This is a genomic window from Polaromonas sp. 39-63-25 (assembly GCF_002278925.1).
Classification (GTDB): domain Bacteria; phylum Pseudomonadota; class Gammaproteobacteria; order Burkholderiales; family Burkholderiaceae_C; genus Polaromonas.
On sequence record NZ_NCJH01000015.1, the window covers coordinates 57,672 to 112,584 of the forward strand.

General features: G+C 62.3%; 57 protein-coding genes, 2 pseudogenes and 2 riboswitches (1 of these 61 running past the window's edge). Of the genes and pseudogenes, 29 read left to right on the forward strand and 30 right to left on the reverse strand.

Annotated elements, in window-relative coordinates; all coding sequences use genetic code 11:
- Positions 1-95 precede the first annotated feature (95 nt).
- The 8 genes from denD (at position 96) to gcvP (ending at position 9,560) form a co-directional block, all read left to right on the forward strand.
- Positions 96-1,094 carry a D-erythronate dehydrogenase gene (gene denD, locus B7X65_RS17145; RefSeq protein WP_293595512.1) on the forward strand — a complete coding sequence of 333 codons (999 nt, stop codon included), beginning with the start codon at positions 96-98 and terminating at the stop codon, positions 1,092-1,094.
- Positions 1,095-1,180: 86 nt separating this feature from the next.
- On the forward strand, positions 1,181-2,167 hold the full coding sequence (locus tag B7X65_RS17150; protein ID WP_293595513.1) for a TRAP transporter substrate-binding protein: 987 nt from the start codon (positions 1,181-1,183) through the stop codon (positions 2,165-2,167).
- Between the two features lie 87 nt (positions 2,168-2,254).
- The gene (locus B7X65_RS17155; protein ID WP_293595514.1) at positions 2,255-2,749 is read left to right on the forward strand and encodes a TRAP transporter small permease; all 495 of its coding nucleotides are present in this window, start codon (positions 2,255-2,257) and stop codon (positions 2,747-2,749) included.
- 52 nt (positions 2,750-2,801) lie between these two features.
- On the forward strand, positions 2,802-4,079 hold the full coding sequence (locus B7X65_RS17160) for a TRAP transporter large permease (protein WP_293595515.1): 1,278 nt from the start codon (positions 2,802-2,804) through the stop codon (positions 4,077-4,079).
- Positions 4,080-4,214: 135 nt separating this feature from the next.
- Entirely contained in the window at positions 4,215-4,793 is a 579-nt protein-coding gene (locus B7X65_RS17165; protein ID WP_293595516.1) for a hypothetical protein, read from the forward strand.
- A 17-nt stretch (positions 4,794-4,810) separates the two neighbouring features.
- Positions 4,811-4,913: riboswitch (glycine riboswitch) on the forward strand.
- Positions 4,914-4,936: 23 nt separating this feature from the next.
- Positions 4,937-5,038, forward strand: a riboswitch (glycine riboswitch).
- Between the two features lie 42 nt (positions 5,039-5,080).
- Positions 5,081-6,223, forward strand: a complete 1,143-nt coding sequence (gene gcvT, locus B7X65_RS17170; protein WP_293595517.1) for a glycine cleavage system aminomethyltransferase GcvT — start codon at positions 5,081-5,083, stop codon at positions 6,221-6,223.
- Between the two features lie 25 nt (positions 6,224-6,248).
- Positions 6,249-6,617, forward strand: a complete 369-nt coding sequence (gene gcvH / locus B7X65_RS17175) for a glycine cleavage system protein GcvH (RefSeq protein ID WP_293595518.1) — start codon at positions 6,249-6,251, stop codon at positions 6,615-6,617.
- 48 nt (positions 6,618-6,665) lie between these two features.
- Complete coding sequence (gene gcvP / locus B7X65_RS17180; RefSeq protein WP_293595519.1) at positions 6,666-9,560, forward strand: aminomethyl-transferring glycine dehydrogenase; 2,895 nt, start codon at positions 6,666-6,668, stop codon at positions 9,558-9,560.
- Positions 9,561-9,777: 217 nt separating this feature from the next.
- On the opposite strand, the gene B7X65_RS17185 is transcribed toward gcvP, so the two are convergent.
- The 3 genes from B7X65_RS17185 to B7X65_RS17195 all read right to left on the reverse strand — a co-directional run bounded on the left by B7X65_RS17185 (position 9,778) and on the right by B7X65_RS17195 (position 12,193).
- A complete protein-coding gene (locus B7X65_RS17185; RefSeq protein ID WP_293595520.1) occupies positions 9,778-10,284 on the reverse strand; it encodes an AAA family ATPase in 507 nt (168 codons plus the stop codon).
- Positions 10,285-11,039: 755 nt separating this feature from the next.
- Positions 11,040-11,594: a hypothetical protein gene (locus tag B7X65_RS17190; protein ID WP_293595521.1), complete on the reverse strand. Its 555-nt coding sequence runs from the start codon at positions 11,592-11,594 to the stop codon at positions 11,040-11,042.
- Between the two features lie 218 nt (positions 11,595-11,812).
- A complete protein-coding gene (locus B7X65_RS17195; RefSeq protein WP_293595522.1) occupies positions 11,813-12,193 on the reverse strand; it encodes a hypothetical protein in 381 nt (126 codons plus the stop codon).
- 414 nt (positions 12,194-12,607) lie between these two features.
- Here B7X65_RS17195 and B7X65_RS17200 point away from each other — a divergent pair, with 414 nt between their 5' ends.
- Positions 12,608-13,015 (forward strand): phage holin family protein, encoded by a 408-nt coding sequence (locus B7X65_RS17200; RefSeq protein ID WP_293595523.1) that lies wholly within the window; start codon positions 12,608-12,610, stop codon positions 13,013-13,015.
- Positions 13,016-13,135: 120 nt separating this feature from the next.
- Here B7X65_RS17200 and B7X65_RS17205 read toward each other — a convergent pair whose 3' ends face one another.
- The gene (locus B7X65_RS17205; protein ID WP_293595524.1) at positions 13,136-13,801 is read right to left on the reverse strand and encodes an alpha/beta fold hydrolase; all 666 of its coding nucleotides are present in this window, start codon (positions 13,799-13,801) and stop codon (positions 13,136-13,138) included.
- Between the two features lie 38 nt (positions 13,802-13,839).
- Entirely contained in the window at positions 13,840-14,685 is an 846-nt protein-coding gene (locus tag B7X65_RS17210) for a class III extradiol ring-cleavage dioxygenase (RefSeq protein WP_293595525.1), read from the reverse strand.
- 147 nt (positions 14,686-14,832) lie between these two features.
- Here B7X65_RS17210 and B7X65_RS17215 point away from each other — a divergent pair, with 147 nt between their 5' ends.
- A complete protein-coding gene (locus B7X65_RS17215; protein ID WP_293595526.1) occupies positions 14,833-15,756 on the forward strand; it encodes a LysR family transcriptional regulator in 924 nt (307 codons plus the stop codon).
- A gap of 188 nt (positions 15,757-15,944) precedes the next feature.
- Entirely contained in the window at positions 15,945-16,526 is a 582-nt protein-coding gene (locus B7X65_RS17220; protein WP_293595527.1) for a hypothetical protein, read from the forward strand.
- Between the two features lie 107 nt (positions 16,527-16,633).
- Here B7X65_RS17220 and arfB read toward each other — a convergent pair whose 3' ends face one another.
- Positions 16,634-17,050, reverse strand: a complete 417-nt coding sequence (arfB, locus tag B7X65_RS17225; protein WP_293595528.1) for an alternative ribosome rescue aminoacyl-tRNA hydrolase ArfB — start codon at positions 17,048-17,050, stop codon at positions 16,634-16,636.
- 309 nt (positions 17,051-17,359) lie between these two features.
- On the opposite strand from arfB, the gene B7X65_RS17230 reads away from it, so the two are divergent.
- The gene (locus B7X65_RS17230) at positions 17,360-18,241 is read left to right on the forward strand and encodes a DMT family transporter (RefSeq protein WP_293595529.1); all 882 of its coding nucleotides are present in this window, start codon (positions 17,360-17,362) and stop codon (positions 18,239-18,241) included.
- 92 nt (positions 18,242-18,333) lie between these two features.
- Here the strand turns inward: B7X65_RS17230 and B7X65_RS17235 are convergent, their stop codons facing one another.
- From B7X65_RS17235 to B7X65_RS17260, 6 genes are all read right to left on the reverse strand, one after another.
- Complete coding sequence (locus B7X65_RS17235; protein WP_293595530.1) at positions 18,334-19,539, reverse strand: MFS transporter; 1,206 nt, start codon at positions 19,537-19,539, stop codon at positions 18,334-18,336.
- A gap of 13 nt (positions 19,540-19,552) precedes the next feature.
- A complete protein-coding gene (aroC, locus tag B7X65_RS17240; protein WP_293595531.1) occupies positions 19,553-20,647 on the reverse strand; it encodes a chorismate synthase in 1,095 nt (364 codons plus the stop codon).
- 342 nt (positions 20,648-20,989) lie between these two features.
- Complete coding sequence (locus B7X65_RS17245; protein ID WP_293595532.1) at positions 20,990-21,511, reverse strand: hypothetical protein; 522 nt, start codon at positions 21,509-21,511, stop codon at positions 20,990-20,992.
- Positions 21,512-21,709: 198 nt separating this feature from the next.
- A complete protein-coding gene (locus B7X65_RS17250) occupies positions 21,710-23,116 on the reverse strand; it encodes an outer membrane beta-barrel protein (RefSeq protein WP_293595533.1) in 1,407 nt (468 codons plus the stop codon).
- Positions 23,117-23,148: 32 nt separating this feature from the next.
- Positions 23,149-24,060, reverse strand: a complete 912-nt coding sequence (locus B7X65_RS17255) for a hypothetical protein (protein WP_293595534.1) — start codon at positions 24,058-24,060, stop codon at positions 23,149-23,151.
- A gap of 77 nt (positions 24,061-24,137) precedes the next feature.
- Complete coding sequence (locus tag B7X65_RS17260) at positions 24,138-24,989, reverse strand: hypothetical protein (protein WP_293595535.1); 852 nt, start codon at positions 24,987-24,989, stop codon at positions 24,138-24,140.
- A 292-nt stretch (positions 24,990-25,281) separates the two neighbouring features.
- On the opposite strand from B7X65_RS17260, the pseudogene B7X65_RS17265 reads away from it, so the two are divergent.
- Positions 25,282-25,492: pseudogene (locus tag B7X65_RS17265) on the forward strand (IS21 family transposase); the annotation flags it as partial.
- 199 nt (positions 25,493-25,691) lie between these two features.
- Here B7X65_RS17265 and B7X65_RS17270 read toward each other — a convergent pair.
- On the reverse strand, positions 25,692-26,300 hold the full coding sequence (locus tag B7X65_RS17270; protein ID WP_293595536.1) for a LuxR C-terminal-related transcriptional regulator: 609 nt from the start codon (positions 26,298-26,300) through the stop codon (positions 25,692-25,694).
- Between the two features lie 488 nt (positions 26,301-26,788).
- Between B7X65_RS17270 and B7X65_RS17275 the strand changes: the two are divergent.
- A pseudogene (locus B7X65_RS17275) lies at positions 26,789-27,069 on the forward strand (transposase); the annotation flags it as partial.
- 238 nt (positions 27,070-27,307) lie between these two features.
- On the opposite strand, the gene B7X65_RS17280 reads toward B7X65_RS17275, so the two are convergent.
- From B7X65_RS17280 to B7X65_RS17290, 3 genes are all read right to left on the reverse strand, one after another.
- On the reverse strand, positions 27,308-27,769 hold the full coding sequence (locus B7X65_RS17280) for an SRPBCC family protein (protein ID WP_293595537.1): 462 nt from the start codon (positions 27,767-27,769) through the stop codon (positions 27,308-27,310).
- A 161-nt stretch (positions 27,770-27,930) separates the two neighbouring features.
- Positions 27,931-28,332 carry a hypothetical protein gene (locus B7X65_RS17285; RefSeq protein WP_293595538.1) on the reverse strand — a complete coding sequence of 134 codons (402 nt, stop codon included), beginning with the start codon at positions 28,330-28,332 and terminating at the stop codon, positions 27,931-27,933.
- 285 nt (positions 28,333-28,617) lie between these two features.
- Positions 28,618-30,324, reverse strand: a complete 1,707-nt coding sequence (locus B7X65_RS17290) for an ATP-binding protein (RefSeq protein WP_293595539.1) — start codon at positions 30,322-30,324, stop codon at positions 28,618-28,620.
- Positions 30,325-30,555: 231 nt separating this feature from the next.
- Here B7X65_RS17290 and B7X65_RS17295 point away from each other — a divergent pair, with 231 nt between their 5' ends.
- Complete coding sequence (locus tag B7X65_RS17295; protein ID WP_293595540.1) at positions 30,556-30,975, forward strand: cupin domain-containing protein; 420 nt, start codon at positions 30,556-30,558, stop codon at positions 30,973-30,975.
- Positions 30,976-31,218: 243 nt separating this feature from the next.
- On the opposite strand, the gene B7X65_RS17300 is transcribed toward B7X65_RS17295, so the two are convergent.
- Positions 31,219-31,875, reverse strand: a complete 657-nt coding sequence (locus tag B7X65_RS17300; RefSeq protein WP_293595541.1) for a glutathione S-transferase family protein — start codon at positions 31,873-31,875, stop codon at positions 31,219-31,221.
- A 152-nt stretch (positions 31,876-32,027) separates the two neighbouring features.
- On the opposite strand from B7X65_RS17300, the gene phaZ reads away from it, so the two are divergent.
- Positions 32,028-33,248 (forward strand): polyhydroxyalkanoate depolymerase, encoded by a 1,221-nt coding sequence (gene phaZ, locus B7X65_RS17305; protein ID WP_293595542.1) that lies wholly within the window; start codon positions 32,028-32,030, stop codon positions 33,246-33,248.
- A 249-nt stretch (positions 33,249-33,497) separates the two neighbouring features.
- Here the strand turns inward: phaZ and B7X65_RS17310 are convergent, their stop codons facing one another.
- Positions 33,498-33,962, reverse strand: coding sequence for a CBS domain-containing protein (locus B7X65_RS17310; protein WP_293595543.1), 465 nt, complete (start codon positions 33,960-33,962; stop codon positions 33,498-33,500).
- Positions 33,963-34,131: 169 nt separating this feature from the next.
- Here B7X65_RS17310 and B7X65_RS17315 point away from each other — a divergent pair, with 169 nt between their 5' ends.
- From B7X65_RS17315 to B7X65_RS17330, 4 genes are all read left to right on the forward strand, one after another.
- The gene (locus B7X65_RS17315) at positions 34,132-35,430 is read left to right on the forward strand and encodes an O-acetylhomoserine aminocarboxypropyltransferase (protein ID WP_293595544.1); all 1,299 of its coding nucleotides are present in this window, start codon (positions 34,132-34,134) and stop codon (positions 35,428-35,430) included.
- Positions 35,427-36,248, forward strand: a complete 822-nt coding sequence (locus tag B7X65_RS17320; protein WP_293595545.1) for an alpha/beta hydrolase — start codon at positions 35,427-35,429, stop codon at positions 36,246-36,248. Before B7X65_RS17315 ends, B7X65_RS17320 begins: the two co-directional genes overlap by 4 nt.
- 430 nt (positions 36,249-36,678) lie before the next feature.
- On the forward strand, positions 36,679-37,005 hold the full coding sequence (locus tag B7X65_RS17325) for a high-potential iron-sulfur protein (protein ID WP_293595546.1): 327 nt from the start codon (positions 36,679-36,681) through the stop codon (positions 37,003-37,005).
- A gap of 144 nt (positions 37,006-37,149) precedes the next feature.
- On the forward strand, positions 37,150-38,451 hold the full coding sequence (locus B7X65_RS17330) for a cytochrome P450 (protein ID WP_293595547.1): 1,302 nt from the start codon (positions 37,150-37,152) through the stop codon (positions 38,449-38,451).
- Here B7X65_RS17330 and B7X65_RS17335 read toward each other — a convergent pair.
- Positions 38,443-38,811: a thioredoxin family protein gene (locus tag B7X65_RS17335; protein ID WP_293595548.1), complete on the reverse strand. Its 369-nt coding sequence runs from the start codon at positions 38,809-38,811 to the stop codon at positions 38,443-38,445. The two genes, B7X65_RS17330 and B7X65_RS17335, sit on opposite strands and share 9 nt — an antisense overlap.
- A gap of 62 nt (positions 38,812-38,873) precedes the next feature.
- Between B7X65_RS17335 and B7X65_RS17340 the strand changes: the two genes are divergently transcribed.
- Positions 38,874-39,218, forward strand: a complete 345-nt coding sequence (locus B7X65_RS17340) for a DUF962 domain-containing protein (RefSeq protein ID WP_293595549.1) — start codon at positions 38,874-38,876, stop codon at positions 39,216-39,218.
- Positions 39,219-39,272: 54 nt separating this feature from the next.
- Here the strand turns inward: B7X65_RS17340 and B7X65_RS17345 are convergent, their stop codons facing one another.
- Positions 39,273-40,487 (reverse strand): YihY family inner membrane protein, encoded by a 1,215-nt coding sequence (locus B7X65_RS17345; protein ID WP_293595550.1) that lies wholly within the window; start codon positions 40,485-40,487, stop codon positions 39,273-39,275.
- A gap of 33 nt (positions 40,488-40,520) precedes the next feature.
- Here B7X65_RS17345 and B7X65_RS17350 point away from each other — a divergent pair, with 33 nt between their 5' ends.
- The 8 genes from B7X65_RS17350 to xth all read left to right on the forward strand — a co-directional run bounded on the left by B7X65_RS17350 (position 40,521) and on the right by xth (position 45,428).
- The gene (locus tag B7X65_RS17350; RefSeq protein ID WP_293595551.1) at positions 40,521-40,907 is read left to right on the forward strand and encodes a DUF2069 domain-containing protein; all 387 of its coding nucleotides are present in this window, start codon (positions 40,521-40,523) and stop codon (positions 40,905-40,907) included.
- 7 nt (positions 40,908-40,914) lie between these two features.
- Positions 40,915-42,327 carry an FAD-binding oxidoreductase gene (locus B7X65_RS17355; protein WP_293595552.1) on the forward strand — a complete coding sequence of 471 codons (1,413 nt, stop codon included), beginning with the start codon at positions 40,915-40,917 and terminating at the stop codon, positions 42,325-42,327.
- Between the two features lie 27 nt (positions 42,328-42,354).
- Positions 42,355-42,594 (forward strand): type II toxin-antitoxin system CcdA family antitoxin, encoded by a 240-nt coding sequence (locus B7X65_RS17360; RefSeq protein ID WP_293595553.1) that lies wholly within the window; start codon positions 42,355-42,357, stop codon positions 42,592-42,594.
- 2 nt (positions 42,595-42,596) lie between these two features.
- Entirely contained in the window at positions 42,597-42,911 is a 315-nt protein-coding gene (locus B7X65_RS17365; RefSeq protein WP_293595554.1) for a CcdB family protein, read from the forward strand.
- Between the two features lies 1 nt (position 42,912).
- Complete coding sequence (locus tag B7X65_RS17370; protein ID WP_293595555.1) at positions 42,913-43,746, forward strand: thymidylate synthase; 834 nt, start codon at positions 42,913-42,915, stop codon at positions 43,744-43,746.
- Positions 43,747-43,808: 62 nt separating this feature from the next.
- A complete protein-coding gene (locus B7X65_RS23920) occupies positions 43,809-44,324 on the forward strand; it encodes a hypothetical protein (RefSeq protein ID WP_366928952.1) in 516 nt (171 codons plus the stop codon).
- Positions 44,224-44,649, forward strand: coding sequence for a dihydrofolate reductase (locus tag B7X65_RS17375; RefSeq protein ID WP_363104433.1), 426 nt, complete (start codon positions 44,224-44,226; stop codon positions 44,647-44,649). Before B7X65_RS23920 ends, B7X65_RS17375 begins: the two co-directional genes overlap by 101 nt.
- Complete coding sequence (xth, locus tag B7X65_RS17380; protein WP_293595557.1) at positions 44,646-45,428, forward strand: exodeoxyribonuclease III; 783 nt, start codon at positions 44,646-44,648, stop codon at positions 45,426-45,428. Before B7X65_RS17375 ends, xth begins: the two co-directional genes overlap by 4 nt.
- A gap of 53 nt (positions 45,429-45,481) precedes the next feature.
- On the opposite strand, the gene B7X65_RS17385 is transcribed toward xth, so the two are convergent.
- The 10 genes from B7X65_RS17385 to B7X65_RS17430 all read right to left on the reverse strand — a co-directional run.
- Positions 45,482-45,742, reverse strand: a complete 261-nt coding sequence (locus B7X65_RS17385; protein ID WP_293595558.1) for an HNH endonuclease signature motif containing protein — start codon at positions 45,740-45,742, stop codon at positions 45,482-45,484.
- A gap of 101 nt (positions 45,743-45,843) precedes the next feature.
- Positions 45,844-47,388, reverse strand: a complete 1,545-nt coding sequence (gene ntrC, locus B7X65_RS17390) for a nitrogen regulation protein NR(I) (RefSeq protein WP_293595559.1) — start codon at positions 47,386-47,388, stop codon at positions 45,844-45,846.
- Between the two features lie 48 nt (positions 47,389-47,436).
- Positions 47,437-48,528 (reverse strand): nitrogen regulation protein NR(II), encoded by a 1,092-nt coding sequence (gene glnL / locus B7X65_RS17395; protein WP_293595560.1) that lies wholly within the window; start codon positions 48,526-48,528, stop codon positions 47,437-47,439.
- A gap of 25 nt (positions 48,529-48,553) precedes the next feature.
- Positions 48,554-49,072, reverse strand: coding sequence for a hypothetical protein (locus tag B7X65_RS17400; protein WP_293595561.1), 519 nt, complete (start codon positions 49,070-49,072; stop codon positions 48,554-48,556).
- 148 nt (positions 49,073-49,220) lie between these two features.
- Positions 49,221-50,636 (reverse strand): type I glutamate--ammonia ligase, encoded by a 1,416-nt coding sequence (gene glnA, locus B7X65_RS17405; RefSeq protein ID WP_293595562.1) that lies wholly within the window; start codon positions 50,634-50,636, stop codon positions 49,221-49,223.
- A 235-nt stretch (positions 50,637-50,871) separates the two neighbouring features.
- Positions 50,872-51,696 (reverse strand): molybdopterin-binding protein, encoded by an 825-nt coding sequence (locus B7X65_RS17410; protein WP_293595563.1) that lies wholly within the window; start codon positions 51,694-51,696, stop codon positions 50,872-50,874.
- Positions 51,697-51,712: 16 nt separating this feature from the next.
- Positions 51,713-52,639, reverse strand: a complete 927-nt coding sequence (locus B7X65_RS17415) for an EI24 domain-containing protein (RefSeq protein ID WP_293595564.1) — start codon at positions 52,637-52,639, stop codon at positions 51,713-51,715.
- A gap of 35 nt (positions 52,640-52,674) precedes the next feature.
- Positions 52,675-53,643: a sterol desaturase family protein gene (locus B7X65_RS17420; protein ID WP_293595565.1), complete on the reverse strand. Its 969-nt coding sequence runs from the start codon at positions 53,641-53,643 to the stop codon at positions 52,675-52,677.
- A gap of 4 nt (positions 53,644-53,647) precedes the next feature.
- Positions 53,648-54,415 carry a polysaccharide deacetylase family protein gene (locus B7X65_RS17425; protein WP_293595566.1) on the reverse strand — a complete coding sequence of 256 codons (768 nt, stop codon included), beginning with the start codon at positions 54,413-54,415 and terminating at the stop codon, positions 53,648-53,650.
- A gap of 199 nt (positions 54,416-54,614) precedes the next feature.
- Positions 54,615-54,913: the final stretch of a YncE family protein gene (locus B7X65_RS17430; protein ID WP_324488454.1), read on the reverse strand. It continues 685 nt past the right edge of the window; 299 of the gene's 984 nt are visible here — the last part of the coding sequence; its start codon lies beyond the right edge, outside the window; it ends in the stop codon at positions 54,615-54,617.

Consider the following 54,913-nt stretch of genomic DNA (forward strand, 5'->3'; position numbering starts at 1 on the left):
TGCGGGGCGGGTCCGAACCTTCACCCGCCGCGTCGCCCGGGTGATGTCAGCCCCCCACCATTTCCGATCAACGTCCAGAGAAGACCCCAACTCCCATGAACATTGTCATTACCGGCGGCGCCGGTTTCCTGGGCGTTCGCCTGGCCCGCGAACTGCTCAAACAAGGCACGCTCTCGCTGGCCGGCAGCCCCGCGCAGGCCATCACCCGCGTGACCCTGGTGGACCGGGCGGCACCACCGGCCGATCTGATGGCCGACAGCCGGGTGCGCGCGGTCGAGGGGGACCTGAACGTGCTGCTCAACGCAGACCCGGCCGCCAGCCCCGTGATCGCCAGGGACACAGCGGTGGTTTTTCACCTCGCCGCTGCGGTCAGCGGTGAATGCGAAGCCGATTTCGACCTCGGGATGCGCAGCAACCTCGACGCCACGCGTGCCCTGCTGGAGACCTGCCGCCGCCTGAAGACCGCGCCGACGGTGGTGTTTGCCAGCTCACTGGCCGTGTTCGGCAATTCACCCGAACAGCCCCTGCCCGCGGTGATCGAAGACAGCACCCTGCCGACGCCCCAGAACAGCTACGGCATCCAGAAATTCATCGGCGAGCAACTGGTGGCCGACTATGCCCGCAAGGGTTTTGTGCGCGGCCGCAACGTGCGCCTGATGACCGTGAGCGTGCGCCCCGGCAAACCCAACGGCGCGGCCTCCAGTTTCCTGAGCGGCATGATCCGCGAACCGCTGGCCGGCGTGCGGGCCGTCTGCCCGGTGGCCCCCGACACACCGGTGGCCCTGTCCTCGCCCAGCCGCACCATCCACGGCCTGATCCGGGCCGCCGAGGCCAGCGACGCCGACTGGGGCGCGCGCACTGCCATCAACCTGCCGGCCCTCAAGACAACCCCCGGCGAGATGGCGGCGGCGCTGGAGCGCCTTGCAGGCAAGGAGGTTGCCGCGCTGATCGACTGGACACCGGACGCCGCGATTGCCAGCATCGTGACCAGCTGGCCGGCCCACATCGACGCGGCGCGAGCACGCCGGCTGGGCTTGCTGCCCGACGGCAGTTTCGACGCCATCATCGGAGAGTACTTAAGCGAAAACCCCTAGGCGGCGCAACGCACCAGCAGGTGAAAATTGCAAGTTGTATGACAACTTTTCCCTCCACCCCTTTTTTCACCCCGAGGAGACATTCAATGACTTTTTTCAAACCCACGCTGACCCGACTCGCCTTGGGCATGACGCTCGCACTCGGCCTGGTGGCCGGTGCTGCGGCGCAGACGACCATGAAGATCAGCATCTCGACGTCACAGAACTCCCACCAGGGCGTGGCCATCGACACCTTCGCCAAGGAAGTGGAAAAGCGCACCGGTGGCCGTTACAAGGTCCAGACCTTCTACAACGGCGCCCTCGGCGGTGAACGTGAATCCATCGAGGCCGTGCAGCTGGGCACCCAGGAACTGGCTTTCTCCTCCACCGGCCCGGTCCCCAACTTCGTGCCGGAAACCAAGATTCTCGACGTGCCTTTCCTGTTCCGTGACAAGGCCCACGCACGTGCCGTACTGGACGGCCCGATCGGCCAGGAGCTGCTCGTCAAGTTCGAAGCCAAGGGTTTCAAGGCGCTGGGCTGGGCAGAAAATGGTTTCCGCCACATGACCAACAGCAAGCGCGACGTGAAGGTGCCCGGGGACCTGAAGGGCCTGAAAATGCGCACCATGGAAAATCCGGTGCACATCGCAGCCTACAAGGGCTTCGGCATCATCACCACCCCCATGGCCTTCCCCGAGGTGTTCACCGCCCTGCAGCAGGGTACGGTTGACGGCCAGGAAAACCCGCTGTCGGTCATCATTTCCGCCAAATTCGACCAGGTCCAGAAACACCTGTCACTGACCGGCCACGTCTATTCGCCCTGCATCTGGGTGATGAACAAAGGCGTGTTCGACAAACTCAGCGCTGCCGACAAGAAGGCCTTCCTCGAAGCGGCCGCCGAAGGCACCAAGGCCAACCGCGCCCGCGTGGACGAAGACGATGCCAAAGGCGTGGCCGACCTGCGCGCCAAGGGCATGACCGTGATCGACAACGTCGACAAGGCCAAGTTCGTCGCCGCCCTGGCCCCCGTGAACGCCGAATTTGAAAAGCAGTTCGGCAAGGCCAACATCGAAAAAATCCGCAGCGTCAAGTAAGCTGCCCCGTTCGCTACACTTTTTGTAGCCGAACACGCCCGCAGCCATTAGGCTGGCGGGCGTTTTCCTTGCAGAACCGGGATTTTCATGAAAAACACCTTTCTCAGACTCGAACGCTGGACCACGGGGTTTGCCACGCTGGTGGCCTGCCTCATGCTGGTGATCGCGTCCTCGCTGGGCATGTTCCAGATCGTGACGCGCTTCGTGCTCGAGCAACCTGCAGAGTGGAGCGAGATCCTGATCCGCCTGTCGCTGATCTGGATGGTCTTCATGGGCATACCGGCGGCCTTCCGCCAGGGTGCCATGGTCAGCGTCGATGTGCTCTACCGCTGGAGCCCCATCAAGGTCAAACGCATCCTCGACTGGGTGGTCTGCGTGGCCGCCCTGGCCCTGATCGGCGTCATCATCTGGTGGGGCTGGGACTACGCCGTCCGCGGGCAAGTGCAGTCCATGGCCGGACTGGAGTCGATCTCCATGTTCTGGGGTTATGTGGCCATGCCCATAGGCGGCCTGTTCTGCGTGATCGGCATCATCGGCAACCTGCTGGATCCGCAGCGCGAGGAACTGGAGACGGCGACATGATCCGCATCATTGACAACAACACTGACAGCAACTTTTTCCCGGGGATTGCCCAATGACCGCCGTCATGCTGACCACCATGATCGTGTGTTTCGCACTGACGATCTCCGTTGCCGTATCCATCGGACTGGCTTCCATCTTCGGCATCCAGGCGACCAATGCCCACATGCTGATCTCCGTCAAGGAGATGTTCAACGCCATCAACAAGTTTCCGCTGGCCGCCATTCCGTTTTTCATCCTGGCCGGCAATCTGATGGAGACCGGCGGCATCTCGCGCCGCCTGGTCGAGTTTGCGAAAAGCATTGTCGGCGGCGTCCAGGGCGGCCTGCCCATGACCTGCGTGCTGACCTGCATGATTTTTGCCGCCGTCTCCGGCTCGTCAGTGGCCACCACCTTTGCGGTGGGTGCGATCCTGATTCCCGCCCTGATCAAACATGGCTACCCCACCAGCTACGCCGCGGCCCTGCAGGCCACCAGCGCCGAACTGGGTGTGATCATTCCGCCGTCAATTCCGCTGATCCTGTACGGCGTCAGTGCCGAGGTCTCGATCGGCGAGTTGTTCATCGCAGGCGTCGGCCCGGGCATCCTGATCAGCCTGTCGCTGATGGCTTTTGTCTACGTGTATTGCAAGATCAAGGGTTGGGGCAAGAACGACGGCGACGGGCGCCTGGGTTTCTTCAAGGCCACCTGGCAGGCCGGCTGGGCATTGCTGATGCCGGTGATCATTCTTGGCGGCATCTATGGCGGCATCTTCACGCCGACCGAGGCAGCAGCCGTTGCGGTTTTTTACGCGCTGATTGTGGGCGGGGTGATCTACCGCGAAATCAAGTTGCCGACACTGGTGCTGGTGCTGCGCAAGTCGGTGATCTCCAGCGCCGTCATCATGTTCATCATTGCCAATGCCGGGCTGTTCGCCTTCCTGATCACGCGCGCCGGTGTGCCCGATGCCATTGGCCGCTGGCTGGAAGCGGTGCTACAGTCGCCTACCCTCTTTCTGCTCGGCGTCAATGCCGCGCTCTTCTTCATCGGCATGTTCATCGAAACCAGTGCCGCCATCATCGTGCTGGCGCCCATCCTGGCTCCCGTGGCCATGCACTTCGGCATCGACCCGGTGCATTTCGGCATGGTGATGGTCGTCAACCTGGCGCTGGGCATGATCACGCCGCCGTTCGGCGTGAACCTGTTTGCCGCCTGTACGGTAGCGCGAATATCGCTGGACCGCATTGTCAAACACCTGATTCCATTCGTGCTGGTCATCATCGCCTGCCTGATGGTGATCACCTATTTTCCGGCCATCTCGCTGACCCTGCGCGACCTGGTCTACGCCCGCTAGGAGCCTGCCCGGCAGAAGGCATCGAAGCTTTGCAGCCAACCTTCCTTCCGCCGTTCAGACGCCTGGCCCGCCCAGGCTTCATACGTGTGTCATATTGTGTCTGCATGATCGGTGCTTTACCGTTCAGGACGCCCCATGCAGCTCCACAAGACAGACCGCGCCCGGGCCGAGCTCAAATCGGGAACCCGCACGCTCGGCCAGCGCGAGCGCACCCTGCTGTTGCTGGCCGATGGCAGCAAATCCGTGCTGGACTTCCGGCCGCTCTTCAATGGGGACGGCGAGGAAATCGCCCTGCGCATGTTGCGCGAAGGTTTTCTGCAGACCCAGCCCGGCAAGGCGCCGCAAGCCGTCCGCCCACCGGTGATTGCGGCAGACAAACCACAGCCCGCCAGGTCTGAAAGACAGCCACTTCCGCAAAACAATCCTGCTCCACCGGCACCCGCCCGGGTGTCAGCAGACCAGTTTGACGGAAAAAGGTCACTGGCAACCACACGAATGTTCCTCTTTGATATCTGTGAACGCATGTTTTCCAAGCGGCATCCCGAGCTGGCCGGGACCTTCCGCGATGCCTTGCGCGACGCCCGGGATCGCGACGCCATGCTGGCCACCTCCCGCCGCATGATCGAGGAGATCGAGAAGATCTCGGGGCACGAACGGGCTGACTCCATCAGTGAGCGCATTGCCATGCTGCTGCCTGCCGAACAGGCGGCCTGAGGCCGGCTTCAGCTACACTTGCGCGGTCAGGAGAGAGTTTTCCTCGCGAAAACCGCCGAAGGCGCATGCGGCACCCCAATGGTGCTCTGAACGCTCAGGCAAAAGGACTGGCAACCGCCACCCGGGCGAACATCTTCCGGGCGGCGTTCCCTACTGGAGAGAGACCACCTTCGAGGTGGTCCACCGAAGGAGCAAACCTGCATCGCCAGGCGAATCTCTCAGGTAAAGAGGACAGCAGGGGCAGCCCATGATTTTTCATGGATAACGACTTGCCCCGGAGAACGCCTGTGTCCGCCACCGATCCTGTCCTGTTGAAAACACCGCTGTACGACCTGCACCTGGAACTGGGCGCGCGCATGGTGCCGTTTGCCGGTTACGCCATGCCGGTTCAATACCCGGCCGGCCTCATGGCCGAACACCACCACACCCGCCAGGCCGCCGGTCTGTTCGATGTCTCGCACATGGGCCAGCTGCACCTGGTCGGTCTTGAGGCCGCAGCCGCGCTGGAAACCCTGATCCCGGTCGATGTGATCGACCTGCCCGCCGGCAAGCAGCGCTACGGCCTGCTGCTCAATGAAGACGGCGGCATCATCGACGACCTGATGTTCTTCAACCGGGACTACCTCAATGGCGGCGACATCTTCGTCATCGTCAACGGTGCCTGCAAGGTGGGCGACATCGCGCATATCCGGCAAAAAATTGGCGCACGCTGCGAAGTCATTCCCATGCCCGAGATGGCGCTGCTGGCACTGCAGGGCCCGCAGGCCGTTACCGCGCTGTCGCGCCTGGCACCCGGCGTCGAGAAACTGGTGTTCATGACCGGCGGGCGTTTTACCGTGGCAGGCTGCGACTGCTTCCTCACACGCAGCGGCTACACCGGCGAAGACGGTTTCGAAATTTCCGTGCCTGCCGCGCAGGCCGACACGCTGGCCCGCGCCCTGCTGGCCCAGCCCGAAGTCAAACCCGTCGGCCTGGGCGCGCGCAATTCGCTGCGGCTCGAAGCCGGCCTGTGCCTCTATGGCAACGACATCGACACCACCACCACACCGGTCGAAGCCAGCCTGAACTGGGCGATCCAGAAAGTGCGCCGCACCGGCGGTGCACGCGCCGGCGGTTTTCCGGGGGCAGCCAAGGTGCTGGCGCAACTGGCCGACCCCGCCACCTTGACCCGCAAGCGCGTGGGCCTGGTCGCACTGGAGCGCATTCCCGTGCGCGACCACACGGCCCTGCAAAGCCTGGACGGCACGCCAATTGGCGAAGTCACCAGCGGCCTGCTGGGCCCCAGCATCGACAAACCCGTGGCCATGGGCTACGTGAAGCCCGAATTCTCGGCCATGGGTACACGCGTGAACGCCATCGTGCGTGGCAAACCCGTGCCCATGGAAGTCAGCGCCATGCCTTTTGTTCCGAATCGCTATTTCCGCGGTTGAAGTTTTTATTATTCTGGAGAACCCCATGATCAAGTACACCGAAGACCACGAATGGATCAACGTTGACGGCGACGTCGCCACCGTCGGCATCACCCACCACGCGCAGGATGCGCTCGGCGACGTGGTGTTTGTGGACCTGCCTTCCGTCGGCAGCACGCTGGCACAAAAAGAAGTCGCCGGGGTCGTCGAATCGGTCAAGGCCGCAGCCGACGTCTACATGCCCATCAGCGGCGAAATCACCGAAGTCAACGAAGCCCTGCGCGACGCCCCCTCGCTGGCCAACACCGACCCGCTGGGTGCCGGCTGGTTCTTCAAGGTCAAGTTGGCCGACAAGTCGCAGCTGGACACGCTGATGGATGAGACCAGCTACACCTCTTTTTCCGCGACTGCCTAAATAGCCCTCCCGCCCCACCGTTCGGACGAACGATTCCTGGAAACTGCCATGTTGATGCCCACCGCCAAGCCGCTGCGCGAGCTTGAAAACGCTTCCGAATTCATTGCCCGCCACATCGGCATCGATGAGGCCGACGAAACCCACATGCTCAGCGCCGTGGGCTCCGCTTCCAGGCGCGCGCTGATCGACGGCATCGTGCCGCGCAGCATTGCCCGCAGCCAGGCCATGGCCATCCCCGCACCTGTCACGGAAGCCCAGGCACTGGCTGAGCTGAAAGCCATGGCGGCGAAGAACAAGGTCTTCAAGAGTTTCATCGGCCAGGGTTATTACGGCACGCACACGCCCGGCGTCATCCTGCGCAACATTCTTGAGAACCCCGCCTGGTACACCGCCTATACGCCCTACCAGGCTGAAATTTCGCAGGGCCGCATGGAGGCGCTCATCAACTTCCAGACCATGGTCTGCGACCTGACCGGCATGCCCATGGCCAACGCGTCCATGCTCGACGAAGCCACGGCCGCCGCCGAAGCCATGACCCTGGCCAAACGCAGCGTCAAGAGCAAAAGCAATGTCTTCATCGTTGCGGGCGACTGCCACCCGCAGACCATCGAGGTGATCCAGACGCGTGCCAGGCCACTGGGCATCGAGGTCAAGGTCAGCACCGCCGCCGCAACCGTGCCGCAGCTGATGGCCGAGGGCAACTACTTCGGCGTGCTGGCGCAGTACCCGGCCACCACCGGCAGCATCCATGACCTGCGGCCGCTGGCCGGCCAGGCGCATGTGGACGGCGCCGCCCTGTGTGTGGCCGCCGACCTGCTGGCACTCACCTTGCTGGCACCCCCCGGCGAATGGGATGCCGACATCGTGCTGGGCAACACCCAGCGCTTCGGTGTGGCCATGGGCAACGGCGGGCCGCACGCGGCCTACCTCGCCTGCCGCGATGAGTTCAAGCGCTCCATGCCGGGCCGGCTGGTCGGCGTCAGCATCGACGTGCACGGCAACCCGACCTACCGCCTGACGCTGCAGACCCGCGAGCAGCACATCCGCCGCGAAAAAGCCACCTCCAACATCTGCACCGCGCAGGTGCTGCCAGCCGTGCTGGCCAGCATGTACGCGGTCTACCACGGGCCGCAGGGCCTCAGGCGCATTGCCCAGCGCGTGGCCAGCTACACCGCCATTTTTGTGCGCGGCATGCAGCAGATGGGTTACGACATCGCCAACGCCAGCGCCTTCGACTCGGTCACCGTCAAGACCGATGACGCGACCCATTCCATCGCTGAACGCGCCCGCCAGTCGGGAGCCAACCTGCGCTGCCGGCTGACCAACCACCTGGGCGTGTCGCTCGATGAAACCACCACGCGGGAAGACCTGGAGATGCTCTGGTCCTTCTTCGTCAAGCCCGGCCAGCCCATGCCGCGCCTGGGCGACTTTGAAAAAGGCGTCGAGCCGCTGATCCCCGAGGAGCTGCGCCGCACCAGTGACTTCCTGACGCACCCGGTGTTCAACACGCACCACTCCGAGACCGGCATGCTGCGCTACATCCGCATGCTCAGCGACAAGGACCTGGCGCTGGACCGCAGCATGATTCCGCTGGGCAGTTGCACCATGAAACTCAACGCGACCAGCGAGATGATTCCCGTCACCTGGCCCGAGTTTGCCAACATCCATCCGTTTGCGCCGCAGGACCAGTTGCAGGGTTACGCCGAACTCGACCAGCAGCTGCGCGACTGGCTGTGCCAGGCCACGGGTTATGCCGGCATCAGTCTGCAGCCCAACGCCGGCTCGCAGGGCGAATACGCCGGCCTGCTGGTCATCAAGGCCTGGCTGGAAGCCAATGGCCAGGGCCACCGCAACATCTGCCTGATCCCCTCGTCGGCCCACGGCACCAACCCGGCCAGCGCACAGATGGCCGGCATGACGGTGGTCGTCACCGCCTGCGATGCCCAGGGCAACGTCGACATGGCCGACCTGAAAGCCAAGTGCGAACAGCACAGCGCGAACCTGGCCTGCATGATGATCACTTACCCCAGCACCCACGGCGTGTTCGAAACGCAGGTGAAAGAACTCTGCGCCCTGGTGCACAGCCATGGCGGCCGTGTTTACGTGGACGGCGCCAACATGAACGCGCTCGTCGGTGTGGCTGCACCCGGCGAGTTCGGCGGCGACGTGAGCCACCTGAACCTGCACAAGACATTCTGCATTCCGCACGGCGGCGGCGGCCCCGGTGTGGGCCCGGTCTGCGTGGTGGCCGACCTGGTGCCCTACCTGCCTGGCCATGCGACGGCCGGCTTGCCGGTCAACGGCGTGGGCGCCATCTCGGCAGCCCCTTTGGGCAATGCGGCCGTGCTGCCGATCAGCTGGATGTACTGCCGCATGATGGGCCCCGAAGGCCTGAAGCAGGCCACCGAAGTGGCCATCCTGAGCGCCAACTACATCAGCGCGCGCCTGAAGGACCACTATCCGACGCTGTACGCCAGCGCCAACGGCCATGTGGCGCACGAATGCATCCTGGACCTGCGCCCGCTGAAGGAAACCAGCGGCGTCAGCGCCGAAGACGTGGCCAAACGCCTGATGGACTACGGCTTCCACGCGCCCACCTTGAGCTTCCCCGTGCCCGGCACCCTGATGGTCGAACCCACCGAAAGCGAAACCCTGGCCGAGCTGGACCGTTTCATCAACGCGATGATTGCGATCCGCGAAGAGATCCGCAATGTTGAAAACGGCACCTGGCCGCAGGACAACAACCCGCTCAAACATGCACCGCACACCGCCGCCAGCCTGCTGGGCGCGGACTGGGACCGGCCGTATTCGCGCGAAACCGGCGCCTTCCCGCTGGCCACGCTCAAGCAGGTCAAGTACTGGCCACCCGTGGGCCGCGTCGATAACGTCTATGGCGACCGCAACCTGTTCTGCAGCTGCGTGCCGGTGGCCGATTACGCGTGAGCAAGCGTCCCGGGCGCAAGCAGCCCCGGGACTTTTTGCTATTTATTTCATAGCTGCTTGCGCCCGTGCGACAAGGGCTAGCGGCCTATTTTCCTTGTAACATGGAGTCGGCGGGGAAACGCACCGTCGCCTGAGGTTAAAAGGCCGGGCGGCCCAACAAGCCCAGTGCCCCGCTGTAGGCCGTCGCCTTGACGGAGGGATTGGCTGTCCCGGCTGCTCAGGCGTCCGTGAATATCACTTCGATCCGGTGCTGCGCAATCTCTGCGGCATCCGGGCTCTGCCACACGTCACTGGCGAGCTCGAAAATCGGCTCCGGAACCACCATCGAGAACGTGGGGCCCTTTTCGATGTTCCGGCGTGCGACCCTTTCCCGGCGGACCTCGCGCGAGGCTTCGAGTACATGGACCTGCAGCTCAATACCAGCGGCTTGAGCCCTCTGATAGAAGGCTTCCCGGCTCCTTTGCTGAACGAGGCCAAGTTCCAGGATGGGTTTCGCCCCTGACTTGAGCAGCACCTGCGCGTGGCTCCAGATGTGATCGGCAAGGCGTTCCTTGCGCTCCATATACCAGGGCATGACATCGGCATTCGGGCGATCTGGGGAAAACAGTCGCGCGAACCACTCGTCAAGGGCGATGTGAATACCGACTATCCGTATGGCGAGGTCGGCCGCGTAGGTCGACTTGCCCGCACCGACCGGGCCTTCAATAAGGTGAAGCTGAGGCATGTGGGATGGAACTTGTGATGGCTAACGAATGAAAGGGACTTCCCCGTCCCAGGCGAACCGCGAGCCCAGAGACTTGCGAGTGACGGCAACAAGGCGCCACGATGAAGAAGTCAAACTTTTCATCCACTGACCCGGAAGGGGAATCACGGCGATCGTAACCGCAGGAATTGACCTCGCCAGGAACGTCTTTGCCGTGCATGGCGCGGATGAGGCCGGTATGCCCACACCTGTACGCCCGGTCGTCAACGCGTCGCCCTGCTTGAGCTTCCCCATACCCGGCACGCTGATGGTCGGACCCATCAAAAGCGAACCCTGGCCGCGCTCAAACAGGTCAGGTACTGGCCGCACGTGGGCCGCGTCGACAACGTCTCTGGCGACCGCAACCTGTTCAGCAGCTGCGTGCCGGTGGCTGACTACGCGTGAGCCAGCGTCTCGGGCACAAGCAGTCGCGATATTTTTGCTATTGATTCCATAGCGGTCTCCGCCCATCTTAAAAGGACTGGAGGCCTATTTCACTTGTAGCCCGGGGGTTGGCGGGACATCGCGCTATCGCCTGACGTCCGATGGCCAAACAGGTGGGGCACCATGTCGGCTCAACACTGAAAGCAGTCGGCCACCATCACCCCGCGTCGAACTCAGCCGATGTCCCGTGGTTTGGTCGCTTCACTATTCTGGATGCTGGTCAACGCTGAAAATAGCCAACGGACAGTGGGCGAGCGAAGCCCGCCCGCAGGACGTCCTTGTCGCTCGTCCTGTTAGTGCGCATCAACACTACCCTCGTCTGTTATTTCGTGGAGAAGGTCCTCGAATTGCCGGCGCTTTCCTCGAAAGGCGACTGTAGAGCCTGCTAATGGTGTGTGGCTGAAGTTCTGGGCGCTCATGAACTTGAGCGTGCGCCACACGACATCGAACACGTTCCGTACGTCGGATCGGTCCATGGCCGTGGGACTGACATTGAGTCGTAAGGTACGAGTTTTACGGGCTGGGACGTCGACTATCTGCTCGTAGTGCTTGTTGGTCTGAAAACCCAGCTCCTTAGGAGTAGCGAGAGTCGGAGAGCCAGCGCCTGCAAAGTCGGAAACATCGAGGTGCCAGATGTGATTGTGCGCGAGGATATTCCGAACGAGAAACACTTCCAACAGTTCATTTTTTTGAGGGAGGAAAGGAAAGTACTTGGCGAGAAGGTCCGGCGTACTGAGATTTCCAGCGATTGGTTCCGCACTCCGCAGAAAGCGAAGTCGTGCTGTGTACGACTCGAGCACCGCCACCAGAAGGACGACGAGGGCAGCCGAGTAGCCGTTCTCGTGCATGCTTGTGCCAGCTGGACCTGCAGCCGATATAGGCCGCTTCAGAAGCTTACAGAGTAGGTCTGCGATCGGCTGCAGATATGCAGAGCCCACGACGGTGATGACATCTGGAATTGCGGGGCTCGACATAGCTGCCCCTGCCCTAACGTGAAAATGACCGGACCACCACCGCCCGCGGAGAAGCCGCTTCCTGCAGGTGTCGATCCACGTCGATTAACACGTTACGTGCCAGCACGCTTGTTTGCCCAATAGTCATGCACCTTGTTGAATTCAGCGATCCAACACGCGAGCATATCCTTGGTATTCCGTCCCCGAGATTTTGCTAGCTCAAAGAAGCCAGGTCCAGGCTGCATGTCGCCGAACTTGTGCACCACAATTGCTGTGAGCATGCCGCGCCCAGCTGCATCTTCTTCAGAGCTGATTTCGCCGAGAAGATGGAACAGTCGAGGGTCGTGAGGCTCGAGCGAGAGCGCTGTGATCTGAGCGACGAGTTCCGAGTAGGCTATTCGCCCGCGCCGCCGCGCAACCTCGACAAGCGCATTAGTCGCCTGCTTCTTCGCCGCATCCCAAACGGGCCCCTCAAATCCATAAGCATTCAGCATGCACTCTCCCTTAGCAAATAACGAATTTAGACCGCAAATTCATCGGCAAAATGGCATGCACAGCGTCCCCCACTTGACGGGTTTGCTCCATTAAAAATAGCGGCAAACCCCGCAGCTCGCACGAAGCAACTGGATTTGCCCTGGAGGCGATTCTGCATCTGCCGATGGGGTTTGAACACCCCCATTCGGAGGAGGCAGTGAAATCTGCCGTCGCTCCACAGACGTTTGGCTGACGCACAAGGTGGCGATGGAGCGACAGGCCTTGCCGGCGCATCCGTCCTGCTGGCATGGTCGCCGGCCCTCGGGCCCCGCGTGAGCGGCTGCGAATCTTCACCCTCACCGCCCAGGCCGGATAATGCCTGCTACCGTCCGCCAGCCCAAGGCTTGCGCCCTGCGCCCACCCAATCACCTGCCATGTTCGACCACCTGATTCTTTTCCTTCTGCACTGGGCCATCACCGCGCTGTCGCTCTGGCTGGCCAGTCGTGTCTTTCGGGGCATCAGCTTTGCAGACACCTCCTCATTGGTCATCTCGGCGCTGCTGCTCGGTTTTGCGAATGCGATTGTCAAGCCGCTGGTGATTGTGCTGACCTTGCCGCTGACCTTGTTGACCTTCGGCCTGTTCCTGCTGGTCATCAATGCCCTGATGATTTTGCTGGTCTCCGCGCTGGTGCGCGGCTTCAAGGTCTCGGGCTTCTGGACGGCCTTTTTTGCCAGCATCTTCATCGCCGTGTTGAGCTGGGTGATAGGCGCCTTCGTTCTGGTGGGCAGCGGGCCCGATGCCATCCCGATGCAGATGCCCGGCAGTGGCGTGTGGCTCTGAGTCCGGCAGAACCGGTTCGGCCCAATCATCATGTCAAATCGCGCTCCAGCCCAGACGGGGCGGGCGCAAGCAGCTATCTTTTAAATAGCGCACCCAACCCGACACTGCGTCACCGGGTCATCAGCCCTCGGCCGCGAGCTGCTGCAACCAGGCCATCGCCTCACCCAGTTCCTGCTGGATGATTTCGTGCGCACTGGGGTAGTCGGCATAACGCAAGCTGATCGGCAGTGTTTCCACCAGCGCGCGAATCGCGTGCGCACTCGCCAGCGGAATCACCTGGTCGCGGGTGCCGTGGCTGAGCCAGAGCTGCCTGCCTTGCAGCGCCTCGGTCGGCGCCAGCAAGGGCAGCACCTGCGGCAGCAGGCGGCTGTGCATCACCATCGCCGCCTGCAGCAGTGCGGGTTGCGTCAGCAGCAGCGAGAGCGCCATGATGCCGCCCTGGCTGAAACCGCCGACCACCACGCGCCCAGGAGCGATGCCCAGTTGTGCTGCCGCCGATGCCACGGTCTGCGCGACGGTCTGCCGGCTGGCGACTTCCTGTGCTTCGTTGATGACACGTTCTCCCTGCGGCGTGACGCCAAACTCGAACCAGGCGTAGGCGCGGGCCCCCATCACGTTCGGGGCGCGCAAGCTCAGCACGTGGAAGTGGGGCGGCACGTGGGGCGCCAGGCCAAACAGGTCGTCCTCATTGCTGCCGACGCCGTGCATCAGCACCAGCAACCAGGGCTGGGCTGCGCCCGCCGCTGCGGGACGGTGCAGGAAAGAAAGGGGCAAATCCATCGTCATCAGGGAACTCCGGGTTGGGCAAACAGGGCCAGTTGATTTCAGTGCGCCGGCACGGGCGCGGCAAGGGCGAAGCTGTCCATCGCCAACATGCTGTACATCACCTCACGGCTCAGGTAGTCGGGCCGCGCACCCTGGGGGCCACCCCAACCGGCCGCACCCAGCGCGAAGAAGATCGGCAGGAAGTGGTCTTCGCTGGGGTGCGCGCGCTGCGCGTCGGATGCCTGGCGCCGGTAGTCCAGCATGGCAGAAAAATCACCGCGTTCCAGCGTGGACTCGACCCAGCGGCTGAATGCAACGACATAAGGCGCCGGCTCGCGTGCACCGCCAAAAAATTCGCCCAGGTTGTGCGTCATGCTGCCTGATCCGACCACCAGCACGCCGCGCTCGCGCAGGCCGGCCAGGGCCTGGCCCAGGGCATAGGTTTCGGCCGGGCCATAAGACACCGGCAACGCCACTTGCACCACCGGCACGTCGGCGTCAGGAAACAAATGCATCAGGGGCACCCAGGCGCCGTGGTCCAGCGGCCGCTTGTCGTCGCCCTGCGCGGCGATGCCCGCCCCCTGCAACAAGCCCAGCACCTCACGCGCCAGTTCCGGATGGCCGGGGGCGGGATATTGCAAGGCATACAGATCCTGCGGAAAACCGCCAAAGTCGTGCCAGGTGGCCGGCGCGGGATTCGTCATCACCGCGGGCGTGCGCGCCATCCAGTGCGGCGACATGAGCACGATGCCGCGCAGGCCAGTCCCGGCCGCCTCTTTCAGCGCCCAGCCCCAGCGCGTCAGCGCCGGCCCGGTCGTCCCCGGCTCGGTGGCAAACAGCGGCGCCCCGTGCGAGATGAACAGCGCAGGAAGGACAGAGACAGCAGAAGCGGAACGGGCAGACATGGCGGGACTCCTTGAGAACAGGAAAGAACCCTTCCAATATAGTTGTCTACCCTTTAAAGATAAATATCGAATTTATTGATTAATTGTCTTGGAATGCAAGACAATCCAGCTTTCCCACACCTCTCTTCTCAATTCCTCGAGCCCACCATGGACCAGTTTCGCCAGATGGAAGCCTTTGTGGCCGTCGTGCAGAGCGGCAGCTTTGTCAAGGCGGGCGAGCGGCTGGGCAGCTCCAAGGCCATGGTGTCGCGCCTGGTGCTGGAACTGGAGGCGCGCCTCGGCGTGCGCCTGCTCAACCGCACCACACGCCGCCAGTCGCTGACCGAAGCCGGTGTGGCGTATGCCGAGCGCAGCCTCAAGATCCTCGACGACCTGGCCGAGGCCAACGCCGCCGCCAGCGCCAACACCGTGCAACCGGTCGGCCGCCTGCGCATCAATGCCCCGGTGACCTTCGGCAACCTGCACCTGGCGCCGTTGTGGGGCCGCTTCCTGCAGCAGTACCCGCAGGTCAGCCTGGACGTGACCCTGTCCGACCGCGTGGTGGACCTGGTCGATGAAGGGTATGACCTCGCCATCCGCATTGCACGCCTGCCCGACTCCAGCCTGGTCGCGCAGCGCCTGGCAAGCACGCGGCTGGTGCTGTGCGCCGCCCCCGGCTACCTGAAGCGGCACCCCGCCATCCGTACGCTGGAAGACATCGCCGCGCACACGGTGATTGCCTACACCTACTGGTCGGGCGGCGACACCTGGTCGTTTCAAGGACCGAACGGCAAGGAGGACGTGCTCACCCAACCACGCCTGCGCACCAACTCCGGCGACACCTGCCTGGCCGCCGCGCTGGCCGGCCAGGGCCTGATCCTGCAGCCCACTTTCATCGTCGGGCCGGCCCTGCATGACGGTCGCCTGAAAGAAGTGCTGCCCCGCTTCCAGGCACCCACGCTGGACATTCAGGCGGTGTACCCGAGCCGGCAACACCTGTCGCTCAAGGTCAGGCGCATGGTGGATTTTCTTGCAGACGCGTTTGAAAAACCCGCCTGGGCGGCGGCGGACGTGGCGCCGACGGGTCGCTAATTTGCTATTAAATCAGGAGCTGCCGGCACCCATTGAACAAGGACTAAAGGCCGTTTTCCTGAAATTTCCGGAGGTGGGTCGATACTGGTTTTTTCGCCGCTGCGCTCCTTCATTTGGAGGATGCATTCCGGTCGGCACGCGATCAGAATTGCGCAATAAATGGGACTGGTCCCTGCAAAGGAGCTTCCATGCGCCATCTGATCATTCTTTCGGTCGCCGTGTTGTGCAGCAGCTGCGCGCAACTTCCTCCTGCGGCGGTGGCGGATGCGCCGCCCAGGCAGGCGCAGGCCGTGGTGTTCGACATCGACGGAACGCTCACACCCGCCGTGTCGACCATTTTTGAAGCGCGCGAGGATGCGGCCAGGGCTGTGCGCCTGTTCGCCGACAAGGGCTACACCATCATCTACCTCAGCACCCGTGTCAGCTGGTTTTCGGCCAACATCCCCGGCTGGCTGAAAGACAACGGTTTTCCTGCCGGCAGCCTCCATGTGGCACAAACGGATGAAGATCGCAGCCGCCCCGATGTCTACAAGACGCGTATGTTGAAAGACTTCATGGCCCATGGCTGGCAGCTCAGGTTTGCCTATGGCGACTCCGACACCGATTTTTTGGCCTATGCCGCGGCTGGCATCCCGAAGGAAAGTGTCTTCGCGCTGCTGCGCAGGTACGAGGCCGATTGCCAACCGGGTGCGTGGAAGGTTTGCCTGAGGGGGTGGACTGAACACCTGGACTTCGTGACGCGATCCGTGCCGTCTGCGCTGACCAACTGACGGCCTCCTTTGCCACGTCGGTCCGGCGCAACCGCTATCGATTCAATAGCTGATAGCGCCCGTGACACAAGGGCCAGAGCCCAAAAAGGCTTGAAGCTTCAAGCCAGCTACTCGCTGACCCCGCCCTTGCCGCGCGAGGCCTTGATCTCCGAACGCTGGCTTTTTCCTGCCAGGCGCCGCTGCCTGGAGCCATAGGTCGGCTTGGTGGCGCGGCGCACGCGCGGCGGCACGGCGACGCTGTTGACAATTTCGTTGAGCCGGGCCAGCGCGTCGGCGCGGTTCATCTCCTGGCTGCGGTGTTGCTGGGCCTTGAGCACCAGCACACCTTCCTGCGTGATGCGGCTGTCGCGCAGGCAAAGCAGCCGCTCCTTCACATCCTCGGGCAACGAAGAGGCCATGATGTCGAAGCGCAGGTGCACCGCGCTGGACACCTTGTTGACGTTTTGCCCCCCGGCGCCCTGCGCACGGATGGCGCTGATCTCGACTTCGGCTTCATTGACTTCCAGGGGAGCGACAGGCGGCATGGCGAGGCGGCTTGACTCAGGAACGCTGCGCGTCAAAAAAACTCGGCAACAGCCGGGCGAACACCGCATTCAGGTGCGCGGTGTCCATGCACTCGCGTGGAAGGGAGTTGTCGGGGGGAGGCATGGGGCATTCTAGAAGACGCTGCCATTGGATGAATCAAGTCTGTAGCTTCTTCGTTCCGTCTCTGAGCACCAGCAAGCCCGCAAGCCCATAAGGTCAGAAAAGAGAACAAGAGCCAAGACACACCTGAGATCCCCCTGCACACCCGCCCCGAATCCCGGACAATCCCCTGATCCGACCGGCTTTTCATGCACACCCGACACTTCCTCCAGCTCATCGCCCTGTCCGCCCTCTGGGGTGGCTCCTTCCCTTTGCTTCGCATTGCCAGCCCGGCGTTCGGCCCGTGGTTGCTGGCCGGTGTGCGCTGCATCCTGGCTGCGCTGGTGCTGACCCTGCTGATGCGCGCGCTGCGCGCGCACTGGCCGCCGCGTGCGGCCTGGCCGCGCCTGGCGCTGCTCAGTGTGCTGACGGTGGTCGCGCCCTTTGTGCTGTTCAACTGGGCCGCGCTGGTGATCCCGGCCGGGTATTCGGCCGTGCTCAACGCCACGGCGCCACTGTTCGGCGTGCTGGGCGCCGCGCTGGCGCGCGAGGAGCGGCTCACGTCGCGCCGGCTGCTGGGCTGTGCCGTGGGTTTTGCTGGTGTCGCCCTGCTGGTGCAGCTGGGGCCGGTGGCGGTGACACCCCGCGTGGTGCTGGCCGCGCTGGCCTGCACCGCCGCTGCCGCCGCCTACGGCTTTGGCGCCATCCTGATGAAACGCGCAACCATGGCGCACGACCCGCTGCCGGCCTCGGCCGTGGTGCATGTGGCGGCCGCGGTTTTCCTGCTGCTGCCCTCCGCTGCGGCCCTGCCCTCGGCCCACACCACCAGCGGCGCACTGATCGCCGTGGCGGTGCTGGGCATCTTCACCTCGGGCCTGATGTACTGGATCAGCATGCGCCTGATGCGCGAGATCACGGCCAGCGCCGCCACCTCGGCAGCGTTCATGATTCCGCTGTTCGGCGTCGCCTGGGGCGGCATGTTCCTCGGCGAGCCGGTCACCTGGGGCATGGCGCCGGGCTGCGTGCTGGTGCTGGCCGCCACGGCGCTGATCACCGGCTTCAACCCCTTCCGCGCCCCGCCGGAACGCTGAACGGTTCAACGCCGTACGCTACTGTATTGATAGCTGCTTGCGCCCGCGGGACAGGGGCTAGAGGCTTGAAACGCTTGTAGACCTGCCGCTTGTCAGGGTGCGGCAGCTTCCAGGCTGCGCTGCACGCGCCAGGCCCGGTAGGCACAGGCCGTCGCCACCAGGCTGGCGGCCAGGCAGGCCCAGTACACACTGACCAGCCCGAAAGCCGAACTCAGCAGCCCGCCGACCAGCCCCCCCAGCACACCCGGCAAGCCGTAAGCCACCACCACGTACAGCGCTTGGCCGCGGCCGCGCAGCCGTCCGGGGAAATGGTGCGACAACAGCGCGATGCAGACCGTGTGGTGGGTGGCAAACGTCAGCGCATGCAACGCCTGCGCAAACAGCATGAGCAGCAGCACACCGGGCCAGACGGCGGTGATGCCCATGCGCAGCGCCATGGCAGCCGAACACACCATCAGCCAGGCGGTCAGGCTCAACCGCGGCAGCCAGCGGCCCTGGGTGTAGAACCAGCCGATTTCCACCACCACCGAAAACGCCCACAACACGCCGATCATGGTTTTGCTGTAGCCATTCGCGTCGAGGTAGAGCGAGAAAAACACGTAGATGCTGATGTGCGCCAGCACATGAAAAAATGCCGACGCAAAAAACCACACCACGGCCCTCTGGCGAAAAATCGGCCATACAGGCAGCTTCAGATCGTGGGCACTGACCGCCTCCTTCAGGTCCGGCAGCAGCCAGACGCTGACCGTCACGGCCAGCAGCGACAGGAAGGTCCAGGCCGGAAAGTGTTTCATGCCAAAGATCTCGAACCAGCTGCCCGCGGCAAACACCGTGAACAAAAAGCCTAGCGAACCCCACAGGCGCACGCGTCCGTAACGCCGTGCGTCAAAGGCCCCGCCCTGGCTGATCAGGTGCGCCATGGCGGCTTCGCTCATGGGCATCATGGAACTCGTGTGCGTGAACATCACCAGCAACACGGCCGTGAGCCACCAGACGCCGTAAGTGGATTCAAAGTCCAGCCACAGGCCGAGGGACGAGATCAGCGCCACCGTGGCGCCGTAACGCAGCAGCTTGACGCGCTCCCCGGTGTGGTCACTCAGCGCGCCCCAGCCGTAGGGCGCAAACAGCCGCGTGGCGGCCTGCACCGAAGTCAGCAGGCTGATCGCCAGGATGCTGAAGCCGAGGTCCTGCAGCCACAGCGGCAGGTAGGGGTTGAAAAACCCGATGTGCGCAAAATAACTGGCCGACAGCGCCGCAAACGGCACCAGCTGGCGGCGCCTGGCCGCAGCTTCTGGCATGGTCAGGACCTGTTCACACGGAGCCCTTGATCGCCTGCATGGGCGGCACCACGTCGCCGCATTGCGCGCGCTGGCGCAAGGCATGCTCCATCACCACCAGCGCCAGCATGGCCTCGGCAATCGGCGTGGCGCGTATGCCCACACACGGGTCGTGCCGCCCCTTGGTGACGACGGTGGTCGGCGCGCCGGCCATGTCCACCGACTCGCGCGGCGTGAGGATGGAACTGGTCGGCTTGATGGCAATCGACACTTCCAGATCCTGCCCGGTGCTGATGCCGCCCAGCACACCGCCGGCGTTGTTCGACTTGAAGCCCGCGGGCGACAGCGAGTCACCGTGCGTGGTGCCGCGCTGCGTGACACTGGCAAAACCCGCGCCGATTTCCACACCCTTGACGGCGTTGATACCCATCATGGCAAAGGCGATGTCGGCGTCGAGCTTGTCGAACAGCGGCTCGCCCAGGCCCACCGGCATGCCCGTGGCCGTGACACGGATGCGCGCGCCGCACGAGTCGCCGGCCTTGCGCAGCTCGTCCATGTAGGCTTCCAGCTTGGCTACATCGGCTACCGGCGCAAAAAATGGGTTGTGGGGCACGTGCGCCCAAGCCTCGAAAGGAATGGCGATGTCGCCGATCTGCGTCATGCAGCCGCGAAAGGTGGTGCCGTATTTTTCCAGCAGCCACTTTTTGGCGACAGCACCGGCCGCCACCATGGGCGCCGTCAGCCGGGCCGAGGCCCGGCCGCCGCCGCGCGGATCGCGAATGCCGTACTTCTGCAAATAGCTGTAGTCCGCATGACCGGGGCGAAAGGTGTCCAGGATGTTGCCGTAGTCCTTGCTGCGCTGGTCGGTATTCCTGATCAGCAGGCAGATCGGCGTGCCGGTGGTTTTGCCTTCGTAGACGCCGGAAAGAATCTCCACCGCATCCGGTTCATTGCGCTGCGTCACGTATTTGCTGGTGCCGGGCCGGCGCCGGTCCAGGTCGCCCTGGATGTCAGCCTCGCTCAGCGCCATGCCGGGCGGGCAGCCGTCAATCACGCAGCCAATGGCCGGGCCGTGGGATTCACCGAAGTTGGTGACTGCGAATAGGGTGCCGAAGGTGTTGCCGCTCATGCGGGAGATTATCCCAGATGGTTGCGGGGCGGGGCACGCTGGAAGGCAGGGTTCGGAGAAAAAGGCCAGCGAGGCTTGTCAAGATTGCCGTCACCCGTTTCAGGTTGCTGCCCCAGCCACACTCGACCAACGCGCTGAGTCGGGCACGGTTGAATACATCGTCCTGAAGCACAACCCGTGGAGGAGAAAAGCGTTACATGCCAATGAAGCAGCGGCCCCTCGCGATACCGGCCGCCTACGGATCGGGCTACGGCCAGTTCCGCAAGCCCATCGACAAAAAGCGAGGCCGTGGAAGCTGTCGCAGTGACCCGGATCAAGCGTCACATCCGGCAACTTCGCCGTTCAATTCGCCGTCAACTGATCCCGTGTCTTCAATTGAACCTGCTCTTGAGTCTTCAACTGATCAAGGGTTTTCAATTGAACCTGCTCCTGAGTCTTCAACTGATCAAGGGTCTGCACATGAATCTGCTCCTGGATCTGAAGCTGGTCTCGGGTCTGCGTCTTCGTTTGATCCTGGGACTTCAGTTGATCACGGGTTTGCGTTAGCAATTGATCCTGGGTCCTCAACTGGTCACGGGTCCGGGTCAGCACTTGGTCCTGGGTTTTCAACTGATCCCGGGTACGCTTCAGAAGCTGGTCCTGGGTCTTAAGCTGCGCACGGTTCTGTACTTGTAGTTGTTGCTGGCTTTGCACTTGCTGCTGGGTACGCACCGGATTTGAGGAAAGCGCGCCGCCGCCGGGAGCAGCACCAGCGCCAGCACCCCCACCAACACCTCCGCCACCGCCACCGCCTCCAGCGGCCAAAGCAACGCCGCCAAACGCCAATGCAGCTGCGATAGCCACAGGAACCAAAGTCTTTTTCATAACAAACTCCTGAGTTGAACGTGATCGTAATTAGCTTGCCGGATGTCGATCACACAGGTCCGGCCAAACTCTTTGGGAATTTGATATGTCAAGCTACAAGTGATTGCGGAAATCAGATCGACCGGCTTCTCATCTCGATGGCCTGAACTTCAAGTCACAGCAGGACGCACAAGAAGTGGCTGCATCCTGCAATTTTCCTCAGGGCATGAACGGAAAAGTCAGCCGAATCATCGCCATGGTTTTTGAAAAATTCTCTGTCGGCAGACTGGACTTCAGGCGCCGGTCGATCAGGTCAACATTCACTATCATGCGCCGGTTAGGTTTGTAGGTAACCCCAACGCTGTCGGACCTGTAGTCGTCCGATCGAACAATCCCCTGGTAAGCAACACGCGAGAGGCTGGAGGCAGCACGCACTGACCACTGCTCCGAAAGCTTGTGACTGAGCTCCAGTGAGCCGTAGGTGTTGACGTAGCTGCTTGCCACGTTCAAAACGCCTGCACTTGTACGCTGCGTCACCGAGGTTTCCTCAATCGTGCGGTCTACAAGCGCGGCCAGCGTGGTGCGCGGCCCTGCAAACCAGGTGAATTTACCTCCCACCATCGGCTTACTGACGTCCTGGCTGCGCACATCGTCATAATCCTGGCTCATGTGGCCCACATAGGCATCCATCATGGTTTTTTCCGGAATGCTCCACTTGGCGCCGATCAGATAGCGCATGCCCGTTGAGCTACGCTGGTACCCCAGATCGTCAACAGCGTCACTGTATCGACGATGGTCTGCCGCCACTTGCGCATACCCTTCAAGCTCTGGAGACCACTCATAAGCCACCCGCACGCCGCCAGTGTGTTGCCAATGATCGCGGTCGTCATTGTTAATGACCCCGATGGCTCCGCCCCCGGTTACAAAATCAACGTCGCGATAGTCCAGCTTCATGGCATTGCCCGCGACACGAACAGACCAGGGCCCCATTCTGCGGAAAAAGCCAGCATAGAACCGGTTTTGCGCGTAGCGGGTGGGCGTCAGTCCATTGCGCACATCGGGCGATTCTCTGTCCTCATGGTTCGTTGACAGATAACCGCCCCCATAAACGTTCATGTTCGGTGAAATGTCTCTTCGACCTTCAACACTGATATTGGCGTCATCGATGTTCTCGTCTTTCAGGTCCCGGTAGCGCATGAAGTCGGCGCCGGCCCGAATATTCAGGGCATGCTCTGCCCAGTTCGATTGCAGCAGGATCGAGGGAGATAAAGTCAGGTATTCATCGCTCACGGGCGAGGTATTGGAGTAATAAACGTTGCTGTCATATCCCCCGATAACATCAATTTCGGGGTACACCGTGAACGACCCCAATTGGTAGGGGCTACCCTGAGGCTGCGGCGGTGTCATAGGCCGAATGCGACTGGGTGAAACTTCCGGCGGAGGAGGCGGCGATTCCGCAGGCACGTCTGAAGCAGCCTTTGGATCGGACACCAAGAGCTGTGCCTGCACCCCTGACGGAGATGCCATCCAGCCAGCCAATATCAAGGTCATTACTAAATTGAGAGGGAATCGGGTCCGCTGCGGCGCCTGTGCAGCGATCGGCTGAGAACGAATGGCATGAGTCATGAAAATCCTTTGCATGGGATGGGAAGCACTTATCAACGAACGACTGCACTGACAAGCAACTTCTCGCGTTGCACATTGGCAATTCGAGCAATTTCAGGCATTTCTGACTCAGGTAACACAGCGCACAGCTCAAAAGCCATCTGTTTGATGAGTTCAGGGGTCACCAAGGTCTGGGCCATCAAACCAAGATAGGTTCCGAGCAATTCCGGTTGCGGAGATTTTTTTCCAAATTCTTCTTGCAACGCAACCATGACCATCAACGAATCCATTCGGCCATTGAGTTGCTGCTTGGGATCCAGTTGGCGCAACCCCAATTTGATTCGCCGGAAATTTGCGCTCGACCACTGCTGCGCCAGTGACATGTTCGGAGCAACACCTTCGCATCGCATCGAACTGCTCAGCAATCCATAGGCACTGACCGACGGGCTACCACCTGAACCAATGGGGGTAACGTCCAGTGGATCTGCAACGGGGACAATAACGACAACGGGATCCTGGGGATCCACCGGCGGCGGAGCAGGGATATCTGGCCATCCTTTCCCCGAACGCGCCCGCGTTCCGCTATCAGATGCCAGCGCGTTCGAACGCTCACGAACAAGTCCTTGTGGAACCTGATCACTCCCACTGACGCCACTGCCGCCGCCAAACCGGCCCCCTCCTGAACCCTGCTTTTCACCAACACTATGTTGACCGCTCGAATGCCCTTCATGTCCTGCACGGGTACCGAAGCCTTTCTGTTCCTTTCCTGATTCACCTTCCTCGTGTCCGCCACTGCTGTGGCCGGAAGTGCCTTCACCCTTTTTTCCGCTGGAGTGCCCCTCATCAGAAGCATGAGCCGGACTCGCAAGCATCGTGATCATCAATGCCCCGGAGTACGCACCGGCAAGCGTCAGAACCATAACGGTCATCGGCAAGATACCTCTACCCGTCAACTTGAATTTCATGACTTGTTCTTTCCTGAGGAATAATTTTGTGCTCGGGAGATGTCAGGCACCTGACATCTCCCGACCTGTGACAGGTTTTACTGGTGTCCTATCACAATCGCCTGCCGCACAGCTTCTGCCCATTCGGCAACTTCGGCAGAAGTCACGCCCGCGGGCAGCGTCAGCGTCATGATTTTGTTAAGCGCATCAACGGTTGCGGTAGACACAGGAACCGTTTTATCAGACGCTGAACCGACGAAAACAGCTGTCAACAACAGCAGTCGGGTAGCCGACGTGGATGCGTCAAATGTCGCGGTAGGGGCAACAATCTTGCTGTCGGCAAGAATATCCTTGTACAAGCCAAGATTCTGCAGAGGCGAGTCAACGCGCACCATCGTGGTATCCGTAAAACTGAGTACGACCAGGCTTTTCAGAGCGGCCAGCTTGTCCGCAGCCGACATTGCGGTGTTGTCGGCAATCGCTATGACAGCGTTGTAAAAAGCCGGTGACAGTGTTGACAAGGCCTCTTCCAAGGAGCGATCAATCACCTGCGATGGCGCTCGTGCCACATTCAATCGGCCCAACTCCAGATCGGAAGGAATCCCTTCCTGAGCCCACGCTGGTTTCCCACCCTGGGTCCCAGCCACGGGCTTGGATCCGTCACCACCAAACTTGGGACCTTTTGCGTCGCTGTCACTGCTGGGGCCGCCCTGCCCCTTGGGCGTGGCCGTTGATCCACCTGTTGCTCCACCTTGCGAACCACCTTTGGCATTGGCACCTGCACCACCGCGGGCGCCAGCCGAGCCTTTGGGCGTTGAGTCTTGCGCATGGGAGCTACCCATGGGCAACCAATCAACGGTGTTTCCCTGAACTGCGACGAAAGCACTTGCCGCAACACCAAAAAGAGCGATCCCGGTGATGGACTTCAAGCTGGAAAATGGTTTCTTCATGATATTTGACCTCTATGAATAATGATAAAAATAACGAAGTGAGCCTCTTTAATAAAGAGAAGCTTTCAAAGTAAATATAGAAGAAAAATGTTCGACCCCATATACGAGTCAACACTTGCTAGTGTTTGCACATAGTGTTGAATTCCATCGAAAGCTGACCCGGTTAGAGCAGTAATTTCCATCCAAACCTGACCCACGTAGGCCCTAACCCGCCAGTTTTAAACGCAGGGGGAAAGGAGAGATAGGCGTGGAGAAATTGAATGTCACCAGGCGTTGGTCACTGCGAGAACGGATGTCCATCCGCGAGATTGCAAGGCCTACAGGCCTGGCTTGCAACACAATGAAGAAGTACCTGCGATCAGATGAGACTGAACCCCAGGTACGAAAGACGGGTCAGCTCAAGCAAGCTCAATTCCTATGCTGAGAAGCTGTCCACCTGGCTGGTAATCGAGACAACAAAATCGCGGAAACAGCAGCGCACTCAGAGGCAAATCCACACAGAGTCAACCCAAAGGAAGAAAAAAACAAAAACCTATCCACATCGTGAGCACCTTCTGCTCACCAAGAGTGTGGGTCGAGATTGGATGGAAAGATCGGGGCAGGCTTCGGCGCAATTCAACAGGAATGACTTAAACCAGTCCACTTCACGAAAGCCAGGACAAACTCATCAGGAAGACTGAAGTTCTCGACGCTTCAGAACTCTCAGCCAGGGGTTGCCACTGGGAATATCTGCGCCAATTCCAACATGTTACGTTTACCTGTTTTCTTTAGAACATGGGAGCGGTGCAGTTCCACTGTGCGGTAACTTATATTCAAAATTCGGGCGATGCCTTTATTACTGTTGCCCGCCATGACCAAATCGAGAATTTCGCGTTCACGGTCGGTCAAAACTTCAAGGCATTGTGGCCGCTGACCAAGCGTGAACGTTGTCGGACCAACCAATGTATTGCGCCTGAATTCTGAATCAACCTCCTGCACCGAATCTGACGCAGCTACGAACTTGTCCAAAACATCTCTGGCTCCGTCTTCTTTGCAGGGAAGCACCAGACCGGCCATGCGGCCTTTTTCTGTCACGTAGAGGATGGCGCCACCCTGCTCAAGCTGCCGACGCTCGGACTGAAACTTTAGTCCGCTCAAGCCGCTGGGGTGCAGTTCGAGAAAAATACAGTCACAGATATCAAAGTCGGAAAACGCCGCAACTGACTCGGCGCACTCATAGCTTTGAACAGAGTAGCCAGCTCGATCCAACCTAAGTTCAAGGCACCCACGTTCGGAGAATTCCCCACTAATAACACAAACTTTTTTGTTCATATCCCTGTGCACAAAAGTCACTTTATAGGTCTTATTTATAACTGCACACCAGCACATACGCATGATTTACATCAAGCCGCTCAAATATGGCCATGGGCCATGACGCGGCATGAGCACACGCTCCCTCAGGCGCCCTTACCGCCCCCAAACCAGCGCCAAGCCGAGCGCTTCATCCAGACTTGCTTGGGACAACGGGCCTGCGGACGGAGCTGGCTCTACGGCGCTGTGGACCTGACCCGCTTTCGTCGCCACATTTCCGCGTCCAGTGCGAAGCTGCTCGAATGCCAGCGAGCTCAGCGGGTCGAGATGACTGTGCTTGCGGATTCGATTGCAGAGACTCTAGATGTAACCAAACACGTCTGGCCTTGCATCGTTCCGAGTTGGATGGATCTGAGGTCTGACAGGCTGCAGAAATACCTACCGACCCAGTCCACACCGCATGAAGCGCTCCCAGCGTAGCACCACATTGAATCCGAACTGACACAACTCTGCGCGGCGCCGACACATTCACCGAAGGTCTGTTCACCCTCAAGAAGCTGGATGACTTCGTGCCAGCCAATCACCTGCTGCGGGTCATCCGCACGATAGTCAACAAGGCTTCGGCCGGAATGGGTGAGTTGTTCGCAAAATGTACGAAGACGACGTCAAGGGCGGCCGCCCGAGCACCGCGCCTGAGAAGCTGCTGCACGCCATGCTGCTGCAGGTGCTGTACTCCATTCGCCCGGAGCGTCAGTTGATGGAGCAGACGCAATACAAGCTGTTGTATCGCTGACTCATCGGCTTGTCGATGGACGATGCCGAAGGTGTTGCCGCTCATGCGGAGGACGATCCCAGAAGGGTGTGGTGGGAAGAACGTGCCGGATGATCGGACTACCGCAATGGCAGAAACCGTAGAAATTCAGCGGTGAGCAAGGCGGGGCCACTGCAATGCCGTGTTGGACTTCGCCGTCCCGGGGTGATGGCGGAAGTCGCAGCTTGCAGCAAGGGTGATGAAGGGGCTTCAGGTGTCATCGATGCGGCGAACGGGGAAGACCTCCGTGCCGGTACGCCCCATCCCCGGCGCGGGCCTTGAGTCCTTGCGCTTCATAACCGAGGTAACGCTCGCTTATTGCCCGCGTCAAGCGGGCCCAGAGCCCGCCGCAAAGGCCATCGATCTCGATTCCCAGCGTCGCCCGGCTTCCGCCGGAAATCGGCACCACGTCGTGATGTCCGGTCACGCGCAGGCCGGGGGCCACGCTGACCCAGGAAAAGCGCTCCCCAGGCACCAGCGCCGACACGGCCCACAGGGCCGGCGGAAACATGGGCTGCCGAATCAGCACACGGCTGCCCACGGCCAAGGGCTGGCCACCCAGCCTGCGGACGCTCGTGATCGAAGGCGTCCATTCATGCCAGTGGTCCACATCGATCATCACGGACCAGGCGCGTTCGACGGGCTGCGCAATATCGATGCTGGTGCTGAAGGTGTGCATGCAAAAACCTCGTCATGGCTCTGGAAGTCAAACAGCGCGCGACCCGCGGGGGGGCGACCCGGTGGACATCGGGGTCATGTCCCTGGTTGGGGAATCAGGCGGCGAGCCAGGCTTGTCGGCGGCCTCGGCAACAATGCCTGAGCGTCATCGCGCGAATCGGATTACTGCTTCCACTTGCCGCCGCTCACTTCGCAAACCTGCTTGGCCTGGCCGTGCTTCAACGCATAGTCGTCCGCCATGTATTGCAAGTTCCATTTATGGTCAAAGGCTCCTGCACAAACGCCTTTGGAATTGGCCGGGCAATCGCTGACAAATTTCATTGAAATACTGTTGTCCGATTTCTTGCCGTCTGAATTTCCCCCTTGTGACTCGAACAAGTCCTGACAGCCGGCCTTGAAGTCCTGATCGCTCATCCCCTTGTTGGCCGCACAATAATTCGAGGTCTGGGATATCTTGTTCGAGGTAAGTGTTCCTTGAATCAGGCAGCCGCTGTCCCTTGCGGACGCGGCGAAAGCGGATGTACAGGCGATGATGCAGGCGCAGAACTTCATCATGGATTTCATATTCAAAAAATTCCTTCTGGGGATTGGTTTGAGGTGCAACGAACGTATGCCGCAAAACCTGCGGCTAACTTGCCGGCTGCGGTTTGACCTGGGCACGAAACGCCACCGAAAGTGGCGTCCTGCCGGTTTTTGCGAAGAACGGGCGGGCAAATCATACAGATACACAAAACAAGGCGTAAAACCCGCAGCAGACCCCCGCAGCAGACCTCGTGATTTTAGGCCGCACCGCGCTTGGGGCGCCTCCCCCAAACGAAGGAGCCCCCCCTCTTTCCAGTCACGTCTGCGTCAGCAGCTCTGCACCGGCAATGCAAAATGAAACACCGCCCCCTGGTCCACCTTGCCTTCCGCCCACACCCGCCCGCCATGCCGCGTGACCACACGGCGCACGGTGGCCAGGCCCACGCCGGTGCCTTCGAACTCCTGGTCGGTGTGCAGCCGCTCGAACACTTCGAAGAGCTTGTCGTAATGGGCCATGTCGAACCCGGCGCCGTTGTCACGCACGGTGTAGACGGCTTCCGCGCCTTCGACGCGTCCACTGACCTCGATCTGCGGATTGGCCGTCAGGCTGCTGTACTTCACCGCGTTGGACAGCAGGTTCACCCAGACCTGCCGAAGCAGCCCGGGGTCGGCAGGCGCTGATGGCAACAAACCGAACTGGATGACAGGCTTTTTCGCCCCCGGGCCGCTGACTGGCAGCTCGGCTGCCACCTGCGCGGCCAGTCCGTTCATGTCGACATCGGTTTTCTGGACCTCCTGCAGGCTGAGCCTGGAAAAAGACAGCAGGTCGTCAATCAGCCTGGCCATGCTTTTGACCCGGATTCCGATGACCGACAGGTAGTGCAAGCCTTTTTCGTCCAGACGGTCGGCGTAATTTTTCTCCAGCAGGCTCACGTAACCGCCAATGACGCTCAGCGGGGAACGCAGGTCATGCGAGGCGGCCGAGGTGAAACTCTCCAGGCTTTTGTTCGTGGTTTCCAGCTCGCCGGCGCGCACCTTCAGGGCGGAATGAAGATCGGCGATCACCTTTTCCAGTTCCTTCTTCAGGGTGATGTCCTCGGAAATCCCCAGCACATGCGTGGGCTCGGCGCCTTCGCCGAAAACCGGCACCTTGCGGGTGTGCAGCAGGCGCATGCCTTTGCTCTGTGAGAAAAACCGGTCTTCCGGAATGTCCTCAATGATGCCGCTGGCCAGCACCCGGTGGTCCTGGGCGGAAAACCGGTCGGCGTCCTCCTGACCGAATAGATCGTGGTCGGATTTTCCCAGCGCGTCCTCGCGCAAGATGCCCGTCAGTTGCTCCTGCGCAGAGTTGACACGCACATAACGCAGCTGATCGGCATCCTTGATGTACACAGGCGTCGGAATGTGCTCGATCATCGAGTCGAGAAAACGGTTGGCCTCCAGCACCTCGGCCGTGCGTTCGCGCAGCTGCTGCCGGCTTTCGTGGAGTTCGTTGTTGCGCTGCATGGCAGCGTCGTAGGTGGACATCAGCAGGTTCAGTATCTGGGTGCGGCTGGCGCTGATCTCGTGCCGCTCGCCGTGGAAAAAAATCTCGGCCGGCGGGCCTTCTTCCGGCATGTGGGTGATGTCGCGGTTGCTCAGGGCGTGCTCCACCCGCGCCAGCATGTGGCTTCTCTCGTAGGGCTTGATGACGAAGCTGTCGGCCCCACACTGCAGGCCGAGCAGAACCTCGTTGGGGTCGGACAGACTGGTGACGAGAATCACCGGGACCGGGGAAAGCCCGGGGCCGGCCTTGATCTGCCGGCACAGCTCATAGCCGCTCATCTCTGGAATGGCCACCCCGCTGATGATCAGCGAGGGACGGAGCCGGGGCGTCATTTCCAGCGCGGACTGACCGTTGTCAACAACACTGACCTGGTAACCCTCTTCTTCGAGGATATGGCTCAGCATCTGGGCCTGGGCCGCGATGTTTTCCACGATCAGGATGTGCCGGGGTGACGCGGCAGATGGAAGAGCTGGAGCAACAGAGGCCATGGAGGGGTGCTTTCCGTAAAGCGCGGTCGCGCTCGTGATAAATGGCCGGTGTCAAGTGACATGACGGATAGTACAGGCTGCTTGTGTTCGGTGCAGGACATACACGTCTTCAGCGTTTCAGCCGGGCGACCAGCCCCGGTGCCGACGTCATGGCAACGATGATCTGGAACACTTCCTGCTTGCTGCAGTGCAACATTCATCCCTTGATGCACTGACCAGAAGGAGCCCGCCATGCTGGACCGCACCACAACCACCTTCTCCCACGTCAAGCCCGGCGATACCGAGTTTGTCTCGGGCGGTTTGCGCGATTTTTTCCTCTACCGCGACCTCGGCATTGCCGAGGCAACCCACGGCAAGGTGATTGCGCACCTGGTCAAGGCGAACATGGCACCAGAAACAGGCACGGGCTGGCACCGCCATGAGGCGGACTTCCAGATTGTCATCATGGTTAAAGGCTGGGCGCGCTTCATGTACGAGGACAAGGAAACCCTGGTCGAAGCCGGCGACGTGGTGCACCAGCGCCCGGGCATACGCCACTATCTCTTCGACTATTCGCCCGACATGGAATACCTGGAGATCGTCTCGCCAGCAGACTTCAAGTCGATCGATGTCGAACCCGTTTGCGACATCCCGCCGCCCACCCCCTGGTGAATAGAGCCCCCACGGTCGCTCACTTCGAGCCTGCGGCGGCCCTGCCCCTTGCACCGAAAAAGGGGCCGCTGCGCCTGCAGGCCGGCAAAACCGGACCTGCGGCCCCGGTTTGACAAAGAAATCTCGACGCCGGCACTTGTGGTGCTTTCCAGCAGGGGCCGCGGAACCGGCTTCGCCGGGCCGCAGGCGCCGCCCCCTGCAAGGGGGGAACAGGCTACACGCAGTGAGCCTGGACGGGGGTGTTCAGAACTCAGCGTCCAGCTCGTCAATGTCGTCGGGCTCCTTCTTCGCGGCGGCCACCCACTCCTTCATGGCGGGCAGCTCCATGATGCGTTTGCAGTAGGCCATGCACACCTTGTCCAGCGCCACGTCGTAGGTCAAAAAGCGCGTAACGACCGGCGCGTACATGGCGTCGGCCACGCCGGGTTGCTTGCCGAACAGGTAGGGCCCGCCGTAGGTGGCCAAACACTCCTTCCAGATGTCCAGCACGCGGTCGATGTCGGCCTGCGCCCGCGACCAGACCTTGAAGTTGGGGAAGTGCGCTTTGAGGTTCATGGGCAACGAGGAACGCATCGATGAAAAGCCCGAATGCATCTCGCCGCAGATGGCGCGGCAGTGCGCGCGCGCCTCGACGTCGGCCGGAAGCAGATGCGCACCCGGCTTGATTTCGTGGAGGTATTCGGCAATCGCCAGCGTGTCCCAGACCTTGACGCCGTTGTGCTGCAGCGAAGGCACCAACATGGACGGCGCCAGCAGCAGCATTTCGGCCTTCATGGCCGGGTCGTCGGGGGAAATCACCTTTTCGGTGAAGTCCAGCCCCGCGAGTTTGGCCAGCAGCCAGCCGCGCAGGGACCAGGCGCCGTAGTTCTTGCTGCTGATCGTGAGAACGGCTTTGGCCATGGGATGCTCCTGGAAAGTGCGTGGGTACTGCAGCGCGGAAGTACCTGTGCAAGGGCTGTGCCAGAAAAGTGCATGGCGCATACGCCGGTTGGCCCGCAACTTGCCTGCATGCCTGCATCGGGCCACCAGCCCCGCTTCAAGCCAGGACGCCCATGCTTTACCAAGCCTACCAAACCCAGTCCGACCTGATGTCGCCGTTTCGCCTGCTGGCCCAGGGCAGCAGCGCCGCCCTCTGGCTGGGCAAAACCGAGGGCAGCTTGCTGCGCAAGTTGTCAGCCTCGATGGAGGTGTTCTCGCGCCTGCGGGTCACCCATTCGCGCCCGGCCTATGGCATCAGCACGGTGAAAGTGGGCGAACGCGAACTCGCGGTGACCGAGGAAACCGTGCTCACCATGCCCTTCGGCACCCTGCTGCGATTCAAAAAGGAAGAAGCGACCGACCGGCCGCACCAGCCGACCGTGCTGCTGGTGGCGCCGCTCTCGGGCCACTTTGCCACCCTGCTGCGCGAGACCGTGCGCACACTGCTGCAGGACCACGATGTCTACATCACCGACTGGCACAACGCGCGCGACGTGGCGCTGCGCCACGGCCCGTTCGGGCTGGACGACTACATAGCCCACATGATCCGCTTCACTCAGGCCATCGGCCCCGGCACCCATGTGGTCGCGGTGTGCCAGCCCTGCGTGGCCGCGCTGGCGGCCGCGGCCATCATGGCCGAGGACGACGACCCGGCCCAGCCGCGCAGCCTGACGCTGATGGCGGGCCCGGTCGATTGCCGCGTCAACCCGACCGCCGTCAACACCCTGGCCACCAGCAAACCCATCGAGTGGTTCGAGAAAAACCTGATCGGCCATGTGCCGCTGCCGCACGCCGGCTACATGCGGCGCGTCTACCCCGGCTTTGTACAGCTCAGCGCCTTCCTGAGCATGAACCTGGACCGCCACAAGAAGTCCTTCAAGGACATGTACCAGCACCTGGTCGACGGCGACGTGGACAAGGCCAACGTGATCCGCGTGTTCTACGACGAGTACCTGGCCGTCAACGACCTGCCGGCCGAGTTCTACCTGGAAACGGTCGAGAAAGTGTTCCAGACCTACGACCTGGCCGTCGGCAAGCTCAGCTACCGCGGCCGCATCGTCAACCCGGCGGCCATCCGCCGCACCGCGCTGATGACGGTCGAGGGCGAACGCGACGACATCTGCTCGGTCGGCCAGACGGTGGCCGCGCAGGACCTGTGCAGCAGCATCCGTCCCTTCATGAAAACCCACCATGTGCAGACCGGCGTGGGGCACTACGGCGTGTTCAGCGGCAGGCGCTGGAACCAGCAGATTTATCCGCGGGTGCGGGAGATGATTCACGCCAGCATGGGCTGAGTTTAGGAAGAAATAAGCCTCCAGCCCTTTAAAATCGGGCGCTAACCGCTATTGAATTTGTAGCAGAATCTTCTGATGCATGTCATCCCGGACTTGATCCGGGATTCATGTTTGCTGACTACCGGTTTTTGTTTGGGACTTTGTGGTTAGCCAACAAGCCGGGCAACCCCCGGCTTGCTGGCACACCACTGCCGGTAGAAAAGAAACAGTGTTCGCGAATTCCTCTGCGGACGGAGGCTCTGCGGAGCCTCAGAGCTTGGTCTCTGGCGTCTCGTCTTCTTCCGCCGGCCAGTCGCGGATATAAGCCTTGAGCATCTTGTTTTCGAAGTTCTGGCCATCGACCACAGCCTTGGCCACGTCGTAAAACGAGATCACACCTTCGAGTACCTTTTTGTTGAGCACCGGCATGTAGCGCGCATGGCGACCCAGCATCATGCGGCGGACTTCGTCGATCTCGGTGTCGGGGGTGCAGGTCAGCGGCGCATCGTCCATGGCGGTGCGAACCAGCGTGGCGCCGATCTCGCCGCCGTTTTTGACAATGCACAGAATCACTTCGCGGAAGGTCAGCATGCCCACCAGGTCGCCGTGCTCCATGACGACGAGGGATCCGATGTCTTTTTCCGCCATGATCTGGGTCGCCTTGAACAGCGGCTCATCGGGCTGGACGGTGTAAAGCGTGTTGCCTTTGACGCGCAGGATATCAAGGACTTTCATGGGGCACTCCTTCAGGAATTTGTCTCGGCAGTCTGCAGGTTCTTCCCCGGTGCAGCCCGGCGGAAAATTCAGTTCAAATATAGCCCACAATCCGTTTGCAAGCCACCTCAAGTTGTTTCGGGCTGGCTGCCGTTTTCGCCTATCCCTTCCGCCATTTTCTGGAGACACCATGTCTGGCTACTCTGACCCGGGCTTCGACACGCTGGCCCTGCATGCCGGCGCCGCGCCCGACCCGGCCACCGGCGCGCGCGCCGTGCCGATTCACCTGACCACCTCGTTTGTCTTCGAATCCAGCGACCATGCTGCCAGCCTGTTCAACCTGGAGCGCGCCGGCCACGTCTATTCGCGCATCAGCAACCCGACCAACGCGGTGCTGGAGCAGCGCGTCGCCGCGCTGGAAGGCGGCATAGGCGCCATCAGCACCGCCAGCGGCCAGGCGGCGCTGCACCTGAGCATTGCCACGCTGATGGGCGCGGGCTCCCACATCGTCGCCTCCACCGCGCTGTACGGCGGCAGCCAGAATCTGCTGCACTACACGATGCGGCGTTTCGGCATCGAGACCACCTTCGTCAAACCCGGTGACATGGATGGCTGGCGCGCTGCCGTGCGGCCCAACACCAAGCTCTTTTTTGGCGAAACCGTGGGCAACCCGGGGCTGGACGTGCTGGACATGCCCACCGTGTCAGCCATCGCGCACGAGGCCGGTGTGCCGCTGCTGGTGGACTCGACCCTGACATCGCCCTGGCTGATCAAGCCGTTCGAGCACGGCGCCGACCTGGTCTACCACTCGGCCACCAAGTTCCTGAGCGGCCACGGCACGGTGATTGGCGGCATTGTGGTCGACGGCGGCAGCTTCGACTGGGAAAAGTCCGGCAAATTCGCCGAGCTGACCGAGGCTTACGACGGCTTTCACAACATGGTGTTCAGCGAGGAAAGCACGGTCGGCGCGTTTTTGCTGCGCGCGCGCCGCGAAGGCCTGCGCGACTTCGGCGCCTGCATGAGCCCGCACACCGCGTGGCTGATCCTGCAGGGCATCGAAACCCTGCCGCTGCGCATGGCGCGGCACATGAGCAACACCGAAAAGGTCGTGGCCTTCCTGGCCAGCCACCCGCTGGTGGCACGCGTCGGCCACCCGATGCTGGAATCGCACCCCAGCCATGCGCTGGCCAAAAAGCTGCTGCCGCGCGGCGCCGGCTCGGTGTTCAGCTTCGACATCAAGGGCAACCGTGAGCAGGGCAAGGCCTTCATCGAAACCCTCAAGGTGTTCAGCCATCTGGCCAACGTCGGCGACTGCCGCAGCCTGGTGATTCACCCGGCCAGCACCACGCATTTCCGCATGACCGACGAAGCGCTGGCGGGCGCCGGCATCACGCAGGGCACCATCCGCCTGTCCATCGGCCTGGAAGATCCGGATGATCTGATCGATGACTTGAAGCGCGCACTCAAGGCCGCGGAGAAAGCAGCATGATCCTCAACGTCAACGGCCACAACACCTATTGCTACACCGGCGGCAAGCCCTTCGATGCGGCCAAACCCACCGTGGTCTTCATCCACGGCGTGCTCAACGACCACAGTGTCTGGATTTTGCAAAGCCGCTACCTGGCCCACCACGGCTGGAACGTGCTGGCGGTGGACCTGCCGGGCCACTGCAAAAGCGCGGGCGAGGCGCCATCGACGGTCGAAGAGGCCGCCGGTTTTGTGGCCGCCCTGCTCGACGCGGCCGGCGTGCAGCGCGCCGCGCTGATCGGCCACAGCTGGGGTTCGCTGATTGCGCTGGAGGCCGCCTCCCGGCTGAAAGAGCGGGTAAGCCACCTTGTCCTGGTCGGCATCGCTTACCCGATGAAGGTGTCCCCCGCCTTGCTGGACGCCGCCCTGAACGAGCCGATGAAGGCGCTGACCATGATCAATGTGTTTTCGCGCAGCACCCTGGCCGCACCACCCTCGGCGCTGGGCCCGGGCACCTGGGTCTACGGCGCCAGCATGGCACTGGGCCGGCGCGTGCTGGCGAGCAACACCCAAGTCAATGTCTTTCACCGCGGTTTCAAGGCCTGCGACAGTTATGCCAACGGCGACAACGCCATCACGCAGATCACCTGCCCCGTGCTGTTCCTGCTGGGTGCGCAGGACCAGATGACGCAGGCCAAAGCCGCGCAGCCCCTGATAAACAAGGCCCGGGCCAGTGGAAAAACCGTGCAGGTCGCCAGCCTGCCGGTCGGACACCACCAGATGACCGAGGCGCCGGAAGAAACGCTGTTTGCCATGCGGGATTTCCTTAGGGCCTGTTAACACTATTTATACAAGTGCGAACGTGGTTAAAACGGCGCCAATCCAGGCGCGCGACGACGCTCAGCCTGGGCGGCTGGGCTAGGAGTGCAACGACGAGTGGTGTTGTTTTAACCACGTTCCCTCCGGGTTGCGGCCAAAAAGGCCACGCGCAGCGTTGCAAAGCCTTGCCGGGCGCCAGCCCGGCTGCATTTTGCGCCTCGCGCATGGCCTTTTTGACTCGCAACGCATCTTGCATAAATAGTGTGAACAGGCCCTAGCACCTCGTGACATGAAGGGCACGACCAGCCGCCACGCCATGCTGCCGCACCAGGCACCGGGGAATGCACGGGGAATGCGTTCATCTGTTGATTACCATCAAGTCCCGATCGTGACCGGCCGGTAGAGTAGCAGTGCCATCACGCACGACAACACAACTACCTCCACGATTGCCATGACTTCCACTTCACGCCGCACCTTTGTCATTCACGCCCTCACCGCCAGCGGAGCGCTGGCGGCCAGCAGCCTGGCGCTGTCCCAGACGGCGGCCGCGCCCATGGTCAAGGATACCGACGCCAATGCCGTCGCCCTGGGCTACAAGGCCGACGGCAGCAAGACCGACACCAAGAAATACCCCAAGTACGCCGCCAGCCAGAACTGCGCCAATTGCGCGCTGTACCAGGGCAAGGCGACCGACGCGGCCGCAGCCTGCCCCCTGTTCGCCGGCAAGCAAGTCGCGGCCAAGGGCTGGTGCAGCGCCTGGGCGAAAAAAGCCGCCTGACGCTGTCCGGCGCCGGCGAGATCGCCCGCGCACCCCATGGACATGACGCGGGAAGGTGGCGCTCCGCGCACGCATCGCGCCACCCCCACGCACCCAACCTGAAACAGGCCGGCATTGCGGCTGTCTGCATGCCAAAATCGGCGCATGACCGACGCCACGCCCTTCGCCATCACACCGCCCCTGTCGCCCCAACGTGTGCGGGAAATTGCCGCCAGCTTCGATCTGCGCGCCCTGCCGCCCGACTTCTATGCCAACCCCTACCCCGTCTATGCCTGGTTGCGTGAACACGAACCCATCAAGCGCATGCCGGACGGCTCGTATTTCCTCACGCGTTACGCCGACCTCGTGGCGGTCTACCGCGATGCGCAGACCTTCAGCTCGGACAAAAAGGTGGAGTTCACGCCCAAGTACGGCGCGGACGCGCCGCTGCTCGAGCACCACACGACCAGCCTGGTCTTCAACGACCCGCCGCTGCACACACGGGTGCGCAAGCTCATCATGGGCGCCCTCACGCGCCGGGCCATTGCCGACATGGAGCCGGGCCTGGTCACCCTGGTGGACAGCCTGCTCGATGCCATCGAAGCCAGGGGCGGCGGCGACCTGATCGAGGACTTTGCCTCGGCGATTCCGGTGGAGATCATCGGCAACCTGCTGGGCGTGCCGCATGCCGACCGCGGCCCGCTGCGCGACTGGTCGCTGACCATCCTGGGCGCGCTCGAACCCAAACTCACACCCGAACAGGAAGCGCTGGGCAACCAGAGCGTCAGCGAGTTCGCGGCTTATCTGCAGACGCTGGTGGCCGAGCGCCGGAAAAATCCGGGCGACCCGGAGCATGATGTGCTGACGCGCCTGATCCAGGGCGAGGAGAACGGTGAAAAACTCAGCGAAACCGAGCTGCTGCAAAACTGCGTTTTCATCCTCAATGCCGGCCATGAAACCACGACCAACCTGATCGGCAACGCCCTGGTCGCCCTGCAGGAGTGGCCCGGCGCCCGGGCACATCTGCTATCAAAAGTGAAGCTGCCCGCGCATGATCAGCAATGGCTGCAGGCCGATTTGTCTGTTGAAATTGACGAGTTCCTGCGTTTCGAGTCGTCCAACCAGCTGGGCAACCGCCGCGCACTCAAGGCCTGCCAGGTCGGCGGCGTGGACCTGCCCGAAGGCGCGTTGCTCACGCTGTGCATAGGTGCGGCAAACCGCGACCCGGCGCAGTTTGACCACCCCGAACAGCTGGACCTGACGCGCGAAAACAACCGGCATCTGGCCTTTGGTTTCGGCATCCACCAGTGCGCCGGCCTGAGCCTGGCGCGGTTGGAGGGGCGTATCGCCGTCGGGCGCTTTCTGCAGCGTTTCCCCGACTACCGCCTGACCGCTGCGCCGACCCGCGGCGGGCGCGCACGTTTCAGGGGTTTTCTGCACGCGCCATTTGCCGTGGGTTCAAGCTGAGCTGAGCTGTCGGTGCAGCGCTTGCACCAGCTCCGTCAGCGCCGGATCGACCGAACCGGCGGCCACGGCTTTGTTTTCCAGCGACGCCAGCAAACGCGACAAGGTTCCGGCATGCGGCAACAAGGGCCCCGCGAAGCGAAGCGCCGCGCCATCGGCAATCAGCAAGGTCGGAAAAGTCTCGATGTCGAGTTCGCCCACCCGTTCGGCATCTTCTTCGATGTCCAGCCAGAGAAAACGCATGCCGGGGTGCGCCGCGGCCACCTGGTCAAACACGGGCCGGTAATCCCGACAGGTGCCGCACCAGTCGGCACAAAGACAGGCGACCCAGCGCCCGGCAGGAAACTGCAAAGAATGAGGCATGCCCGCCATTGTGCGCGAGCGTGGCTATCATGGCGAAACAAGGACTATTCCGGAGACACCCCATGGACAGCACCACTTCCAGCACGCCACCGCCCACGGCAGACGCCAAAGCCTTCAAAAGTTTTGCCGAGTTTTATCCCTTCTACCTGAGCGAGCACAGCAACCGCACCTGCCGCCGCCTGCACTTCGCCGGCTCCAGCCTCTCGCTGCTGTGCCTGGCCACAATGATCGCCACGCGCAACCCGTGGTGGCTGCTGGCCGGCCTGCTGTGCGGCTACGGCTTTGCCTGGGTCGGCCACTTCGTGTTTGAAAAGAACAAGCCCGCGTCCTTCAAGCGCCCGCTCTACAGCTTCATGGGCGACTGGGTCATGTACAAGGACATCTGGACCGGCAAGGTCAGGATCTGATGGCAACCAGCCACGGCATCCACATGCAGATGGATGCCCGGGCCGCTATCATTTTCATAACACGTCGCGCAATCGCAGCGCCGTGAAATGCCCGTTTTCCCATAAATTTTCCATGGAAGGGTCCTGGCTCAGCAGCAGCTGCGCCATCAGCGGCTCCAGCGCGGTGGAGGCCGGATCGGCCAGCAGCAGATAACGCGCCTCGTTTTCGTCCTCCGGGTCGGTCAGCTGGCCTATCCAGTCCAGCGCCATCAGCGTTTCCAGCACCGGTTCGAGCTGCAACACGTCCACCTGCAGCGCCCTGGCCAGCTCGGAAGCCTCCAGCCCGATGCGCGTGGTGCTGCGCGCCCGGTGCAGTTGCTGCAGCAGTTCCACCGCAAGCTGGAACTGCCAGCCGTGCGCGCTACCGCGGCGCGCCACGCCGGCCAGCAGGCTGGGCAGGTAGGCGGCAATCACCGCGCCCATCAGCACGATGACCCAGGCCACGTAAATCCAGACCAGCAAAATCGGCAAGGTGGCAAAAGCGCCATACACCAGCGAATAGGTCGGCACGCTGCTCAGGTACAGCGTCAGCACCTTCTTGGCCAGCTCGATGCCCGCCGCGACAAACAGGCCGCCGGCCCAGGCGTGGCCCCAGCGTACAAAGGTGTTGGGCACATAGCGGTACAGGGCCGCCATGCCGCCGGCGAGCAGGAAAAACTGCAGCACGTCCAGCAACACGCGCACGCCGCCGGGCATGTTGCCCACCAGACCGCGCGAGCCGGAAATGACATAAGACGTCACCGCCAGGCTGGCGCCCAGCACCAGCGGGCCCAGCGTGATGGCGGCCCAGTAAATCAGCACGCGCTGCGCCAGCGGCCGCGGCTTCTTCACACGCCAGATGCCGTTGAGCGTGCGGTCTATCGTCAGGATCAGCGCGATCGCCGTGACCAGCAGCACCGCCAGGCCGGCAACACCGAGCTTGTTGGCCTGTTTGGCAAACTGCGTCAGGTAACCGAGCACCTGGCGCGAGATGTTGTCGGGAATCAGGCTGTTGACCAGCCATACCTGCAGAGCGCCCTGCAGCTTGGAAAACATCGGAAAGGCGGTGAAGATGGCCAGCGCCACCGTGAAAAACGGCACCAGCGCGATGCTGGTGGTAAAGGTCAGGCTGCTGGCCGTCAGGCCCATGTGGTCGTCGCGGAAACGCTGGCGCAGCGTGATGGCGGTGTCGCGCCAGGGGAAGCGGGACAGGTCCGTCAATAACTGCTGCAGGGACTGCTGGAATTTCATCCCCGGTATCATGCCATCGACACAAGCATCAACATGACCATCAACAAAACAACACAGATAGACGCCACCCGCTGGCTGGCCGTGGGCAGCCTGACCGCCCTGATCATTCTCGGCCTGGCCTGGGAGATGTGGCTGGCGCCGCTGCGACCGGGTGGCTCGCTGCTGGCGCTGAAGGTGCTGCCGCTGTGTTTTCCGCTGGCCGGCCTGCTGAAAAACCGCATGTACACCTACCGCTGGCTCAGCCTGATGGTCTGGCTGTATTTCACCGAGGGCGCGGTGCGCGCCTGGAGCGACAAGCCGCCCGGCAACTACCTGGCCATGGCCGAAGTCGCGCTGTGCCTGCTGCTGTTCACCGCCTGCGCCCTGCATGTGCGCATCCGCCTGAAAAAAGGCGCAACAACCATTCAACCTGCTGCCTGAAAAACCTATGGACAAGATTCTCGATGCCTTGCGCGCCATCGTCGGCGACGCCCACGTGCTGACCGGGGGCGACCTCTCGGCCTGGGAGCTGGACTGGCGCAAACGCGCGCGCGGCAAGGCGCTGGCCGTGGTTCGCCCCGCCAATACCGCGCAGGTGGCGGCCGTCGTCAGCGCCTGCGCCGCGGCCGGCGTTCCCATGGTGCCGCAGGGCGGCAACACCGGCCTGGTCGGCGGCTCAACGCCCGACGCCTCCGGCCGCCAGGTCGTGCTGAGCCTGCAGCGCCTGAACGCGGTGCGCGCCATCGACAGCGCCAACCTGACCATGACGGTCGAAGCCGGCTGCATTTTGCAGACCCTGCAGGAAACCGCCGAAAAGGCCGGCTTCCTGTTTCCGCTCAGCCTGGCCGCTGAAGGCAGCTGCACGATTGGTGGCAACCTCGGCAGCAACGCCGGCGGCACGCAGGTCGTGCGCTACGGCAATACACGCGACCTCTGTCTCGGGCTGGAAGTTGTCACCGCGCAGGGCGAGGTCTGGGAAGGCCTCTCGGGCCTGCGCAAGGACAACACAGGCTACGACCTGCGCGACCTGTTCATCGGCAGCGAAGGCACGCTGGGCATCATCACGGCCGCTACCATGAAGCTCTATCCCATGCCGGCCGCGCAGCTCACCGCCTGGGCGGCCGTGCCGTCGATGGAAGACGCCGTCACCCTGCTTGGGCTGGCGCACCGCCACCTGGGTGCGGGCCTGACGGGTTTTGAAGTCATGGGCCAGTTCGCGCTCGGCCTGGTGGCCAAACACTTCAAGCAGCAGCGCGTGCCGCTGTACGAAGACACGGCATTTTGCGTGCTGCTGGAAAACTCCGACCACGAGTCGGAAAGCCATGCGCGCGAGCAGTTCGAGCGCCTGCTGGAAACTGCCATGGAAGAAGGTTGCGTGACCGATGCCGTGGTCGCGGAAAACCTGCAGCAGGCGCACCAGCTCTGGCATGTGCGCGAAAGCATCCCGCTGGCGCAGGCCGAGGAAGGCCTGAACATCAAACACGACATCTCGGTGCCGGTCTCGCTGATTCCCGAGTTTGTGCGCGTCACCGACCAGTTGCTCGCCAAGGCCATCCCGGGCGTGCGCCTCGTCAACTTCGGCCACCTCGGCGACGGCAACCTGCACTACAACGTGCAGGCTCCGGCCGAAGGCGACGCGGCGACCTTTCTTCGCGAGCAGGAAGAAAACGTCAATGCCCTGGTCTACGACTCGGTGCAGGCCTTCGGTGGCTCGATTTCGGCCGAACACGGCGTCGGCAGCCTCAAACTCGACAAGCTCGAAAAGCACAAATCGCCGGTCGCACTGGGCCTGATGCGGGCCATCAAGCGCGGGCTGGACCCCGAGAACCTGATGAACCCGGGGCGGGTGCTGCGCATATAATATGCGCATGACTCATGGAGATGCGCCATGCTGAAATTTGACAACGCGGCCAAAAAGGCCACCAACCTGTCGCTCAACGCCAAGGTGCTGGAAATGGCGCGCGAGATGGGCATGAATGTTTCCCAGACCGTTGATACCTTGCTGGCTGCCGAGGTGCGACGCCGTTACTGGGAGCAATGGAACGAGGAAAACCGGGAAGCCGTCGCCGCTTACAACGCCCGCATTGCCAGTGAAGGCCTGCCGCTGGCGAAATACCGGACCTTCTAGCGATGGCTCGTTACGATGTTTATGCCAACCCCGATGCCGCGCTGCGCAAGATCGCGCCCTTTCTGCTGGATGTCCAGAACGATTACATCAACAGTCTGGATTCACGCGTTGTCATCCCCATGCGTCCGGCCGCGCTGTACCCGCATCCCATGCGTGACTTGAACCCCGTATTCGAAGTCGATGGTAAAGCGGTGGTACTGGATACCGCCGCCCTCGCCGCGTTTCCGGCGCGGGAATTGAAAAAGCGCGTGACCGGTCTGCAAGACCAGAGTGAACTCATCGTTGCCGCCATGGACTGCCTGTTTGGAGCTTATTAACGTGTCACCTCGCCCTATCCGCTCCCAGTACGAACATTTCATGCGCCATGTGGACACCCACGGCGTGTTCAAGGCCGACCGCACCGGCACCGGCACCAGAAGCGTGTTTGGCTACCAGATGCGTTTTGACCTCAACGAAGGCTTCCCGCTGGTGACCACCAAGAAGGTCCACCTCAAGTCCATCGTGCACGAGCTGCTGTGGTTTCTGCAGGGATCGAGCGACAACAACTGGCTCAAGGAGCGCGGCGTCACCATCTGGGACGAGTGGGCGCGCGAAGACGGCAGCCTGGGCCCGGTCTATGGCGTGCAGTGGCGCAGCTGGCCCACCCCTGATGGTGGCCACATTGACCAGATCGCCGAAGTCATCCAGACCCTGAAAACCAACCCCGACTCGCGCCGCATCATCGTCAGCGCCTGGAACGTGGCCGATCTTTCCAGGATGGCGCTGATGCCCTGCCATGCGTTTTTCCAGTTTTACGTGGCACCGGCCACCGAGCCGGGCGGCAAGGGCAAACTCAGCTGCCAGCTCTACCAGCGCAGCGCCGACATTTTCCTGGGCGTGCCTTTCAACATCGCCAGCTACGCCCTGCTGACCCACATGGTGGCGCAGCAGTGCGACCTGGACGTCGGCGACTTCATCTGGACAGGCGGCGACTGCCACATCTACAGCAACCACGCCGACCAGGTGGCACTGCAGCTGAGTCGCGCCCCCTTCCCCTACCCGACGCTCAACATCAAGCGCAAGCCCGCATCGATCTTCGACTACGAGTTCGACGACTTCGAGTTCCTCGGGTACGAACACCATCCGGCGATCAAGGCGCCTGTGGCGGTGTAGGGACGTTTATGCCTGTCCAGGGTGTCAGCCACATCACCTTCATTGTGCGAGACCTTGATCGTATGGCGCTGTTTCTTTGCGAGGGCCTGGGTGCGAAAGAGGTCTACGACAGCAAGGCCAGGAATTTTTCGCTGTCACGGGAAAAATTTTTCATGCTTGGCGACACCTGGCTGGCAGCCATGGAGGGCGAACCACCGGCCGAGCGCAGCTACCGGCACCTGGCATTGAAGGTGGAAGCAAGCGATCTGCCCGGCTTTGAAACCCGGCTGCGCGCCATAGGCGCGGAGGTTAGACCGGAGCGACCGCGCGTCCCCGGGGAAGGCCAATCGCTTTATTTTACGATTTCGACAACCACCTGTTTGAGCTGCACACAGGAACACTTGAAGAACGGCTCAGGCAGTACAACTCATGACCTCTTCCCGCATCAACCTCATCTACGCCCGCGCGGCCAACGGCGTCATCGGCAAGGACGGCACCATGCCCTGGCATTTGCCGGAAGACCTGGCGCACTTCAAGCAGCTGACCCAGGGCTGCCCGGTCCTCATGGGCCGCAAGACCTGGGACTCGCTGCCGCCTAAATTCCGCCCGCTGCCGGGACGGACCAACATCGTGATCACGCGGCAAGCGGACTGGCAGGCCGAAGGCGCGCAGCGCGCCGGCAGCCTTGAAGAAGCCTTGCAGCTGGCCGGATCGGCGCCCGAGGTGTGGGTGATAGGCGGTGCGCAGATATATGCGCAGGCCGAGCCGCTGGCCAGTCGTATCGAAGTCACCGAGATTGCCAGGGATTTTGACGGCGATGCCCATGCCCCGGCACTTGGCCCAGGCTGGCGCGAAATCGCCCGCCATGTCCATGTGGCCGCGAGTGGCCTGCCCTACAGTTTTGTCACGCTGGAGCGTCCATGAAAATCGCGACCTGGAATGTCAATTCGCTGGCGGTGCGTCTGCCGCAGGTGCTCGACTGGCTGGCCGCCAACCCGGTCGATGCCTTGTGCCTGCAGGAACTCAAGCTCAGCGACGACAAGTTTCCGCTGGAGGCTCTGTCTGCCGCCGGCTACCAATGCGCCGTCTTCGGGCAGAAGACCTACAACGGCGTGGCCATCCTGAGCCGCACGCCACCGCGCGATATTGTCAAAAACATCAACGGCTTCAGCGACGAGCAGTCGCGCGTGATTGCCGCGACGCTGGACACGTCGCAGGGAGAACTGCGGCTGGTCAACGGCTATTTCGTCAACGGCCAGGCGCCGGGCACCGACAAGTTCGAGTACAAGATGCGCTGGCTGGACGGCCTGCGCAGCTGGCTCAAGGCTGAACTGGCGGCCCACCCCAGGCTGGTGGTGGTGGGTGACTTCAACATCACGATGGACGACCGCGACACCTACGACGCCGAGGGCCTGCGCGAAACCATCCACCACACGACCGAAGAGCGTGAACACCTGAAAGCGTTGCTGGGACTGGGCCTGCACGATGCGTTTCGCCTGTTCGAGCAGCCGGAAAAAAGTTATTCGTGGTGGGACTACCGCGAGTTCGCCTTCCGGCGCAACCGCGGCCTGCGTATTGACTACATCCTGGTCAGCGACACGCTCAAACCTGCGGTGAAGAGCTGCGTGATCGACAAGCTGCCGCGCAAAAACGAACGGCCCAGCGACCATGTGCCGGTCGTGGCGGATCTCGATTTGCTATAAATAACAGAGCTGCTCGCGCCCGTTCCGATTGGGCTGAAGGCCGATTTCACTCTTTAGTTGCGGGCCACCCGCCCGGGTGATTCGGCGGACTCGGCGATCACGCCTTTGGCGTGGCGCTGGCCGTTGCAGACCTCGTGGCTGATGGCCAGATTCTCCGCGTGGCTGTTGCCGCCCTCGCTCAGGGGCCGGATGTGTTCCAGCGTGGCGGCCGCCGGCAACACATGTTCACCGCAGACCCAGCACGGCACCTGGCCGTGCAGCTGGCGCGCCACGGTTTTGTAGATCTTGTCGCGGGTCAGGGATAAGCGGCTCATGGCTGGACTTTAAACCAGAGCAACACGGTCCACGCTGGATGATGCATCCTTCGACAAGCTCAGGACGATCGGATGAGAAATCGTGACCGTGGAGGCCACATTCACTCTAAATTCAGTTCCTGAATCTTGCGCGTGATGGTGTTGCGGCCTATGCCCAGCTTCTGCGCAGCTTCGATGCGGCGGCCACGGGTGTTGAGCAGCGCCGTCTGGATCAGCTTGGACTCGAAACGCCGGGTCAGCACATCCCACACGTCACTGCGCCCGGTCGCCAGCAAGGCCATGGCCTCGGCCTCGAGCCCGGTTTCCCAGCTGCTGCCGTTGGCCGCCGCAGGCGGGCTGCCAGCCTCCGCGGCCAGCACCGCGGCGCCGGCATGCACAGCGTCTGCCGCCGCGGCGCGCGGCAACTCGGCCGGCACGGACAGGGGCCGCTGCGGTGCGGTACCGCCTTCGACCAGCACCGGCGCCCTGCCCGGTTCGGGCACGGCCCCCAGCACCTCCGGCGGCAAGTCCTTGGCTTCGATGACCTGGGCCGGCGCCATCACGGTCAGCCAGTGGCAGATGTTCTCGAGCTGACGCACATTGCCGGGAAAACTGAAAGTGCTCAGTTGCTGCAAAGCCGCATCGGAAATGCGTTTGGGCTCCACCCCCAACTGCTTGGCGCTTTGCTGCAGGAAGTGGCGCGTCAGCATGAACACGTCTTCGCGCCGCTCGCGCAGCGCCGGCAGGCGCAGGCGGATCACGTTGAGGCGGTGGAACAGATCTTCCCGGAAACCACCTTCCTTGACGCGCTGCTCCAGGTCCTGATGCGTGGCGGCAATCACACGCACATTGGTCTTGACGGCGTTGTGGCCGCCGACGCGGTAGAAATTGCCGTCGCTGAGCACACGCAACAGCCGGGTCTGCAGGTCAAACGGCATGTCACCGATCTCGTCGAGAAACAGCGTGCCGCCGTCGGCCTGTTCGAAACGGCCGCGGCGCATGGTCTGCGCGCCGGTGAAGGCGCCACGCTCATGGCCGAACAGTTCGGACTCGAGCAGGTCTTTCGGGATGGCGGCCGTGTTGATGGCCACAAACGGCCCGTTGGCGCGCGGTGAATGTTTGTGCAGCGCGCGCGCCACCAGTTCCTTGCCGGAGCCGGACTCGCCGGTGATCATCACCGTCACCATGCTCTGGCTCAGCCGTCCGATCGCGCGGAACACGTCCTGCATGGCGGGCGCCTGGCCCAGCATTTCAGGCGTGGCAGCCATGCGTTCCTCGGCCACTTCCTCGCGCTGGCTTTCCTCGACGGCGCGGCGGATCAGCTCGACCGCCTTGGGCAGATCGAACGGTTTGGGCAGGTATTCAAAAGCACCGCCCTGGAAGGCCGAGACGGCGCTGTCCAGGTCGGAGAAGGCCGTCATGATGATGACCGGCAGGCCGGGCAGCTTTTCCTTGACCTTCTCGAGCAGGTCCAGGCCCGAGCCACCGGGCATGCGGATATCGCTGACCAGGATCTGCGGCCCGTCTTCTTCTGTCGCACTTTCCAGCGCGCTGAGCACCTCGCGCGGGTTGGTGAAACTGCGCGTCGGCAGGCCTTCACGCAACAAGGCTTTTTCCAGCACAAACCGGATGGACTGGTCGTCGTCCACAATCCAGATCGGTTTCATGTTCTCGTCCCTTTGGTACTACCGGTTATCTGTCAAAGACAACGGATGTCAAGGCAGAGGTATCAGCAACTTGAAATCCGTGCGGCCGGGGACGCTCTCGCACTCAATCAAGCCGTGGTGTTGCTGAACAAAGGTTTGCGCCAATGTCAGCCCCAGTCCGGAACCGCCTTCGCGCCCCGAGATCAGGGGATAGAAGATACGGTCCTTGATGGAGTCCGGAACACCCGGTCCATTGTCGATAACATGCAATTCCAGTGCCAAGCGATAGCGCTGCTTGCCAAAAGTTACTTGTCGGGCAATCCTGGTCCTGAAAGTGATCTGGGCATCGCCTGCGGCAACACGCTCGGCGAGCGCCTGTGCGGCGTTGTGCGCAATGTTGAGCACCGCCTGGATCAGTTGCTCGCGGTCACCGCGAAAGTCGGGGATCGAGATGTCGTAGTCGCGCATGACGCGCAAACCCCGCGGAAACTCCGCCAGGATCAGCGAGCGGACCCGTTCGCACACCTCGTGGATATTGACGTCGCCCACCAGGTGCGGCCGGCGGTGCGGTGCCAGCAACCGGTCCACCAGGGACTGCAGGCGGTCGGCCTCGTGGATGATGACCTGGGTGTATTCGGTGAGTTCCCTGGACTCGATCTCCATCTGCAGCAGTTGCGCCGCGCCGCGAATCCCGCCCAGCGGGTTCTTGATCTCATGCGCCAGGTTGCGGATCAGCTCCTTGTTGGCCTGCGCCTGGTCGATCAGGCGCTCTTCGCGGTCCTGCTTGGCCTGCTGCTCCAACGGCAGCAACTCCACGATGGCTTCGCCCGGTGTGTCGGTCTGCGCCACCACCACATGCACGGGCATGGGTTCGCGGTTCAGCGGCTTGAGCCAGGCGTCGTAACGCAGCGCGGCAAATTCATTGCTGCCGGCGCCTTCGAGTGCGTTGTGCAGGATGGCCGGCTCGGTGAAGCAATCGGGGAGTTGGGAGCCTTCGATGGTACGGCGCGAGGTGCCCAGCGCGTCTTCGAGCGCCGCGTTGGCAAACACCACCAAACCGTTGGTGCGCACAACGGCGACCAGTGTGGCCAGCAGGTCAAAAGACTGGAAACGGGGAATGGCCGGAGCGGCCGCGGGCGCGGAAAGAGTGGGCTTTTTCAAGCCTTCTATTCTGACGCAGAACGTCTTACTGACGGACGGTGTTTGCGGGCAAACGGGAAATTTCGCGCTTCAGACCGGCGATGTCGCTTTCGTGGCGGGCAATGCTTTCCTTCATTTCAGCCACACGGTCCAGGTAGCGCTGGTAATTGCGCCCTTCGATGCCCTGCTTCTCGGGCTGACCGTTGTTGTACTCTTTTTGCTGCTCGGCGAGCCGGAGCTCGGCCTTTTTGAGTTCGGACTCCAGGATGGCGCGTGTGTCGCTGTCCCGGGCGCGTTGCGCTTCGTTGCTGGCGGCAGGCGATGCCTGCGCTGCGGCAGCAACACGTACCGCAGGCCGGCTCTGGGGCAGGCTCTGGACCACCGTCACATTGCCGCCTTCAATTTGCTTGCAGCCCCGCGACTGCGCATCCCTGGCGTTGTTGATGTATTCAGGCGCAGCGCCTTCCTTGCCACCGCAGCGGTAGATGCGCTCCTGCGCGAATGCGGCGGAGACGCTGCCAGCGAGAAGAAGGGTCGAGATTGAAAGAAGTACTGTAGGTTTCATGCGTAACCCCAAGCGCCTGTTAGGGCAAGGACGGTCTACCAGTATCTCGCAAAGGTGTCGAAAAGCAAAATGGGCTACCAGATAACCATGCAGCCCAATAAAAAAGGACGGCTTTCGCCGTCCTTTTTTGACCACAGACTGTAAAAAATTACAGTGAATAGTACATGTCGAACTCAATCGGGTGCGTGGCCTGACGCAGGCGCGTGACCTCACCCATTTTCAGCTCGATGTAGGCGTCGATCATGGAATCGGTGAACACACCGCCCTTGGTCAGGAAGCTGCGGCCCACGTCGAGAGCATCCAGCGCCTGGTCCAGACTGTGGCACACGGTTGGCACTTTTGCATCTTCCTCGGGCGGCAGATGGTACAGGTCCTTGGTCGCGGCTTCGCCGGGATGGATCTTGTTTTCCACGCCATCGAGACCAGCCATCATCAGGGCCGAGAAGCCGAGGTAAGGGTTCATCAGTGGATCGGGGAAACGTGCCTCGATACGGCGGCCCTTGGGGTTGGCGACGTAAGGAATGCGGATCGATGCCGAGCGGTTTTTCGCCGAGTAAGCCAGCTTGACCGGCGCCTCGTAACCAGGGACCAGGCGCTTGTAGCTGTTGGTGCCCGGGTTGGTGATGGCGTTCAGCGCACGGGCGTGCTTGATGATGCCGCCGATGTAATACAGCGCGAAGTCCGACAGACCAGCGTAGCCGTCGCCGGCGAACAGGTTTTTGCCGTCTTTCCAGATGGACTGGTGCACGTGCATGCCGGAGCCGTTGTCTCCAACGATGGGCTTGGGCATGAAGGTGGCGGTTTTGCCGTAGGCATTGGCCACGTTCTGCACCACGTACTTGAGGATCTGCGTCCAGTCGGCGCGCTGCACCAGCGTGCTGAACTTGGTGCCGATTTCGTTCTGGCCGGCGCCGGCCACTTCGTGGTGGAACACCTCGACCGGAATGCCCAGCGATTCGAGAATCAGGGACATCTCGGCGCGCATGTCCTGCGTGCTGTCCACCGGAGGCACGGGGAAGTAACCACCCTTGACGGTGGGGCGGTGGCCGCGGTTGCCGCCTTCGAGCTTGGCGCCTGAATTCCAGGGGGCTTCGTACTCTTCAATCTTGAAGAAGGTGCCCGACATGTCGGTGTTCCAGCGCACGTCGTCGAAGATGAAAAATTCAGGCTCGGGACCGAAATAGGCGGTGTCGCCCAGGCCGGACGCCTTGAGGTAGGCCTCGGCGCGCTGTGCGATGGAGCGCGGATCGCGGTCATAGGCCTTGCCGTCGCTGGGTTCCAGCACGTCGCAGCTCATGAACAGCGTGGTTTCTTCGAAGAAAGGGTCGATGTTGGCCGTCTTCGGGTCAGGCATCAACTGCATGTCGGAAGCTTCAATGCCTTTCCAGCCTGCAACAGAAGAGCCGTCAAAGGCGTGGCCCGAAGTGAATTTGTCTTCGTCAAAGTGGGACACGGGCACGGTCACGTGCTGTTCTTTGCCCCGGGTGTCGGTAAAACGGAAGTCAACAAACTTGACTTCGTTTTCCTTGACCATTTTCATGACGTCTGCGACGGTCTTTGCCATCAGAATCTCCTGTTGCTGGATGGTGGTTAAAAAATTGTTTCGGCGTGGTCGAATGCACTTTTTGTGCCAAACCTCCCTCGCGGGTGTTTGCCGGTGATTTAAAGCCAAGCCCCTGATTGTGCCGTCATCCGACCCCTGTTTGGGTGGCGCCGGACCGGCAAAATCGCAAAAGCAGCGAGAAAAGTGAAGCACCAATAAAGTGCGTCATAGATTTGCACCTTACTGGTGCAGTGATTTATCGCACCAATTCGGGGCCCAACTTGGCATTAAAAGTGTGCAAGCCCGCGAGCAGCGCGGGGTAAGCTTCATTGACAGCATCCGGCGAACCCTTGACGCCCAGCTCGATATGGCGCCCGTAGTCGGGGTGGTCCACGCTGGGCAGGCTGAACACTTTGACCCCGCTGTGGCGGGCCTCAATGTCCAGCATCAACGGTGTCAGCGCCGCCTCCATGGCCCCCATCACAATCACCGATTTTTCCGAATAAGCCAATTTTTGGTGCAAGCCGGCATAGCACGTATCCAGCAACCACTCCATCATCGGCCAGGCCATGACGGGAAACCCCGGCATGAAGTGGACGGCGCCCACCCCGGCTTGGACACTGAAACCCGGGATCTTGTTGTAGGGGTTGGGAATGATGGCGGCGCCGGCCGGAAACATGCCCATGTTCAGGCGGTGGATGTTGTCGTGCCGGTCCGGCTCATAGGGCACGCCCTGCTCCCTGGCGATGTCCTGCATGCGCTCGCGGATCAACCGCTCGGCCTCGGGATGCAAAGCCAGTTCCACGCCCAGCGCCCGTGCGGCGCATTGGCGGGTGTGGTCGTCCGGCGTGGCGCCAATGCCGCCGGTGCAGAAAACCACATCACCCGAAGCCCGTGCGGCGTCGAAGGCGCGCGCCAGCGTGGCCGTGATGCGTTCGGGGTCGTCGCCCACGTAGTCGGCATAACTAAGCGGCAGGCCGCGCGCACCCAGCAACTCGATGGCCTTGGGCAGGTGTTTGTCGGCGCGTTTGCCCGACAGGATTTCGTCGCCGACGATGATGAGTCCGAAGTGTGTGGTCATGGGAAAAACAGGAAAGTCATGGCAGGGAACCGGGCCGGCCACCCGGCGCCCCCAGCGTAGTCGCAGGCCCCGCGGGGCCTTGAGGCAGAAGTTCGTCCGCTATCGTTTCAATAGCATCCTGCGCAAGGGGGTCGGGGGCCAGGGCATTGTTCTGCTTGCGAAGTTGCTCCAGCGCCGCCAGGCAGTAGTGGGAAAACCAGAGGGATGAAAAGGCAAACACCAGGGTGTAGATCCAGATCGCCACCGGCACGAGAATGGGCGCCATGGCGACAAACATCGCCCCCGAAGCCCAGATCAGGCTGGGCGCGGCGCCCAGGTAGCCGCTGAGCACGCCGATGCCCAGCAGACTGCCGCGGTGGCGGCGAAAGAGTTCGCGCCGTTCTTCGGCACTCGCATGATCGACCAGCGCGTCGTAAGCCATCACGCGATAGGTCAGCCAGCCCCAGATCAGCGGCGGCAGGATCAGTATCAGCGGCGGAACGAGCCACAGCGGCATCGAGACGATCAGCGCAATGGCGGCCAGCAGGGTCGAGCTGAGCGACCAGAACAGGCTGGCCACAAGCGAGCCGCCTTTTTTCCGCTCCAGCAGCGGAAAGCGGCGCTCGGCCACCAGCGCCACCATGGCCGGCGTCATCAGCATCGCGACAAACAGCAGCGAGGCAATCACGATCACGGGAATCGCCATGAAAAGCAGCAGCGCCGGCGCCAGCACCACCCGCAGGTTGCCCAACCCCAGGCCTTCGAGCCAGCGCACCATGGTGCTCAGCAGCTCATAACTTTCCAGGCCACTGCGCACGGCGGCCAGGGCGTCTTCCCAGAAGAAGTAGCCCACCCCGAGCGAGAAGACGACCATGATGATCAGCGGCAAAAACGACAGCGCAATCACCCGGGGGTGCAGGCAGTACACGGTTGCGCGCCAGAAGGCGTCGAGAAGCTTGCTCATAGGGCCTGAGGATAACCCGCCGGAGCGACGGCTGCTCAGTCCCTGCCGACCAGCCGCTTCAGCCCCAGCCACTGCTGCGACCAGAAACCGTGGCCGTAGTCGCGCGCCTGCTCGACTTGGTCGCGTATGCCGGTCGGGTCGTAACGATGCTCGAAGTTGGCGGTGCCGAAAAGCACGTCCCACCAGGGCAGCAAGACCCCGAAGTTGTGGCCGCTGGCCGTGTTTTTCCCCGCCGGCTCATGGCCAAAACCTATGCTGTGGTGCATCCGGTGGAAGCGCGGGCTGACCCACAGGCGCTCGCCCACCCGCCCGAACCAGAGGCGGACATTGGCATGCTGCAGGCTTTCGCTGAGCTGGGTCAGCGCCACGATGGCGACGAACTGGCCGGGTGCCACACCGATCAGCTGCGCGGCCAGCACCAGCAGGCAGTCGACCGCGATGTCGTCGAGCAGGTGATTGCGGTTGTCGCTCCACATCGTCATCTGGCGCTGCGCGTGGTGCAGCGAGTGCAAGCGCCACCAGATATCCAGCTGGTGCTGGCCGCGGTGGATCCAGTAGCCCAGGAAGTCAAACGCCACCAGGTAGATCAGTAAGCTGGTCACCGCGCCATCGGTGACGCCGGGCCAGAGCTGGTCCAGGTGAAAGGTGCCATAGCCGGCAGTGCGCAGGACCCCGAACAGTTCGTCAAAGACAGGCTCCAGCGTCATGAAGAGCGCAATGCGGAACAGTCCGAGACGGTGGATCAGGGTGTACAGCATGTCGGTGCGGACGGTCGCGTGGTCCCGCACCGGCTCCACCGGCCGCCAGCGCTGCAGCGGGCCGAACACCGCCAGCAGCACCAGTATCTGGATAACGCCGACCATGAACCAGGCCGTCCCCAGGAAGGCGTCCTCCAGAAAGTTGGCCAGGCCCAGTGCGAACAGGGTCGGCTGCACCACGGCCTCGAACAGCCATTGCTGCACGGCAGAAAAGCCGTTGCCCACCCCGTCGATCAAGCTGTCCATGGTGCTATTTTGCCGCGGGCGCCATGGCCGGCCCACTGGCAGCCACCCAGGCCTGGTAGCGCGGGTGCTCGCGCAGCGTCGCAAAACAGAAGCCGCGCTCTTCCAGTCCGACGATCAGCGGCTCCAGCACGGCGGGTGCCCAGGGGTCCTGGCGCGACCAGATGCCCAGATGGGCCAGCAGGATGTCGCCGGGCCGGATATCGCGCAATGCCTTTTTCAGCAGCAGGTCGTTGGGGTAAGGGCCGCTGGGTAATTCGTCACCCAGAAAGCCGGCAGGCGACCAGCCCACATGCTCATAACCGCAGGTTTTGGCCGCCGCCAGCAAAGCCGGCGAGGTCTTGCCGCCCGGTGCCCGGAACAGCGGCAGCGGCTTCTTGCCGGTGATGGCCTCCAGCCGTGCGCTGGCACGGCCGACCTCTTCGCAGTATTGCGCGGCCGTCCAGGTGAATTCCCGGCCTTCGGAGGGGCCCGCCGAGGGTTTGATCCTGAACTGCGTCGGCCCGCCCGCCGCCGGCCGCACGTCGGCGCGCCAGTAGCTGTGGTCCCAGGTGTGGGAGGCAAATTCATGGCCCTCGGCGGCGCGCGCCTTCCACCAGGGCGCCCAGGCCGCGCCCAGGCTGCCGTCCCCGGTTTTTGTGCGCTCGTTGGCGGCGAAAAAAGTGACCTTGACCTGGTGTTTGTTGAGGATGTCCGCGATCAGCGGCGCCACCTCCATGTGGCCGGTGTCCAAAGTCAGGTAAACCGGCTTGCCGGCCCTGCCTTGAGCATCCAAACAGCCGTCAGCCCATGCTGGACGTGCGCCAACAGCTATGAAAAATGTAGCAACCAGGAATGCCACAAGAGACCGAACCGTGTTGGGCGCCCCAGGGAGGTATCCAGACCAGCCGGGGCCGCGGGTCCGGCTTTGCCGGCCCGCAGGCGCAGCGCCCCCTCGAGGGGCAGCGACCCGCGAAGCGGCGGAGCGTGGGGGCTCACCGGGCTGCGTGATCCAGCGTCCAGACACCATGAGGGCTCTTTCCAACATTGACCTGGCGCACCACCTTGCGGCTGGCCATGTCGATCACCGTGAGTTTGCGCGCCCAGCGCGAGGTCACATAAATGAATTTTCCGTCGCGCGAGACATCCATGCAGTCGGGCCCGCCGGGTGCCGGGTACTCATCCACCACGGCCATGGTCTGCAGGTCGATCTTGCTGATGCTGTTGCCCACGCGGTTGCTGACCAGCACATGGCGGCCGTCGCCCAGTGCGCGAAAGGCATGGGCACCGGCGC

Excerpts from the sequence above, each read along its gene's own strand:
- denD (WP_293595512.1), top strand. The coding sequence starts at position 96 with ATGAACATTGTCATTACCGGCGGCGCCGGTTTCCTGGGCGTTCGCCTG.
- B7X65_RS17150 (WP_293595513.1), top strand. The coding sequence starts at position 1,181 with ATGACTTTTTTCAAACCCACGCTGACCCGACTCGCCTTGGGCATGACG.
- B7X65_RS17155 (WP_293595514.1), top strand. The coding sequence starts at position 2,255 with ATGAAAAACACCTTTCTCAGACTCGAACGCTGGACCACGGGGTTTGCC.
- B7X65_RS17160 (WP_293595515.1), top strand. The coding sequence starts at position 2,802 with ATGACCGCCGTCATGCTGACCACCATGATCGTGTGTTTCGCACTGACG.
- B7X65_RS17165 (WP_293595516.1), top strand. The coding sequence starts at position 4,215 with ATGCAGCTCCACAAGACAGACCGCGCCCGGGCCGAGCTCAAATCGGGA.
- gcvH (WP_293595518.1), top strand. The coding sequence starts at position 6,249 with ATGATCAAGTACACCGAAGACCACGAATGGATCAACGTTGACGGCGAC.
- gcvP (WP_293595519.1), top strand. The coding sequence starts at position 6,666 with ATGTTGATGCCCACCGCCAAGCCGCTGCGCGAGCTTGAAAACGCTTCC.
- B7X65_RS17185 (WP_293595520.1), bottom strand. The coding sequence starts at position 10,284 with ATGCCTCAGCTTCACCTTATTGAAGGCCCGGTCGGTGCGGGCAAGTCG.
- B7X65_RS17190 (WP_293595521.1), bottom strand. The coding sequence starts at position 11,594 with ATGCACGAGAACGGCTACTCGGCTGCCCTCGTCGTCCTTCTGGTGGCG.
- B7X65_RS17195 (WP_293595522.1), bottom strand. The coding sequence starts at position 12,193 with ATGCTGAATGCTTATGGATTTGAGGGGCCCGTTTGGGATGCGGCGAAG.
- B7X65_RS17200 (WP_293595523.1), top strand. The coding sequence starts at position 12,608 with ATGTTCGACCACCTGATTCTTTTCCTTCTGCACTGGGCCATCACCGCG.
- B7X65_RS17205 (WP_293595524.1), bottom strand. The coding sequence starts at position 13,801 with ATGACGATGGATTTGCCCCTTTCTTTCCTGCACCGTCCCGCAGCGGCG.
- B7X65_RS17210 (WP_293595525.1), bottom strand. The coding sequence starts at position 14,685 with ATGTCTGCCCGTTCCGCTTCTGCTGTCTCTGTCCTTCCTGCGCTGTTC.
- B7X65_RS17215 (WP_293595526.1), top strand. The coding sequence starts at position 14,833 with ATGGACCAGTTTCGCCAGATGGAAGCCTTTGTGGCCGTCGTGCAGAGC.
- B7X65_RS17220 (WP_293595527.1), top strand. The coding sequence starts at position 15,945 with ATGCGCCATCTGATCATTCTTTCGGTCGCCGTGTTGTGCAGCAGCTGC.
- arfB (WP_293595528.1), bottom strand. The coding sequence starts at position 17,050 with ATGCCGCCTGTCGCTCCCCTGGAAGTCAATGAAGCCGAAGTCGAGATC.
- B7X65_RS17230 (WP_293595529.1), top strand. The coding sequence starts at position 17,360 with ATGCACACCCGACACTTCCTCCAGCTCATCGCCCTGTCCGCCCTCTGG.
- B7X65_RS17235 (WP_293595530.1), bottom strand. The coding sequence starts at position 19,539 with ATGCCAGAAGCTGCGGCCAGGCGCCGCCAGCTGGTGCCGTTTGCGGCG.
- aroC (WP_293595531.1), bottom strand. The coding sequence starts at position 20,647 with ATGAGCGGCAACACCTTCGGCACCCTATTCGCAGTCACCAACTTCGGT.
- B7X65_RS17245 (WP_293595532.1), bottom strand. The coding sequence starts at position 21,511 with ATGAAAAAGACTTTGGTTCCTGTGGCTATCGCAGCTGCATTGGCGTTT.
- B7X65_RS17250 (WP_293595533.1), bottom strand. The coding sequence starts at position 23,116 with ATGACTCATGCCATTCGTTCTCAGCCGATCGCTGCACAGGCGCCGCAG.
- B7X65_RS17255 (WP_293595534.1), bottom strand. The coding sequence starts at position 24,060 with ATGAAATTCAAGTTGACGGGTAGAGGTATCTTGCCGATGACCGTTATG.
- B7X65_RS17260 (WP_293595535.1), bottom strand. The coding sequence starts at position 24,989 with ATGAAGAAACCATTTTCCAGCTTGAAGTCCATCACCGGGATCGCTCTT.
- B7X65_RS17270 (WP_293595536.1), bottom strand. The coding sequence starts at position 26,300 with ATGAACAAAAAAGTTTGTGTTATTAGTGGGGAATTCTCCGAACGTGGG.
- B7X65_RS17280 (WP_293595537.1), bottom strand. The coding sequence starts at position 27,769 with ATGCACACCTTCAGCACCAGCATCGATATTGCGCAGCCCGTCGAACGC.
- B7X65_RS17285 (WP_293595538.1), bottom strand. The coding sequence starts at position 28,332 with ATGAAATCCATGATGAAGTTCTGCGCCTGCATCATCGCCTGTACATCC.
- B7X65_RS17290 (WP_293595539.1), bottom strand. The coding sequence starts at position 30,324 with ATGGCCTCTGTTGCTCCAGCTCTTCCATCTGCCGCGTCACCCCGGCAC.
- B7X65_RS17295 (WP_293595540.1), top strand. The coding sequence starts at position 30,556 with ATGCTGGACCGCACCACAACCACCTTCTCCCACGTCAAGCCCGGCGAT.
- B7X65_RS17300 (WP_293595541.1), bottom strand. The coding sequence starts at position 31,875 with ATGGCCAAAGCCGTTCTCACGATCAGCAGCAAGAACTACGGCGCCTGG.
- phaZ (WP_293595542.1), top strand. The coding sequence starts at position 32,028 with ATGCTTTACCAAGCCTACCAAACCCAGTCCGACCTGATGTCGCCGTTT.
- B7X65_RS17310 (WP_293595543.1), bottom strand. The coding sequence starts at position 33,962 with ATGAAAGTCCTTGATATCCTGCGCGTCAAAGGCAACACGCTTTACACC.
- B7X65_RS17315 (WP_293595544.1), top strand. The coding sequence starts at position 34,132 with ATGTCTGGCTACTCTGACCCGGGCTTCGACACGCTGGCCCTGCATGCC.
- B7X65_RS17320 (WP_293595545.1), top strand. The coding sequence starts at position 35,427 with ATGATCCTCAACGTCAACGGCCACAACACCTATTGCTACACCGGCGGC.
- B7X65_RS17325 (WP_293595546.1), top strand. The coding sequence starts at position 36,679 with ATGACTTCCACTTCACGCCGCACCTTTGTCATTCACGCCCTCACCGCC.
- B7X65_RS17330 (WP_293595547.1), top strand. The coding sequence starts at position 37,150 with ATGACCGACGCCACGCCCTTCGCCATCACACCGCCCCTGTCGCCCCAA.
- B7X65_RS17335 (WP_293595548.1), bottom strand. The coding sequence starts at position 38,811 with ATGCCTCATTCTTTGCAGTTTCCTGCCGGGCGCTGGGTCGCCTGTCTT.
- B7X65_RS17340 (WP_293595549.1), top strand. The coding sequence starts at position 38,874 with ATGGACAGCACCACTTCCAGCACGCCACCGCCCACGGCAGACGCCAAA.
- B7X65_RS17345 (WP_293595550.1), bottom strand. The coding sequence starts at position 40,487 with ATGAAATTCCAGCAGTCCCTGCAGCAGTTATTGACGGACCTGTCCCGC.
- B7X65_RS17350 (WP_293595551.1), top strand. The coding sequence starts at position 40,521 with ATGACCATCAACAAAACAACACAGATAGACGCCACCCGCTGGCTGGCC.
- B7X65_RS17355 (WP_293595552.1), top strand. The coding sequence starts at position 40,915 with ATGGACAAGATTCTCGATGCCTTGCGCGCCATCGTCGGCGACGCCCAC.
- B7X65_RS17360 (WP_293595553.1), top strand. The coding sequence starts at position 42,355 with ATGCTGAAATTTGACAACGCGGCCAAAAAGGCCACCAACCTGTCGCTC.
- B7X65_RS17365 (WP_293595554.1), top strand. The coding sequence starts at position 42,597 with ATGGCTCGTTACGATGTTTATGCCAACCCCGATGCCGCGCTGCGCAAG.
- B7X65_RS23920 (WP_366928952.1), top strand. The coding sequence starts at position 43,809 with ATGGCGCTGTTTCTTTGCGAGGGCCTGGGTGCGAAAGAGGTCTACGAC.
- B7X65_RS17375 (WP_363104433.1), top strand. The coding sequence starts at position 44,224 with ATGCCCTGGCATTTGCCGGAAGACCTGGCGCACTTCAAGCAGCTGACC.
- xth (WP_293595557.1), top strand. The coding sequence starts at position 44,646 with ATGAAAATCGCGACCTGGAATGTCAATTCGCTGGCGGTGCGTCTGCCG.
- B7X65_RS17385 (WP_293595558.1), bottom strand. The coding sequence starts at position 45,742 with ATGAGCCGCTTATCCCTGACCCGCGACAAGATCTACAAAACCGTGGCG.
- ntrC (WP_293595559.1), bottom strand. The coding sequence starts at position 47,388 with ATGAAACCGATCTGGATTGTGGACGACGACCAGTCCATCCGGTTTGTG.
- B7X65_RS17400 (WP_293595561.1), bottom strand. The coding sequence starts at position 49,072 with ATGAAACCTACAGTACTTCTTTCAATCTCGACCCTTCTTCTCGCTGGC.
- glnA (WP_293595562.1), bottom strand. The coding sequence starts at position 50,636 with ATGGCAAAGACCGTCGCAGACGTCATGAAAATGGTCAAGGAAAACGAA.
- B7X65_RS17410 (WP_293595563.1), bottom strand. The coding sequence starts at position 51,696 with ATGACCACACACTTCGGACTCATCATCGTCGGCGACGAAATCCTGTCG.
- B7X65_RS17415 (WP_293595564.1), bottom strand. The coding sequence starts at position 52,639 with ATGAGCAAGCTTCTCGACGCCTTCTGGCGCGCAACCGTGTACTGCCTG.
- B7X65_RS17420 (WP_293595565.1), bottom strand. The coding sequence starts at position 53,643 with ATGGACAGCTTGATCGACGGGGTGGGCAACGGCTTTTCTGCCGTGCAG.